We start from the raw sequence: 57,009 nt of genomic DNA, 5'->3' as shown, positions 1-57,009 counted from the left end.
ATGTCGGGCACCTGGGCCGGCCACCAGCACGGGTCGGAGCAGCCATACAGGTCGGCTTCCATCGGCTGGCACAGCGACGACACCCCGCCGAACGCATCGATTTCCCAACCCGGGTCAGTGGTCGAGGCGCAGCCCGCAACAGAGCTCATCGCCACCACTTCTTCGATACGGTTTTCGGCCGCGGCCTCGTCCAGTTTCAGCGCTTTGTTATTGATTGCCTTGAGATGTTTCATATCAGTGAGCCTTGCGCGGAGTGATGTAGCTGCTGATAAACGCAGGGTTATGGGCCATGATCCGGGTGTAGACCTCGATGCCAAAGTCGACCCAGTCACGCATCAGTTCGCAGTAGTGATAGGTCGGGTGGGTCGGGTCGCCGTAACGGGCGTAGCTCTCGTGGTAGCAGCCGCCGGAGCACAGGTTGCGGATCTGGCAGTCCTCGCAACCGGTGTTGGTGCGGTCGAGGCGCTGGGACAGGAAGTCGTTCAACTCCACCTGTTTGACGCCGCTGTGCACGTTGCCGAAGGTCGGCAAACTCGAACCGGTAAAGCGGTGGCACAGGTTCAGCTCGCCCTTGTGATCCACCGCCAGCATCTTCAGGCCCGCGCCGCACGGCAGGGCTTTTTTGTGGCCTTCGTGGATGTCGGTGATCAGCTGGTGCAGGTTGGAGAAACCGATATTGCGGTGTTCCAGCGCTGCTTCCAGGTAACGGCGGCCGAGCTTCTTCATGTTGGCGAAGACTTCGATCAGCTCGTCGCTGGACAGGTTGAAGGTGCTGATATCACCGGAGGTCACCGGGGCAAACCCGACTTCGGCAAAACCCAGTTCATTGAACAGGTGATCCCAGATGGTTTCGACGTCGGTGACGCCAGTGGTCAAGGTCACCCGCGCGCCAACAGGACGGCTGTTGTAGCGCGACAGCAGCATCTCGGCCTTGCGCCTCACCACATCATAAGTGCCCTGCCCGCCTACGGTGATGCGGTTGCGGTCGTGCACGGTTTTCGGCCCGTCGATACTGACCGAGAGCCCAAAACGGTGGGCGTTGAGGTAGTCCACGGTTTCTTCGGTGAGCAGCGTGGCATTGGTGGTCATGACGAACTCGACGAACTTGCCGGCTTCGCGGAAACGCTTTTCGCAATAATCGACCATGTACTCGATCAGCTTGCGGTTGCTCAGCGGCTCGCCACCGAAAAACACCACGGTGAAACGCTCTTCGTCCGGGGATTCGCGCAGCAGCATCTCCACCGACGCAACCGCCGTTTCGACGTCCATTTTCTTGCCCGCCGACGGTTTGTCGAGGTCTTCCTTGTAGCAGTAGGTGCAGCTCAAATTGCAGCCGGTGTTGACGTTGAGCACCATGGTATTGATCGCGGTGCGCTCGACCCGTTTGGTGCCGATGTCCGGGGTCAGTGGCGAGCCGTCGCTGACCAGTTCCAGAGACATCAACTCACGCAAGGTCTCGGTGATTTCCTCGCCGTTGAAGCGTGAGGACAAGCGCTGGATCAGGTCGTCCGACGAACAGCCGGGACCGCGCAGGGTATCGATGATGGTCCCGGTCAGCTCATCGCTGGCGAACAGCGAACTGCTGGGAATGTGAAACAGCATGCGGTCGGCGTCGACATGCACTTCGTGCAGGTTCCGTTCGACCAGATTCAAAATAGCGCCCATTGCAACCTCCTGTGCAAACCCCGTTTGACGGGGCCTGCGGTCATTCCGAAAAAGTGTCTGAAGCCGTAGGGATCAGCGAACTCATGGAATGGGTGGATTGTTCCAGCGTTGCACGGTGACGATCATATGGCCTTCGCCGGTCAGGGATTTCCCTGCATCGTCGACGGCGGCAATCACCTTGAGGTTGCCGGCATTGTTGGTGGACATTTTGCGTTGCGGGTTCGGCCCGGCATCGCCCGGTGTGAACACGCCGCTGTCGGCCTGCATGGTGCCGGCGAACTTGACGTCTTCATCTTCCTTGGCGCGATCATCGAAGGCTTCGACCTTCCACTGCGCCGGGAACACACCGATGCGATACGGCTTGCCGTCAGCGCCCTTGCCCCAGGCTTCGGCGTCGAAACGGCCCTGGACTTTCGGCGTCGAACCACCGCCCTCGCCGATTCGCGCCACCGAGAACTCCGGCACGACTTTGACTTCGGCGATTGAGTTGTAGACCGACAGGGTCGGACCTTTCAGCGAGCCGACAGAGACGTTGCGCAGACCCGGTTGGGCGTTGGCGGCAGCCTTGAGTTTGACCTTGATCCGTTCCGGGCTCTGCTCGACGATTTCGACGACTTCCACGCCTTTGCCGAAGTCCGGTTTGCCGCTGAGGCCGCTGCCGACCAGGGTGAACTCCGTTTCGCTACCGGCCTTCAGATAACCTGGCTGCACCGCCAGCAGACGGTTGGAACCCTGCTTGGCGGCAACGAAGTCCAGCCCGCGTTCATCATGCTCGGCCTCGAACATGCGGCCCTGCATCGCATTGCCTTGAACGGCGAACACCTGGCGCATGGTCACGCCGTCGATGATCACGTTGCCGCGCCATTCGTAGCCGGTGTAGAGAATCGCGCTGCCGTCGCCGTTGAACGGAGCACCGTCGGCGTACTGGCCTTTCACGGCGATCTTGAAAGTGTCGCTACCGTCAGCGCTGACGGTCATCACGCCGGCCAGTTCGCCCTTGCCCGGCAAGTGGCCGCTGAAGCTCCAGTCGCCCACCAGCGCAGCGGATTTGGGTGCTACGCTTTGCCATTTTTTCCAGGCCGGGTTATCCAGCGGATAACGCTTGGCCAGCAGCGGCACCATCTCTTTGCGAGCGATGTCGAACCAGTCGCGGTCCCGGGCCAGGGCCTGGTATTCGAGGGACGGCCATTGGCCGAGGTGGAAGTTCACCAGACGTTCCCATTCCTGGGCCGGACGCCGTTGCAGAGCGACCCGCGCACCGGAGTGGCAGCGGCCACACATCTGGCTGGTCTGGTCGTCGAACTTCTCGACGGTATTGAGCCGGCGTTCCAAAGCATATCGCACGCCATCGGTCTCGCTCGGTGCCAGGCCCTGGGTGTCCGCCAGGTACTTGACCAAGGTCCTACGGTCGTCATCGCTGATTTGCAAACCGTGCATGGTTTGCATCCGGGCGATGCTCATCAGCCAGCCTTCCGGGGTCTTGCGCTGGTGACTGATGCGACTGAGGCCGTTATCGGCTTCGGGAGTATGACAGCCCTGACAGGTTTCCTTGAGGATGGTCTGAGCGTCGCGGGCTGCCAGGCTGTAAGGCGAATGCAGCGCCGCACAGGCGGCCACGGCCAGCAGGCTGGCGCTCAAGCCTGATCGGAGTTTTCTCTTCATCAACGTCGAACCTCGCACGGTGCGTTCTTATTGTTGTGGCTTATCGTTTTTATGGTTTCTGCCGCCGGCGGCGAACCGCTGACGGAGGCAAGAGAAACGTCTGCGATGACCAATACACGGAGCGTGCCAGCTTGCCGATATCCTTATATATCAATCAGTTGCGTGAAAAAATCGGCGCTCGAACCGCTTTCGACGAGATCGCCTGCGTCTAATATCGCGACAGCTGTTGCAGTCTGAGACAAGCATAGATGCTAGTAGAAACAGCTCATCGCCCGACGATTGACGGCATGGGGATGCGAGCGCGAAATGGGTGTTCACTGATTGCCAGCAAGGGGATAAAAATGGCAAGCATCACTGTCTTGGCGGGGGACTTTCTGCAGGGTGATGTGAGTACAGGGACGGCGTTTTTTCCCTCAGGACACCGCTTCACCCGTGACCCGGCCTTAGCCTCCCGCTCTCAGCGTTCAAGCGTGTGGAAATCGCCAACGAGGAGTCGATCAACAACTTCAAGGATGCCATCGGGTTCGGCGTGGCGGGCGCCATGCTGCTGGGCCCCATCGGCGCGATTGCCGGGTTCATGTTGGCCGGCAAAGAGACTGAAGTGACCTTTCTGGCCACGCTCAAGGATGACAGGACGTTACTGGCGGCCCTTGATAGCAGCACGTTCGATGAGATTTCGCGAAAAACCCCCTCATGAACACCTAAACGCGGGCCGCACCACACGCGGTGGTGCGGCTGACGCTGGTTCAACTTAAAAACGTTGGATGGACGCCTTTGTGTGCGTTGATCTCTTGCTGCATCTGCGCCACCAGCGTCGCAATAGCATGCGCCGTATCCAGTCCCCAGACGGGAACGTGGGTCGCCACAAGGTCCACTTTGCCGGTCATGCAGTCGCAAACCCGAATCGTCATTGACTGATCCGGGGCCATGCTGCAGGTGCATATCGAAGGCAGAAAACTCTGCTCAATGATGCTTTGAATCTCCAGGGTTGAAAGGTTCATCACAACCTCCCTTGCGCGAGATGTGTGGCCGGGTAAATGTTCCGTCGTTTCACCCACCGAGCAAAAAAATTCTAGCCCTCAACTCAAGGGGGTTCAATGTCGCAACCGGGTTGCTCGTCGTCTCAGCGGATGTCGCAATTTGCGAAAAAAATCTCCCCGCAGCCCTCCTTCTGCGCCCGGCGATCCCCGACTAACCCAAGGCCCGCCTGACCTTGCCGCGACTTGGCACAGCCATTGCGAAAGCCCTGTTCTCACGAACAATAAGAGGCTTCGCCATGTCGCTCCCTAATTTGCTTCCCGCCACCTCCGCGTTCATCCAGCGTGCTCCGCGCATGCTGATCGGCGGCGACTGGGTCGAGGCCGCCGACGGCCAGACCATGCCCCTGCACAACCCGGCCACCGGCGAAGTATTGTGTGTGGTGCCACGGGCCACGCCCGACGATGTCGATCGCGCCGTGCTGGCCGCGCGTCAAGCCTTCGACGATTCGGCCTGGACCCGCACCCGCCCGCGCGAACGGCAGAATCTGTTGTGGAAACTCGCAGACCTGATGCAGCGCGATGCCGAGCTGCTGGCGCAACTGGAATGCCTGAACAACGGCAAAAGCGCCGCCGTCGCCCAAGTCATGGACGTGCAACTGGCCATCGATTTCCTGCGCTACATGGCCGGTTGGGCGACCAAGATCGAAGGCTCCAGCGTTGAGGTGTCGTTGCCATTGATGCCCAACGATCAATTCCACAGCTTCATTCGGCGTGAAGCGGTGGGCGTGGTCGGCGCCATCGTCGCCTGGAATTTCCCGCTGCTGCTGGCCTGCTGGAAACTCGGCCCGGCCCTCGCCACCGGTTGCACCGTAGTGCTCAAACCGGCGGATGAAACCCCACTGACCGCGCTGAAACTCGCCGAGCTGGTACTGGAAGCCGGCTACCCCGAGGGCGTATTCAACGTGGTCACCGGCACCGGCATCACCGCAGGTTCCGCCCTGACGCACAATCCGCTGGTGGACAAGCTGACCTTCACCGGCTCCACCGCCGTGGGCAAGCAGATCGGCAAGATCGCCATGGACTCCATGACCCGCGTGACCCTGGAGCTGGGCGGCAAATCACCGACCATCGTCATGGCCGATGCCGACCTGCCGAGTGCCGCCGCCGGTGCCGCCAGCGCGATTTTCTTCAATCAGGGTCAGGTGTGCTGCGCTGGTTCGCGGCTGTATGTGCAGCGCAAACATTTCGACAACGTGGTGGCGGACATCAGCGATATCGCCAACGCCATGAAACTCGGCAACGGCCTGGACCCAAGCGTCGAAATGGGGCCATTGATCTCGGCGCGGCAGCAGGAGCGCGTGTTCGGGTACATCGAAAAGGGCCGGGAAAGCGGCGCGACCATCGCCTGCGGTGGCGAGCAATTCGGGCCGGGGTTTTTCGTCAAGCCGACGGTGATCGTCGATGTCGATCAGAAGCATTCGCTGGTGCAGGAAGAGATTTTTGGCCCGGTGCTGGTGGCGATTCCGTTCGATGACGAAGCCGATGCGTTGCGCATGGCCAATGACAGCCCTTATGGGCTCGGGGCGAGCATCTGGTCGAATGATCTGGCGGCGGTGCACCGGATGATTCCGCGGATCAAATCGGGCTCGGTGTGGGTCAACTGCCACAGCGCCCTGGACCCGGCGCTGCCGTTTGGCGGGTACAAGATGTCGGGGGTTGGGCGGGAGATGGGGTATGCGGCGATTGAGCATTACACCGAGTTGAAGTCGGTGTTGATCAAGCTGTGATTATCGGCGCTCTTTAGGCCGTCATCGCGAGCAAGCTCACTCCTACAGGGGGATTTGTGATCGACACAGATCCACTGTGGGAGTGAGCCTGCTCGCGATAGGGCCAGACCGGCCACTACAAATCTCAGGGTTTGAACCCTTGGGCCAACAACCACCCCCGAACCACCCGCCCCTGCTCCACTGTCAACCCGGCCAACACCTGCTCAGCAGGCTCGCTGCGCAACCGCCGCACCAACGGCGCAACCTCAACCCCTTGCACATGCCAGATCCCCAACGGCTGATCCGTCGTGATCACCACTTCGGCTTCATCGACAAAACTCTCATTCAACACTGGCGCCCGCTCAATCCTCAGCGCGGTAAAATCCGCCTCGGCATGGGCTATCCCAGCATCCGGCCACTGTCGCCGAGCCTGCCAGAATGGCTGGTCCAGCCAACGCTGTTCATCGGCATAAAAATCACGACCAATCCGCGCAAAGCGTAAAAACAGCTGTTCCACACGTTGCTGATGAAAGCGCTGTGCCAGGGCTGTTCGCTCAGGCTTTCGCAACAGCGTGTTGATCACTGCAGGCGCCTGTAGCGCCGAAGACAATGATTGAAAAATCCCGTTGCCCGACAGCGGATCCACCGCCATCGCCGCATCCCCGACCCGAATCCAGTTTTGGCCGCACACCTGCGGGCACAGTATCGCGGTGCTGCTGCGGGCATGCAGTTGCAGGTCGGTTTCAGCCGTGTCCCCGAAAAACGCCTGCGCCAGTGCCGAGCCTCGGCGCCGCTGACGACAATAGTCGAGCAACTGCGCCTTGCGCGGCAGTTCCGCGCTGGCCACGTCCACCGTCCACTGCCAATAACACTGGCCGTCAGCCCGCCGCGCCATCCAGGCCCAGCCATCCTCAAGGCTTTCCACTGCGCTGGCGGTGCTGCCCGGCATGGCCTGCCAGCGATTGAGCAGGCTGACCGTCTCCGGACCTCTCAGGCCTTTGCCGAGCGCCGGCGCCTGACGCCCTCGAGCCTCCACCAGAAAGTCCGCAACCAGCGTTTCGCACCCTTCGATCTCGATTCGATGCCCCGTAGCATCGGTCTGAACAGCTAGCACCCGACCTTCGATCACCTCAACACCCGCCAGCCGCAGGTCTTCGCGCAGGCCTCGGTCGAATACTGGACGGTCCAACAAGAATTCAATGTTCTGCGCATGCTGCTGACCGTTCCACGACACCTGCCGCTGCGAAGGCAACGCCGCATCCGCCAGCGCCTGATGCAGGCCCGCGCCGCGCAAGGCCTCCAACACCCGCACCGAAACACCTTCCAGCGCGGCAAATCGGCGCCACTCGCTGACCAGCGTTACGGGATAACCGAGCCGCCGCAAACCCAGGGCCACCGCCGCTCCCGCAGGTCCGGCGCCGAGAATCACCATCATGGCCCCATGCGCCGTTCAGGGCCGCGATAACGCGCGTGCTCGCGCAACCATTCGAGCACCTGCTCGTTGCTCGCCTCAGGGTGTGTAACCAGAAACGCGGCGATGTGCCCACTCAATGCGGCACACCCCAGGCTGGCGCCGGACTGCCCCGGATAAGTCCCGTGCACACACGCGGCGAAATCCGCTTGCGCGCTGTGGAGCCACGACCATTCCTGTTCAGCGCAACGGGCGTCGCCGGTGACGCGCAGCACCTGCGGATAATTCGCCGGGAACACGCCCTGGCCTTGCGCCGGACTGGATGCGCAGAGTAGAACCCCGCGTGCCACCGCCGCTGCGCAGGCTTCGCGCAACAGGCTGCGATCCTGTCGCAAGCCGAGGCTCAGATTGATCAACCGAACGTCCTGTGCCACCAGCCAGTCGATGGCGCTAGCGATCTGCAAGGCGCTGGTGACGCCGCGCTGGTCAAATACCTGCCCCACGCAAAACAGCGCCGAAGGTGCCCGCCGCCCGATGGCTTCAATCACTGCGCTGCCGTGGCCCAGCGGATCGTCGCGCAAGTCGCTTTCGGCGAGTCCATCGTCCAACAACGAGAAGCGCCGGCCGGCGATGACTTGCACCCTTTGCGCCACCGAATGCCCGCTGTCGACTACACCGATTCGCAGTTCAGGCTTCATGCAGCACCGTTTTTGAAGTGAGCACGCCGTCGAGCAATTCAAAACGCAGGTCAGCATCGGCCAGGGTTGAGGGACGGTGGCTGATCAAGATTCGTGTCCGCCCGGCAAACAATCGGTCGATGGCCTCGATCACTTCCCGTTCGGTGGCTTCATCCACCGCCGATGTGGCTTCGTCGAGCACCAGAATCAGCGGGTCTTGCAACAGTGCCCGGGCAATCGCGATGCGTTGTTTCTGCCCGCCGGACAACTGCTGACCACGTTCGCCCAGCGGACTGTCCAGACCTTCGGGCAACGATTCGATCAGGCTGTCGAGTTGCGCCAGCCGCGCGACTTCGGCGATTGCCTCGCGACTGGCGTGCGGCACCGCGTAAGCGAGGTTATCGGCGAGACTGCCGCGAAACAGCACAATGTCCTGACTGACCACGGCGATCCGCCGACGCAGCTGGAACAGGTCCAGTTCCCGAAGGTCGACCTCCCCCAGCAACACCCGGCCGGACTGCGGGTCATGGTGACGTTGCAGCAGGTCGATGAGGGTTGATTTACCTACCCCGGAGCCGCCACTGAGGGCGACTTTCAAGCCGTAGGGAATGCTCGCTTCGATACCGCGCAAGGTCGTCGGGCGACCGGGATGGCTGAAATGCACATCGTCGAATCGCAGGTCACCGCAGGCAGGCATCGGTTGCGGTTGGATCGGCGTCAGAACGGTTGGCTCTTCGCCGCGCAGTTCCATCACGCGTCCGAGGCTGACGGTCATCCGTTGAATGGCGACGTAAAGTCCGAGCAGGCTCTGAACCGGTCCGACGGCCATACCCAGATAGGTAGAAAACGCGATCAACGCGCCCAACTGCCAAGTCCCCTGTACCACCCAGTAACCGCCAATCAAAAACGCACAGGCACGGGACAACGACGTCAATGTGCCCGGTACGGCCTGGGTAAAAAACTCGGTGACTTGCAGGCGCAGCAATTGGCTCATGTACCCTTGGCCCAGCGTTTCCAGCCGTCGCGCTTCCCGCTGTTGCTGGCCGGCGGACTGAATGAACTTCATCACCGGCAGCGTCTCGACCATGAACGAGGACATGTCCGCCGAGCGCTCGCGCAACTGCCGTACATCGCGCTCGACCTTACGTCGCATCCAGCGCAGCCAGAGCACGTCAAGGGGGATCAGCACCAGCGCCAGCAACGAGAGCTTCCACGACAAGGTCAGCAACATCGCCACCGCGCAGACCAGACCGATCACGCTCGACACCGCCGAGAACAGCGAGTCCACGGCAAAACGCTGGATCTCAGCGACGTCACCATCCAGGCGCGACATCAAGTCACCAATCCGCCGTTGCCCGTAAAAACCCGGTGAGAGCGTCTGCAAATGCCGATAGAGGTCATCACGCAGGGCAAACAGAATCCGCCCGGACAACCGCGTGTGCAGGTAGCGATTGACGCCCGACAGTGCCGTGCCCAGCAGGCCGGCAACGATCATCAGCCCGGCAATCAACACCAGCATCGGAAAATTGCGCGCCAGCAGACCATCGTCGATCAAGAGCTTGGTCAGCCACGGTTGCACCAACACCAGCAGCGAGGCGCACACCGACAAACCGAGCAGCCCGGCGATGGCCAAGCGATGTGGCCGCACAAAGCTGTAGAGCCAGCGCAGTGCCGCTTGCAGGGCTTCGGGATTCTGGCTGTCAATCAGCCGAACGATCAGGCGCTGCATCACGAGCGCAACTGTTTGAGCTTGCGATACAGGGTCGCGCGACTGATGCCCAACGCGTCGGCGGCGGCCGAGACGTTGCCCTGATGAGTGTCCAGGGACTGACGAATGAGCTCCAGTTCGTTTTCACGGATGCTGCCGGCCTGGGGCCGTTCGGTCGCGGTCAATTCGTCGAGCATGCTGTCAGGCAAGTGGTCGAGGGTGAGGACAGTTTCCCCCGGTTCGCGCATGGCCAGTGCGGTGCGCAACACCATCTCCAGTTGGCGGATGTTGCCGGGCCAGTGATAGCCGCTGAGCAGGCGGTTCAAATCGTCATGCAGTACGACGGTCGGTGCATCGAGCCTGGCCAGCAAACGCCCGACCAACGCACTGAAATCTTCGCGCTCGCGCAAGGCCGGGAGCATCACGCTGATGCCGTTGACCCGGTAGAACAGGTCTTCGCGGAAGTGCTTTTCTTCCACCAGACGCTTGAGGTCGCGGTGCGTGGCGCAGATCAACGCGACGTCAATGTCCTGCTCTTCACCTGCACCCAGCGGCGCGACTTTGCGGTCTTGCAGCACTCGCAGCAAACGCGCTTGCAACGCCAGCGGCATGTCGCCGATTTCATCGAGAAACAAGGTGCCACCGTGGGCCTGTTGCAGGCGACCAATCATGCCGCCACGGCGGGAGCCGGTGAAGGCGCCTTCACGGTAGCCGAACAGTTCCGACTCGATCAGGCCTTCGGGGATCGCTGCGCAATTGACCGCGACGAAGGGTTTGTCGCAACGGGTTCCAGCCATGTGCAGGGCGCGGGCGATGACTTCTTTACCGGTGCCGGTTTCACCGAGCAGCAACACCGGCAATTCATTGGCCAGGCCTTGCCGGGCCATGCGCAAGGCTCGGGCATAACGCACGTTACTACCGGCCAGTGACTCAAGGTCCGGCTGGGGTTTCGCGGTTTTGGCGGTCGTGCGAGGCGGGGTGCTTACGTTGATTGACCGCTGAGGCGCACGCAAGGTTTTGTAGAAGAACTCGCCTTTGGCGGTTTGCAGGCTGCCGACACCGCCCTGGTGCAGACGAGACAATAATTGCAGGCCGTCGACCCCGAGAAACTCTTCACAACGCCGACCGACCAGCGCCGAACGTTCGGCGTGGAGCAACTGACAGGCCTGGGCGCTGACTGCGAGGATCTGACCGCCAAGGCTCACCGCCAGCAGGCCTTGCCAGGGGGATTCGAGGTATTGGCGACGGCTGTGGAAGGCCAGCACGATTTCGTCGGGATAACTGGCGTTGAAAACGCGGCTTTCTATCTGGCTGACGGCCATCGCCAGCAACGCAGTACTGTCATGAGCGCGACCGAGCGGGCCTTCGCGGGTCAGGTCGAGCACGCCGAGCATGCCGCCCTGCGGACAATGGATCGGCACCGAGGTGCAGGAGAAATCGGTCAGGCGATCGAGGTAATGTTCGCCGCAATCGATCATCGTAGGCCGGGCTTCGACCAGTGCGGTGCCTAGCGCGTTGGTGCCGCGAGCGGCTTCGCTCCAGCAGGCGCCCAAGGTGATGTCTTGCAGGCCGCTGTCCTTGAGGCGGTCGGCGCGTCCTTCGACGGCGAGAATGGTGGCGTCGGAGTTGGCGAGGATAATCAACCCTTCCTTGCCCTGACGTTCGGCCAGGTAATCAATCGCCGGCAATGCCGCGTCGATCAGCAGTCGGTTGCTTGCCAACAGCACGTCGAGGCTGGCGCTCGATTCCAGCGCCAGCTCGTGCTTGCCATTGAAATGCACGCCATGACTGAGGCTGCGCCGCCAGGACGCATCGATTTCCGCGCGCAATACGCCATCGGGGACTTCGCCCTCCAGATGGAGTTTTTCCCGGGCCAGCCGAGCTTCGTGGTGACGTTTCGGTGGTGTTGTTTTTATTGGCGTCATCAAGCGCTCCGAATCGGTCCGCCTTGCGCTGTTTTAAGTTCAGCGCCTTGCCGCAATGTTTACGTTAACGTAAGGGCAATGGCAAGTGCCTTACGGCGCTTGTGTTTCATCAGTTGCACCGCGTTATCGTTTTTCGCGAGCAGGCTCGCGATAGCGACCGACACAATCAGACATGGCAACCCAAGGCTGCGAATTCGCTCCCCCAACACCGCAAGCCCTTTTCGCGTGACCGCCACTTTGCTCTGTGGGTCCAATTCGAAAATATCGAACCCGAGGGACAGCACCAGCACTTGGGCACGGAAATCCTTCACCGCCGTCAACGCGACCTCCAGTTGACCGAGGAAGTCTGCCTCACTCACACCATGGGCCATCGGCAAGTTCAGGTTAAAACCCTCTCCCGCCCCGACACCGCGCTCATCACCAAAGCCTGCAACCCTTGGATAGAAACTCTACTACATGGACTAATCATGCCCTCCCCTTCTAACCACTGTTTGGGCAAAAGAATCTGCCCCTGGAACAGCTTGCCGTAGAGAACTTCGTCAGCATCGCCAGTGACCAACCCGGTGGCAACCTTTCGCCGCTGGCACTGTGTCGCGACCAGCAAGGCTTTACCGGCAAGATCGTCGCAACATCGACCAGCTTCGAAGACATTTATTGCCTGATCTGCGCAGGGTATGGCATTGGCTGTCTGCCGATACACCTGGTGCGCCGGGATGTCGAAAAAGGGTTGCTCTGGCGTTTACCGCCAGAAGAGTGCGTGGTGGATTTCGATATCCAGCTGTTGTGGAATCCCGACCAGAAGATGAGCCAGGTCGAAACCGTGTTCCTCGAAAGCTTCACAGCACATGCTCAGCATTCGTGAGCCTGTGCTGTGAAGCTTGCCCTTTTAGACGTGAGGATCGCCCGGGGCTTTGCTCGGGGCGGCGTATTGCGGTTTCAGGTGACCATCCTGATCCAGTAGCCAGGCGTCCATGATCTGTCGGACCACAGGACCGGCAACGCGACCACCGGCCTCGCCGTTTTCGATCATCACCGAGATGACAATCTTCGGGTGCTCGGCCGGGGCGAAACCGACGAACAAGGCGTTATCGCGGTTACGCTCCAGGGTTTTCGCCCGGTTGTAGCGCTCGCCCTGCTTGATCGCAACGACTTGCGCGGTACCACTCTTGCCGGCAATGCGGTATTGAGCCCCCAGCGCTGCCGCCCGGGCAATCCCGCGAGCATCGTGCATCACCATCTGCATGCCGTGGTTGACCTGTTCCCAATCATGCGGATTCTTTAGCAGGATGTTGGGCATCGGGTGCTCATCCACCGGAGCGACACCGTCCACGGTCTTGGCCAAGTGCGGCCGGTTCCAGACGCCTTTATTGGCGATCAGCGCAGTGGCCTGGGCTAATTGCAACGGTGTGACTTGCATATAGCCCTGACCAATACCGAGGATCACCGTCTCGCCAGGAAACCAGGCCTGACGGCGCGTGGCGCGTTTCCAGGCCTGGGATGGCATCAGACCGGCAGACTCTTCGAACATGTCCAGCGAGACCTTCTCGCCAAGACCGAACATCGCCATGTAGTCGTGCAAGCGATCGATGCCCAGCTTGTGGGCCAGATCGTAGAAGTAGGTGTCGTTGGAGCGCATGATCGCTGCGTCCATGTCCACCCAACCGTCGCCGCTGTGGTTCCAGTTGCGGTATTTGTGATCGTAGTCCGGGAGCTGGTAGTAACCCGGATCGAAGACACGGGTCTGTGGGGTGACGACGCCGGCATCGAGGCCGGCAATGGCCACCTCAGGTTTGATGGTCGAACCCGGTGCGTAGAGGCCTCGCAGCACGCGATTGAACAGCGGACGGTCGATGGAGTCGTGCAGCGCCGCGTATTCCTTGAAGCTGATCCCGGTGACGAACAGGTTCGGATCGAAGCTTGGCTTGCTGACCATTGCCAGCACTTCCCCGGTCGACGGGTCGAGCGCGACCACCGAACCTCGACGATCGCCCAAGGCTTCTTCGGCGGCCTCCTGAAGTTTGACGTCCAGACTCAGGACAATATTTTTACCGGGGACCGGATCAGTGTGTTTAAGCACGCGCAGCACGCGGCCTTGGGCGTTGGTTTCGACTTCTTCATAGCCGACTTGGCCATGCAGCTCGGACTCGTAGAATTTTTCAATACCGGTTTTGCCAATAGATTGGGTGCCACGGTATTCCACCGTGTCCAGGGCTTTGGATTCTTTCTCGTTGATGCGACCGACGTAGCCGATCGAATGCGCGAAGTGCGCGCCCATCGGATAGTGGCGAACGAACTGTGGCTCGACATCGATCCCCGGCAAGCGGAACTCGTTGACCGCCAGTACCGCGATCTGCTCTTCGCTCAGTTCATAGAACAGGGTGACCGGCACGAACGGATGACGGGTCTGCTTCATTGCCTTGTCGAACGATGTTCGATCTTCTGTCGACAGGTGCAGGAGATTGACCACCTCATCCAGCTCTTCTTTGACATCGGAGGCGCGTTCGCGGGTGATCGTCAGATTGAAGCTCGGCCGGTTGTCCGCCAGAACCACGCCATTGCGGTCGTAGATCAGCCCTCGGGTGGGCGTGATCGGCAGGACGTGGACACGGTTGTTTTCGGAGATGGTCGAGTGATAGTCGAATTCGACCACTTGCAGGACATACATACGCACCATCAGCGCGCAGGAAATAGCGACGACGAATAAGCCGCAAGCCATCAGTCGTTTGTTGACCAGGCGCGTCTCTTTTTCGTGGTCCTTGATCGGTATCGGTTCGGGCATTTCCGCAGCAGCTCTTTAACTAAAAAAGGGTGCCGATCCGTAGGCGTGAAATCAGTCCGTTAAAAACGAGCTGCACCATACCAAAAACTGTCCGCTCACTTTAGTTCGATTTCCTCTAACAGCTGTCCTTGAAGATCAAAACGACAGTCACCTGCTCTCTTTCCAGGCGGAATCATGCGCTGTATTTGGGGGATAGCCATGCCCCGAGCCCTTGCATAGAAACCCGACAAGTCAGCTTTCCTGCGGACAAAACAAAACCCCTACCTGCATACGCAGATAGGGGGTTCGGAATTTAATCTTGACGATGACCTACTCTCACATGGGGAAACCCCACACTACCATCGGCGATGCATCGTTTCACTGCTGAGTTCGGGATGGGATCAGGTGGTTCCAATGCTCTATGGTCGTCAAGAAATTCGGTAGCCAGCTCGTGCTCTCTTGCGAGATCACGCTCCAGCGAATGGGTATGCAATAGATTTGTGCGTTGCTTTCGAACTTTCGGTTCTTTCGTCTTCACACACCGCAATCTGGTCTTTCGACGCAAATTGCTTGGGTGTTATATGGTCAAGCCTCACGGGCAATTAGTATTGGTTAGCTCAACGCCTCACAGCGCTTACACACCCAACCTATCAACGTCGTAGTCTTCGACGGCCCTTCAGGGGACTCAAGGTCCCAGTGAGATCTCATCTTGAGGCTAGTTTCCCGCTTAGATGCTTTCAGCGGTTATCTATTCCGAACATAGCTACCCGGCAATGCCACTGGCGTGACAACCGGAACACCAGAGGTTCGTCCACTCCGGTCCTCTCGTACTAGGAGCAGCCCCTCTCAAATCTCAAACGTCCACGGCAGATAGGGACCGAACTGTCTCACGACGTTCTAAACCCAGCTCGCGTACCACTTTAAATGGCGAACAGCCATACCCTTGGGACCGGCTTCAGCCCCAGGATGTGATGAGCCGACATCGAGGTGCCAAACACCGCCGTCGATATGAACTCTTGGGCGGTATCAGCCTGTTATCCCCGGAGTACCTTTTATCCGTTGAGCGATGGCCCTTCCATACAGAACCACCGGATCACTAAGACCTACTTTCGTACCTGCTCGACGTGTCTGTCTCGCAGTCAAGCGCGCTTTTGCCTTTATACTCTACGACCGATTTCCGACCGGTCTGAGCGCACCTTCGTACTCCTCCGTTACTCTTTAGGAGGAGACCGCCCCAGTCAAACTACCCACCATACACTGTCCTCGATCCGGATAACGGACCTGAGTTAGAACCTCAAAGTTGCCAGGGTGGTATTTCAAGGTTGGCTCCACGCGAACTGGCGTCCACGCTTCAAAGCCTCCCACCTATCCTACACAAGCAAATTCAAAGTCCAGTGCAAAGCTATAGTAAAGGTTCACGGGGTCTTTCCGTCTAGCCGCGGATACACTGCATCTTCACAGCGATTTCAATTTCACTGAGTCTCGGGTGGAGACAGCGCCGCCATCGTTACGCCATTCGTGCAGGTCGGAACTTACCCGACAAGGAATTTCGCTACCTTAGGACCGTTATAGTTACGGCCGCCGTTTACCGGGGCTTCGATCAAGAGCTTCGCGTTAGCTAACCCCATCAATTAACCTTCCGGCACCGGGCAGGCGTCACACCCTATACGTCCACTTTCGTGTTTGCAGAGTGCTGTGTTTTTAATAAACAGTCGCAGCGGCCTGGTATCTTCGACCGGCATGGGCTTACGCAGTAAATGCTTCACCCTCACCGGCGCACCTTCTCCCGAAGTTACGGTGCCATTTTGCCTAGTTCCTTCACCCGAGTTCTCTCAAGCGCCTTGGTATTCTCTACCCAACCACCTGTGTCGGTTTGGGGTACGGTTCCTGGTTACCTGAAGCTTAGAAGCTTTTCTTGGAAGCATGGCATCAACCACTTCGTGTGCTAAAAGCACACTCGTCATCAGCTCTCGGCCTTAGAATCCCGGATTTACCTAAGATTCCAGCCTACCACCTTAAACTTGGACAACCAACGCCAAGCTGGCCTAGCCTTCTCCGTCCCTCCATCGCAATAACCAGAAGTACAGGAATATTAACCTGTTTTCCATCGACTACGCTTTTCAGCCTCGCCTTAGGGACCGACTAACCCTGCGTCGATTAACGTTGCGCAGGAAACCTTGGTCTTTCGGCGTGGGTGTTTTTCACACCCATTGTCGTTACTCATGTCAGCATTCGCACTTCTGATACCTCCAGCAAGCTTCTCAACTCACCTTCACAGGCTTACAGAACGCTCCTCTACCGCATCACCTAAGTGATACCCGTAGCTTCGGTGTATGGTTTGAGCCCCGTTACATCTTCCGCGCAGGCCGACTCGACTAGTGAGCTATTACGCTTTCTTTAAAGGGTGGCTGCTTCTAAGCCAACCTCCTAGCTGTCTAAGCCTTCCCACATCGTTTCCCACTTAACCATAACTTTGGGACCTTAGCTGACGGTCTGGGTTGTTTCCCTTTTCACGACGGACGTTAGCACCCGCCGTGTGTCTCCCATGCTCGGCACTTGTAGGTATTCGGAGTTTGCATCGGTTTGGTAAGTCGGGATGACCCCCTAGCCGAAACAGTGCTCTACCCCCTACAGTGATACATGAGGCGCTACCTAAATAGCTTTCGAGGAGAACCAGCTATCTCCGAGCTTGATTAGCCTTTCACTCCGATCCACAGGTCATCCGCTAACTTTTCAACGGTAGTCGGTTCGGTCCTCCAGTTAGTGTTACCCAACCTTCAACCTGCCCATGGATAGATCGCCCGGTTTCGGGTCTATTCCCAGCGACTAGACGCCCTATTAAGACTCGCTTTCGCTACGCCTCCCCTATTCGGTTAAGCTCGCCACTGAAAATAAGTCGCTGACCCATTATACAAAAGGTACGCAGTCACCCAACAAAGTGGGCTCCCACTGCTTGTACGCATACGGTTTCAGGATCTATTTCACTCCCCTCTCCGGGGTTCTTTTCGCCTTTCCCTCACGGTACTAGTTCACTATCGGTCAGTCAGTAGTATTTAGCCTTGGAGGATGGTCCCCCCATATTCAGACAAAGTTTCTCGTGCTCCGTCCTACTCGATTTCATGACCAAGAGATTTTCGCGTACAGGGCTATCACCCACTATGGCCGCACTTTCCAGAGCGTTCCGCTAATCTCAAAGCCACTTAAGGGCTAGTCCCCGTTCGCTCGCCACTACTAAGGGAATCTCGGTTGATTTCTTTTCCTCAGGGTACTTAGATGTTTCAGTTCCCCTGGTTCGCCTCTTAAGCCTATGTATTCAGCTTAAGATAACCATCTTATGATGGCTGGGTTCCCCCATTCAGACATCTCCGGATCAAAGTCTGTTTGCCGACTCCCCGAAGCTTTTCGCAGGCTACCACGTCTTTCATCGCCTCTGACTGCCAAGGCATCCACCGTATGCGCTTCTTCACTTGACCATATAACCCCAAGCAATCTGGTTATACTGTGAAGACGACATTCGCCGAAAATTCGCAATTTAACTCACAAATTTTACCTTAGCCTGATCCCACACCAGTGAAAGTGTGGTCCAGTCTATCTTTCTATCACATACCCAAATTTTTAAAGAACGAACTAGTCAAAGACTAGAAATCAACATTCACCATCATCGCGATGGAATGCTCATTTCTAAGCTTTATACCGACAGAAGCAGTAGTGGTGGAGCCAAACGGGATCGAACCGTTGACCTCCTGCGTGCAAGGCAGGCGCTCTCCCAGCTGAGCTATGGCCCCGTATTTCTACAGGCGTTTCCCACACAAAATTGGTGGGTCTGGGCAGATTCGAACTGCCGACCTCACCCTTATCAGGGGTGCGCTCTAACCAACTGAGCTACAGACCCAATTTCGGGCTGCTTCTTTCGTCTTCTTCAATGAATCAAGCAATTCGTGTGGGAACTTATGGAGCAGCTGATGTCGTCGATTAAGGAGGTGATCCAGCCGCAGGTTCCCCTACGGCTACCTTGTTACGACTTCACCCCAGTCATGAATCACACCGTGGTAACCGTCCTCCCGAAGGTTAGACTAGCTACTTCTGGTGCAACCCACTCCCATGGTGTGACGGGCGGTGTGTACAAGGCCCGGGAACGTATTCACCGCGACATTCTGATTCGCGATTACTAGCGATTCCGACTTCACGCAGTCGAGTTGCAGACTGCGATCCGGACTACGATCGGTTTTCTGGGATTAGCTCCACCTCGCGGCTTGGCAACCCTCTGTACCGACCATTGTAGCACGTGTGTAGCCCAGGCCGTAAGGGCCATGATGACTTGACGTCATCCCCACCTTCCTCCGGTTTGTCACCGGCAGTCTCCTTAGAGTGCCCACCATTACGTGCTGGTAACTAAGGACAAGGGTTGCGCTCGTTACGGGACTTAACCCAACATCTCACGACACGAGCTGACGACAGCCATGCAGCACCTGTCTCAATGTTCCCGAAGGCACCAATCCATCTCTGGAAAGTTCATTGGATGTCAAGGCCTGGTAAGGTTCTTCGCGTTGCTTCGAATTAAACCACATGCTCCACCGCTTGTGCGGGCCCCCGTCAATTCATTTGAGTTTTAACCTTGCGGCCGTACTCCCCAGGCGGTCAACTTAATGCGTTAGCTGCGCCACTAAGAGCTCAAGGCTCCCAACGGCTAGTTGACATCGTTTACGGCGTGGACTACCAGGGTATCTAATCCTGTTTGCTCCCCACGCTTTCGCACCTCAGTGTCAGTATCAGTCCAGGTGGTCGCCTTCGCCACTGGTGTTCCTTCCTATATCTACGCATTTCACCGCTACACAGGAAATTCCACCACCCTCTACCATACTCTAGCTCGTCAGTTTTGAATGCAGTTCCCAGGTTGAGCCCGGGGCTTTCACATCCAACTTAACGAACCACCTACGCGCGCTTTACGCCCAGTAATTCCGATTAACGCTTGCACCCTCTGTATTACCGCGGCTGCTGGCACAGAGTTAGCCGGTGCTTATTCTGTCGGTAACGTCAAGACAGCAACGTATTAGGTTACTGCCCTTCCTCCCAACTTAAAGTGCTTTACAATCCGAAGACCTTCTTCACACACGCGGCATGGCTGGATCAGGCTTTCGCCCATTGTCCAATATTCCCCACTGCTGCCTCCCGTAGGAGTCTGGACCGTGTCTCAGTTCCAGTGTGACTGATCATCCTCTCAGACCAGTTACGGATCGTCGCCTTGGTGAGCCATTACCTCACCAACTAGCTAATCCGACCTAGGCTCATCTGATAGCGCAAGGCCCGAAGGTCCCCTGCTTTCTCCCGTAGGACGTATGCGGTATTAGCGTTCGTTTCCGAACGTTATCCCCCACTACCAGGCAGATTCCTAGGCATTACTCACCCGTCCGCCGCTCTCAAGAGAAGCAAGCTTCTCTCTACCGCTCGACTTGCATGTGTTAGGCCTGCCGCCAGCGTTCAATCTGAGCCATGATCAAACTCTTCAGTTCAAACATCTTTGGGTTTTTAAGAAACCCTAAACTTGGCTCAGCAATCGTTGGTTACATCTTTGATTTCTCGCGGAGTAACTTGTGATGCTGATAATCTTGTTGACTATCAGTCTGACTCCACAAGCACCCACACGAATTGCTTGATTCAGTTGTTAAAGAGCGGTTGGTTAAGATCTTTCGTCTCAACCGAGGCGCGCACTCTACAGCAGCCTCTGTTGCTGTCAAGCGGTTATTTTCAGAAGCTTTCAAAGTTTCCTTTGTAACTTCAACCACTTGCGCTTTCGATCTCTCGTCAGCGGGAGGCGAATTCTACAGCGTTACACGCTGCTGTCAACACCTCTTTTTCAACTCCTTTCGGGCTTCGATAAACTGAAGCCGCTTGCTGCCGAAAACTGCATAACTCTTTGTTTACCAAGGAGTTTTCCGTTTCGACTGCGCCGGAAGTGGGGCGAATTATAGACACCCAGAATCTGCCGTCAAGCATTGATTTAGCTTTTCTATCCGGTTACTCAAAATCACTGCTTATATATAGACGCGCCCGCCTCGAATGCGCACTATATTGCTCAACCGCGATGAAAAGTACTTTCGCTTCCTACTTCGGACGATGCCACGTAATGAATGATCAGCCCCGCAGTCTTGCCTCGACCTTGTTCCCGGTGGGCCTGCTGCTAATAGCTATGGCGTCGATCCAGTCCGGAGCGTCTTTGGCTAAAAGCATGTTTCCTGTTATCGGTGCCCAAGGAACCACCACCTTACGCCTGATTGTCGCCAGTGTGATCATGTTGCTTCTACTCCGCCCATGGCGGGCGAAGCTCACTGCAAAATCCCTACGCACCGTGATCATTTACGGAATGGCATTGGGCGGCATGAACTTCCTCTTCTATATGTCTCTACGCACTGTCCCCCTGGGAATTGCCGTAGCTCTGGAGTTCACCGGGCCGTTGGCGGTGGCAATCTACGCCTCGCGTCGCGCGATCGACTTTTTGTGGATAGCGTTGGCCGCAATAGGATTACTCCTGCTAATCCCGACAGGAGCCACAACTGCCGGGATTGACCTGGCAGGTGCAGGTTATGCTTTGGGCGCGGGTGCTTGCTGGGCTCTATACATTCTTTATGGTCAGAAGGCCGGCGCTGATAACGGCGTGCAAACCGCAGCACTGGGCGTGATGATTGCCGCATTGTTCGTGGCCCCTATCGGCATCGTCCATGCTGGCGCTGCACTGTTGAGTCCGGCGCTGATCCCCGTGGCCATCGGGGTTGCCATACTGTCCACCGCCCTCCCCTACACGCTCGAAATGGTTGCCCTCACCCAAATGCCAGCCCGCACATTTGGCACATTAATGAGCATTGAACCTGCGTTCGGCGCGTTGTCTGGCCTGTTGTTCCTCAATGAATACCTATCACTGTCACAATGGATGGCTATCTTGTGCATCATTCTCGCTTCCGTGGGTGCAACCATGACAATGGGCAGTGCTGCCAAGCCAGCGGTTGCGGCAGATTGAAACAGGGTTTTACACGGGTCTGGTAATTGCCGTTCAATTAGGCCATGTTTAGAGCCGTAACCCAGTGCCAGGCATGGATTTTTCAGGGTAGGGATATCAGAACGCTTTAAGAGCGAGTGCGAATGCAGCGAGACCCGGGCACAAGATCCGGGAACGCTATAAGGACAGCAATGAAACGAATGTTGATAATGATCACCGTACTTGCAATTGCGGGATGTGCGGCGACCTCGAAAACACAAGTCAAACACGGCAAAAAAGGGCTGCATATCAACTGCTCAGGACTCACATCCTCGTGGGAAAAGTGCTACACCAGCGCCGCCAACTCGTGCGCACCCAAGGGGTACAAGGTTCTCGCCAAATCGGGGGACGCGGTGGAAGAACCCGGAGATTATCCGTTCGGGCTCAATCCAGCCGGCTACACCAGTCGCAGCATGATCGTCATTTGCAAATAGATTGATGCCTTCCGGCAATTTGACGACCAATCTCATCGCAACTGGACTTCAATACATTATTCTGGATGCTTGGCGTCGCCAGCATCCGGGCGACAACTAAAGCACCGATACATTGCGACAGGATGGCCCAAGCCAGACTGTCGCTCTCCAGAATACGCGCCCAACTCTCCTGTAGCTGACAAATCCAGCGTTCTGCCTGCTGGCGAACCAGCACATCCGAACGAGCGATCTCTGCGCCTAATGCCGGCAAAGCGCATCCGGATTCTGGATGCTCGACATGCGCCATGCTCAGGTAATGCTTAACGCAACGTTCAAGTTTTTCACACTCCTGGTCGGCGCCTAGTCGCTCCAAGCTTTGACTTAGCTCCCGCTCGACGATTGAAGCGAACAGTTCGTCCTTCGACGAAAAATGACTGTAGAAAGCCCCGCCACTCAAGCCAATCGCCTTCATCAAGCCGTCGACACCGACCGTGGAAAAACCTGACTTCTTGGCAGACACCGCACTGCTTTCCAGCAGTTTCTCTTTTGTTTGCAACTTGTGGCTAGCCGAGTAGCGCATTTCCATTTCCTCAGGATTGATCATCTTGACGCCTGCCGAATCGTAGCATAACGTTCGTTCAGTTAACGATCGTTTAGCAAAGGAAGCCCCCCATGAATAACAAGAAAGTCGTACTGGTTGTCGGCGCAGGTGATGCTACCGGCGGTGCCATTGCCAAACGTTTTGCTCAGGAAGGCTACGTAGCCTGCGTCACCCGACGCAGTGCAGACAAACTGCAGCCGTTGGTTGACGCGATCAAAGCCCATGGCGGTGACGCCCACGGTTTTGCTTGCGATGCGCGCAAGGAAGAAGAGGTGATTGCATTAGTCGAACAGATCGAAAGCGAGATCGGGCCCATTGAAGCGTTTGTCTTCAACATTGGCGCTAATGTGCCCTGCAGCATTCTCGAAGAAACGGCCCGCAAGTATTTCAAGATTTGGGAGATGGCCTGTTTTTCAGGTTTTCTTAATGCTCGTGAAGTCGCCAAGCGCATGGCCAAGCGTCAACGGGGCACTATCCTTTTCACAGGGGCGACGGCTGGCATGCGCGGTGCCGCTGGATTTGCAGCGTTCGCCGGCGCCAAGCACGGCATTCGTGCCTTGGCCCAAAGCATGGCGCGTGAGCTCGGCCCCATGAATATCCATGTTGCTCACGTCGTCGTCGACGGGGCTATCGATACCGATTTCATCCGCGAGAGTTTCCCGGAAAAATACGCGACCAAAGACGAAGACGGCATTCTCAACCCCGAGCACATCGCCGAAAACTACTGGTACCTGCATAGCCAGCCAAGGGACGCCTGGACTTTCGAACTGGATTTACGGCCCTGGAGTGAAAGCTGGTAAGTCCTTCCCTACAACAATAAACAGAGCGTACCGACCATGAGCAAAACCGTGGAATTCTTTTTCGACCTCGGTAGCCCGGCCACGTACCTGGCCTATACCCAGCTACCAAAAATCTGTGAGCAAACCGGCAGTCAACTGATTTACACGCCAATGCTGCTGGGTGGCGTCTTCAAAGCCACCGGCAACGCTTCACCGGCGGTCATCCCGGCCAAGGGCCGCTATATGTTTCAAGACCTCGACCGCTATGCAAAACGCTATGGCGTGCCACTGAAATTCAACCCGCACTTCCCCATCAACACCCTGATGCTCATGCGCGCCGTGACCGGGATTCAGTTACGTCATCCCGAGCGCTTCCTCGCGTTTATCGACTGCCTGTTTACTGCTCTCTGGGTTGAAGGCCGCAGCCTCGATGATCCCGCCACCGTCGCCGCTGTGCTGACACAAAACGGTTTTGACCCCAATGAAGTACTGGCCTTGACTGCCGATGAGGAAGTCAAAGCCGCCCTCAAGGACAATACCGATAAAGCGGTACAGCGCGGTGTATTCGGGGCGCCGAGCATGTTCGTCGGCAACCAGCTGTTCTTTGGCCAGGATCGGTTGGAGTTCGTTGTTGAAGCCCTGAGTTAAATCTCGACCACCAACCGTCCCTGCGCACCTCCCGAAACGAGCAATTCATGAGCGGCCTCGGCAGTTTCCAGCGTGAACTGCCGAGGATCGAGCAGCGGTTTCAACTGACCCGCCTCAATTAACCGCGTCGAGTCCTGAAGAATCTGGCCATGATGCACACACCCCTTGCCGGTCAACAGCGGCAACAGCGTAAACACCCCGGAATAAGTCGCACCACGAAACGATAATGGCGCAAGACTGTGCTGCCCCCAGCCCAGACAGCTCACTACATGCCCGTCATAAACCCGCACAGCCTTGAATGAATCATCCAGCACCCCTCCGCCCACCGTGTCATAGACGACATCGAAGCCCTCCCCAGAAGTGAACTCAGCCACATAATCCTCAACCGAAGACGCGCGATAATCGATAAACGTTGCACCGAAACTTTCAATAATCCCCTTATGACCCGCTGAACCCGTCGCGAACACTTCCGCACCGAAAGCCCGGGCAACTTGCACAGCCACGTGCCCGACACCACCCGCGCCACCGTGAATCAGCACTTTCTGACCAGCCCGAACCCGAGCCCGATCAACCAACCCTTCCCACGCAGTGATCAATACCAATGGCAACCCTGCGGCCTCGCGCATGCTCAGATTCTTCGGCTTGTGCGCCAGAAGCCGCGAATCAACCACCGCGAACTCCGCGAGAGAGCCCTGCGCACCGCCAATTCCGGTCGCCATCGCATAGACCTCATCACCCGGCAGCCACCCGCTGACACCCTCTCCTATTGCCTCAACGATCCCCGCGAGATCCATGCCCAATACAGCCGGCAATGGCTGCCGTGCATGAGTCGCCTGTCCCGAACGAATCTTCGCATCCAGCGGATTCACCCCGCTGGCCTTGATCCTCACCAGCACTTGGCCCGCTCCCGGCACAGGCCGAGGCAGGGAAACCGAGCGTAAAGGCCCATTGGCCGAGTCAACAATCAGAGCGCGCATTTCAAGTGAGTCAGTCATTTCGCCAAATTCCGTCAGAAGTGGGTGTGAGATTAATCTTCATCCAGCTCACTCATGCCGATAAGACGCTATATAGCTATAGTGATCATGCCTATACAGCATCAATGAGAAATCTGGTGGACACACTCAACGCAATGGCCACTTTCGTCCGGGTCGTCGAACGTGGCAGCTTCTCGGCCGTTGCCCGGGAGATACAGACCAGCCAGCCGACTATCAGCAAAATATTAAGGGCGCTGGAAACCAGACTGGGCGCCAAGCTGATTAGCCGCAGCACCCGCCAACTGTCACTGACCGATGAAGGTCAGCGCTACTACAATGAATGCCGGCAAATCCTGGCCGCCGTGGACGCAGCGGAACAGCGTTTTCGATCGGGACGCGAATCCGTCGCCGGCAACCTGAAAATCGGTTCATCCGTGAGTTTCGGGCGCTTGCACATTGCACCCCGACTCCCTGAGTTTCTCAAAGCGCACCCTCAGGTTCAGATTGACTTGCAACTCAGCGATCAAAATCAGGACCCGGTCAGTGAAGGGCTGGACGTGACGTTCAGAATCGGGGAGTTGACCGATAGTGGCCTGCTCGCGCGTCACATCGGTACCACCCACCGGATTACCGTTGCAGCGCCTGACTACCTCAAGCAACACGGCCAGCCGCAAACCCCGGAAGAACTCGGCACGCATAATTGCCTGCAATTCAATTTGCTGAACAGTCAGAACCTATGGAATTACGAAAGAGGCAACCAACGCCACGAAGTACGCATCAAGGGTAATGCGCAAAGCAATAACTCCGAGGCGATTCGCGAGATGGTGCTGGGGGGATTGGGAATTGCGCTGTCGCCAGTTTGGCTATTCAGCGAGGATCTGAAAGCCGGCCGAGTGCAGGCCATTTTGCAAGACTACACGGCCCAGTCGCTGCCGATTCATGCCGTGTCCCCGGCGAATCGTCGCCAATCCGCCAGGGTCAAAGCTTTTGTCGACTACATGAGTCAGGCGCTCAACCAAGCGCCTGAACTCCAACCCGTCAAATAGCCGCAGTACGGGTATTCAACCACTCAAGGGCGGCACCATCGAGCAGAGGGCTCAAGCGCTCTCGCACTTCAGCGTGGTAGGCGTTGAACCACTGTTTCTCCTCCAGCGTCAGCAGCGACGGCTCCAGACAGCGGGTGTCGATCGGGCACAGCGTCAGGGTTTCAAACTTGAGGAACTCACCAAATTCGCTGGTGCCCGCCTCACGGTTCAGCGCCAGGTTCTCGATACGCACCCCCCAACGGCCCGGACGGTAAGTGCCTGGTTCTATGGAGGTGATCATGCCCGGCTGCATCGCGGTCTGCGGAGTAGCAGCGGCCTGATAGGCGATGACCTGCGGGCCTTCGTGAACGTTGAGGAAATAGCCTACGCCATGGCCGGTACCGTGACCGTAGTCGACGCCTTCAGCCCAGATCGGCGCGCGAGCGATGGCATCGAGCAACGGCGACAAAATCCCCCGAGGAAATTGCGCACGGGACAATGCGATCACGCCTTTGAGGACACGTGTGCAGTCACGTTTCTGTTCGTCCGTCGGTGTACCCACCGGTACCATCCGCGTGATGTCGGTGGTGCCACCCAGGTATTGACCGCCGGAATCGATCAGCAACAGACCGTCACCCTCGATCACCGCGTGCTCTTCTTCGGTCGCATGGTAATGCGGCATCGCGCCATTGGCGTTGAACGCGGCAATGGTATTGAAGCTCAGCGACACGTAGCCAGGACGTCGGGTACGCGCGGCGGTCAGGTGTTCGTCAATGGTCAGCTCTGTGATGCGCTCACGACCCAGGGCCGAGTCCAGCCAAGTAAAGAATTCGCACAGCGCGGCGCCGTCCTGCTCCATGGCCTGACGAATGTGCTCGGCGTCGGCCAGGCTTTTCTGCGACTTGGCCAGCGTAGTCGGGTTCAGGCCTTCGACCAGTTTTACACCACTGTCGAGGTTCTCCAGCAAACCGGCGGTGACGCGTGCCGGATCGACCAGCAGACTCGCGCCGCTCGGCACGGCGCGCAAAGCGGCGGCCACTTCACTGTAATCGCGCAGGGTCACGCCGTCTTGTTCAAGCACCGCACGCAGTTCGGCATCGACTTTGCTCAGGGCCACGAACAAGGTGGCCTGCTCCTGGCTGATCAAGGCGAAGGACACGAACACCGGGTTGAACGACACGTCGCCGCCGCGCAGGTTGAACAGCCAGGCGATGTCATCAAGGGTGGCGACAAAATGCCAGTCAGCGCCACGGTCTTTCATCACCTCGCGCAGCTTCGCAAGTTTTTCACCACGGCTGACTGTCGCCTGCGGTGGCAAATGTTGATAGATCGGCTCATTTGGCAGCGTCGGACGGTCACTCCAGACTTCGTTCAACAGGTCGATGTCGGTACGCAGGCGAGCGCCGCGCTCTTCGAGTTTTCCACCCAGCGTACGCGCCGAGGCTACCGCCATCACCGCACCATCCACCGCGACGACGCCCCCTTCAGGGGTTTTTTCGGCCAGCCAGTCCAGCGGGCTGGGTTGACCCGGTTGCAGCTTGACCAGTTCAATGCCGCTGCCCTTGAGTTCCTTGGTCGCTTGCTCCCAATAACGGCTGTCGGCCCAGACGCCGGCAAAATCCGGCGTAACGATCAGTGTGCCGACCGAGCCATGGAAGCCCGACAACCACTGCCGCCCCTGCCAGTAGCCTGGCAAGTATTCCGACAGGTGCGGATCGGCCGACGGCACCAGCAAGGCATGAATGCCTTCGCGGCTCATCAGTTCGCGGGTTTGCGCCAGGCGCTGGGGCACCGATCCATTGATCGAAGGCTGCGTACTCATCGTGTCTCCTGCTAATCACTTCAGCTTTATTGTTGAGTGCCGATCTGAGTCGGCGCTTTAAGGCGCTACTGCCAGAATGCCGGGGCGCTGGCGCAGGCCGCTTTGATCAGGTGCACCGCTTGGTCGATGTCTTGCTCGGTGGTGAACCGGCCGAGACTCAAGCGAATCGTGCGGCTCGCCAAATGGGCATCATGCCCCAAGGCCAGCAGCACATGGGATGGAACGTTGCTGGCGGAGTTACAGGCCGACGTCGCAGAAAAGGCGATCGAATGGCTCAACGCCGCAGAATTAAACTCACCTTCGCTGAAGGTCAGGCTCATGGTATGAGGAATGCGTTGGGTCGGGCTGCCATTGAGGCGAACGCCGGGAAGGCTGAGCAATGGCTCAAGCAAACGTTCGCGCAAGCGCACGATCATGGCTTTCTCTTCATCGAACGAAGCGGCGGCCAATGCGAAGGCAACGCCCATGGCTGCGATCTGATGGGTCGCCAGAGTGCCGGAACGCAATCCGCCCTCGTGACCACCACCGTGAATCTGTGCCTGCAAACGTTGCTGCGCACGCGGGCCGACGTACAGCGCACCGATGCCTTTGGGGCCGTAGATTTTGTGCGCGGAAAACGACATCAGGTCCACCGGCAAGCGGGCCAGATCGATAGCCACTTTGCCCGCACCCTGAGCGGCGTCGACATGGAACAACGCATCGCGAGCGCGCACGACGTCGCCGATGGCGGCGATATCGTTGACCGTGCCCAGTTCGTTGTTGACCAGCATCAGCGATACCAGAAAGGTGTCTTCGCGCATCGCTTCGCTGACCGCTTGCGCGGTGATCAAACCGTCGGCATCAGGCGCCAGATACGTCACCGCAACACTGGTGTCCTGCAATTGTTTCGCCGTGTCGAGAATCGCCTTGTGTTCGATCTGGCTGGTAATGATGTGCCCACCGCTGACACCGCGCGCCTGGGCCACGCCTTTGAGCGCGAGGTTGTTGGATTCAGTGGCGCCGGAGGTCCAGACGATCTGCGCAGCCTGTGCGCCGACCAGTTCGGCGACCTGCTGCCGGGCGTGCTCGACCGACTGTCGGGCTTGCTGGCCAAAGGCATGGGAGCTGGACGCCGGGTTGCCGAAATTGCCGGTAAAGCCCAGACACTCGACCATGACCTTGATGACCCGCTCATCCACCGGCGTGGTGGCGGCGTAATCGAAATACAAAGGACGTTTATTCATAAAAGACTCGCAGAGCGTGTTCCGGGATCAGGAGGCTCGTAACGGAAACGTCAAAGCGCAGCCTTGTGAGCTGCGCGGATATTTCAGTACGTTAGAAATACCTGATCGGAGGCCGTTAAAGAAGAACAACTTCATTTAAAAGTGCGTAGGAACGCTCCTGAAGTCGAGCTTAACAGGCATCGGGCAAGCGGTTGAAGCAATGCATCAGTGAATGCTTTCAAGAAGTAACGGATACATCGAAGCTACCAACAGCGCCGCCATGCCCCAGTTGAAAAGACGCAACCAGCGGCGATCCTTCAACACGTTGCGTAACAACGTGCCGCAGCCGGCCCAGACACTGACGCTAGGCAAGTTGATCAAAGCGAACACCGCCGCAATCACGAGCACATTAGTGAAGTAGCCCTGCATTGGCGTATAGGTGCTGATGGCACCAATGGCCATGATCCACGCCTTGGGATTGACCCATTGGAACGCCGCTGCCCCCAGGTAGCTGATGGGCTTGCTCTCGCCGTTCTCGCTCTCGGAGACAGGACCTGAATGGGCAATTTTCCACGCAAGGTACAGCAAATACGCCGCGCCGACATAGCGCAGCACGGTGTAGAGCATGGGATAGGTTTGAAACACAGCGCCGAGGCCGAACCCGACAGCGACCACCAAGACAAAGAAACCGCAGGTGACACCCAACATGTGCGGGATGGTGCGGTTAAAGCCGAAGTTCACACCCGATGCCAGCAACATGGTGTTGTTGGGGCCGGGAGTAATCGAGGTAACCAGCGCAAACAGGGCGAAGCCCATCAGCAGGTCGAGTGAGAGCGTCATGAGCGGCAGTCCATTAGGGTCAGTCGGTTGTTAAGACCCTATCGCACGCCTTGCGGGAAACCCACGGACAGTTACGTAAAACTTCGAGCGGTACAGTTTTCGATCAGCTTGAACGACCGTGAAGCTGTACAGCACGCTCGGCGTTCATCTCGCCTTGTTTATCGAAACCAAACGATTTTTGCGGTTGCCCAAGCAACGCCGCTTTCTTCGCGTGGTACTCCTCGAATGAGAGGCTACGACGATTCAACTCCTCAAGCGCCAATTCCTTGGATTCTTCGGCGGTGTAGGGCCGTAGTTCAGGTGAAACATGGCTGGCACATCCGGCAAGCACGGAGATCGCGAGCAGCAAGAAAGTGGCAATTAGAGGTTTCATTTTGGCGTCCTGCATCTGGGTACGGGGGCATGAACACAGGCTACTCGTGCCGTTTCACGGGCAAAAATCAACGCTCTCGATAGTGGGTATCGACTTTGGCGAACGCACTGAAGCCGCATCGATACTTATTCCAATAGCGTTCGTCAGGTGCTCGGTGGCCAACACCACGCTGACCTATATTTATTCGGCCGCAGGTCGGCACAGGACACCTTGTCACCCACAACAACAAACAGGGAGATTCATCATGACCGTCAAACCCATTCCAGAGGGTTATCACAGCATCACCCCGTATCTGGGCATTCAAAAAGCTGCCGAAGCGATCGAGTTCTACAAGAAGGCCTTTGGCGCCATCGAAGTCATGCGCCTGGCCATGCCTGATGGCAGCATTGGTCACGCCGAACTGAGGATCGGAGACTGCCCGATCATGCTTGGCACACCGTGCGATCAGGGGCCGTTGAGCAATCCTGAAAAGTCACCTTCAGTGGGTCTGCATCTGTATGTGACGGATGTGGACAAGTCCTATAAACAGGCGATTGATGCGGGCGGCACGGTGGTGTCCGAGGTCAAGGATCAGTTTTACGGCGACCGCTCCGGGACGCTGAAGGATCCGTATGGGCATTTGTGGTTTTTGGCCACGCGCAAGGAAGACCTGACTCAAGCGCAGATCGAGCAGCGGGCGAAGGAGATGTTTCAACAGGGTTGAGAGCTTTATTGCCTGATCGGGCCTCATCGCGAGCAAGCTCGCTTCCACAGGGGATCTATGCCACACCCAAGATCCATTGTGGGAGCGAGCTTGCTCGCGAAGGGGCCATCCCCAACACCGCAATAACCACGCCCTGTAACAACTACCCGCCAATAAGAAACATTTACTTTCATCTCCCTCTTCGGGATTTCCGATTCTCATCCGTCTTATAGAGATGCAGTCGGCGTGCGCTCGCAACGGCCCTCGCCGGCCTTTTCATGGACCTCCACGCTGGGAAGCCCGCAGCAGAGGTTCTCTCATCGATACAAGACCTTTAATCATGTCGAAGAAATCTCGTTCCAAACTCTGGTTTCTGGTCCACAGCTGGCTGGCATTGCCGATCTGGTTTTTCGTGCTGATTGTCTGTGTCACCGGCACATTGGCGGTGATCAGCCAGGAAATCGTCTGGCTGGCCACCCCGCAAATGCGCGCCAGCCAGCCGTCGGACGATGCGCCGCAGCTCAGCTATGACCAGATCATCACGGCAATCAAACAGGCCGAACCCGACACGCTGATCGAGTCCATCAGCCGCCCCGACGAATCCCTCTTTGCCCTCGACGTCAGCGTCAGCTACCCCGACGGCCGCTCGGTGACGGTGTACGTCAATCCATACAGCGGCGTTATTCAGGGCACCGCCCCGGCCTTCGATTTCAAGGCCTTTACCCACGCGCTGCACGGCTGGTGGCTGGTGGCTGGTGCCGTTCACCGACGGTTACAGCTGGGGCTGGTACCTGGTGTCCTTCTTGAGCCTGCCGTTGCTGGCGTCCCTGGTCACCGGGCTGGTGGTGTACAAGCGCTTCTGGAAAGGCTTCTTGCGCCCAACCTTACGCATTCGCCATGGCGCGCGGATTTTCTGGGGCGACTTTCATCGTCTCAGTGGCATCTGGTCGATCTGGTTCATTGCGGTGATTTCCGTCACCAGCACCTGGTTTCTGATTCAAGCTTTCATGTTCGATAACCAGATCACGATTTCCACCGCGCCGGCGGCACAGGTGGTTCCGCGCGAAAGTGTGCCGGTCATCAACGATGGCTCGCCGGCACGGATGATCAGCCTCGAAACCGCGATTGCCCAGGCCAAGGAGCGCATTCCCGGTCTGAAAGACCACTTCGTCAGCCTGCCCGCCAATGCTTACAGCTACTTGTCGGTGGGTGGACGCAGTTGGTATCCACTGATGTACCAGACCGCCGACATCAACCCGTACACCGGCGACGTTGCCACCACGCGCCTGCTGTTGGACCGCACCAAGCTGGAGCTAGTCACCGAGTCCATGCGTCCATTGCACACCGGTGATTTCGGCGGCATCTGGATCAAACTGATCTGGTTCTTCTTCGGCCTGGTCCTGAGCATGATGGTCCTCGGCGGCTTGCTGATCTGGACCAAACGCACCGCCCTCGCCACGGTCAACGCCCTCCAGCGCAGCCACAAACAGCCACGGGTGCAGGCCGCGACGCAGGTCAGCCAATGAACGCGCACGCCAAGCAAACATCGGACTCGACGCTGCACCGCTTCTGGCTCAAATGGCCCTTCCACCTCAATGTACTGCTGTTGTTGGTGCCGCTTGGGTTCATGCCCAAATACTTCGCTGACGCGGCGCTGTTTCGCGGCGATACCGGGGTGGGTGAGCGAGAGATTGGAGAAGTCCAGGTCGGCCCGTGGAGCCTGCGTCTGGCCGAGCTGCACAACGAGGCCCCCACACTCGACGGACCGGCCGGCCACATGAAGAACTTCACCGCCGCGCTGTGCGAGCGCTGCCGCGATCAGGTCAAGGCGACTTACCTGCGCATCGGCAAACCGCGCAGCCTGCGGGCCGCCGGGGTGATTTTCTTCGGCACGCCGCACCGCATGGGCGCCATGGTGCCGATCCCGGAAAAGACCAGGGCTGACGCCGAGCTGTGGATCACCATGGAAGGCTGGGACGGCGCGATGCACCAGGCCGCCCTGCCCCTGAGCCAGGCATCGCCGGCCACCTTCGCGTGGCTGAACCAACAAGGAGGTAAACCTTGATCAGCGTTTTGCGCCCGTTCCAAACCGTGTTGCTGGTGCTCTGCGTCGGTTTCAGCGCCAGCGCGCTGGCGCACAACCCGATGTGCAAGTGCAAAGCCGTCGATGCCGAACAGATCAAATGCACCGGCGGTTTCTCCGACGGCAGTGGCGCGCCGGGCGTGACCCTGGACGTGATCGGATACGACGAAACCATTCTGGTGCCGGGCAAGCTCGGCGCCGATTCCACGTTGACCTTCAAGAAACCCGGCGCGGAATTTTATGTGCTGTTCGACGCCGGTCCCGGCGACGTCGTCGAGATCGACCAAGCGGACATCGAAACCCCATGAGCACGTAGAGACGGCGCCGAATGGAGGTGAGGAGCGGCACGGAGAAGACAGTTACTCTCACAAGGGGATTTGTGTGGATTTCAGGCCGATTGTAGCGGCATGGTCAACTCAACCCGCAGCCCGTCTGGCTGGCTGTCAAAACGCAATGTACAGCCGCAACGCTGGACAATCGCCTGAACAATCGCCAGCCCCAACCCGCAACCGGTGCTCTGGCCATTGCGCCAGAAGCGTTGGGTCAGGTGTTGCAGATCGTCTTCGGCAATCCCCGGGCCATGATCGCGAACCAGAAAACACACACGATTGCCGGTGGTTTCCAGGCTCAACTCTACGACACCATCGCCCGGAGTGTGACGCAAGGCGTTGTCCAGCAGGTTGCGCAACGCGGCAATCGACAACACGGCGGGCATTTGTACCGGTGCATGGGAGAATTGGTTTGGCATTTGCAGCTTGATTCGCTGCCGATCCCCGCTGGCGGCGTCCTGAATGGCCAGTTTCGCCACTTGCTCAGCGCTGCACTGTACGCCGTCATCGAACGACAGGCTGCCCTCGACCCGCGCCAGTAACAGCAGTTGCTCAAGCGTCCGGTGCATACGGTCGGCGCCCTCTTCGGCCCGGGCCAGGGACTGATCCCGCGCCGCGCCGTCGGTCATACGCGCCACTTGCAGGTGGGTCTTGATCGCGGTCAGCGGGCTGCGCAGTTCGTGCGCCGCATCACCGGTCAGACGGCGCTCGCGCTCGATGGTCTTGCCGATGCGCTGGAGCAGTTGGTTCTGGGTATCCAGCAGCGGTTGCAGCTCGCTGGGTAGCGGCTGGATCTGCAACGGCTCGAGAGAATCGGCGCTGCGCCGCATCAGCGCATCGCGCATTCGGTTGAGAGGTGCCAAGCCTTGGCCGATGCCCAGCCACAGCAAGCACAGGCAACCGAGCAACGCCACGCCGACCGGCACCGACGCCGCCAGCAGGATCGACATGTTCAGCGCCTCGCGCTCGATTTGCCGGTCGGCGGTGGTGATGCGCAGATCGCCTCGGGCCAGGGTGAAACTGCGCCACGGCGCGCCGTCGATCATTTGGTCATGAAAGCCCATTTTCTCGGCTTCCAGGGTTTGCTGCGGATCGGTGTGACTGCGAGCGAGGATTTCGCCACGCAATGAACTGACCTGACAGGCCATGCCGCCGGGGATATTCAATTGTTCGGCGCTGAAATGGGTGCCCTCGCCCTTGGTCGGCAGTGCCGGCAACTGCTCCAGCAGCCCGGCGACCATCCGCGCCGAAGCCACCAGCCGCTGGTCGAGGGAAAACATCATTTGATTACGCAGGTCGCTGAGCATCCAGGCTGCCGCCAAGGCCCAGATAAAGGCAAAAGCGGCGCCGAGGGTCAGGCTCAGGCGTAAACGCAGGCTCATCACTTCGAGGGATCTCCGCCATCAGCCGGCCCCAGGCGATAGCCCAGGCCGCGCACGGTTTCGACGATGCCGTTACCGAGTTTGCGCCGCAGGTGATGGATGTGGACGTTGAGGGCGTTGCTTTCCAGTTCGTCGTTGAAACCGTAGACGCTGTCCTTGAGTTGCTCGGTGGAGAGCACGCGCCCGCGGTTATGCAGCAAGGCCTGCAACAACGCCTGCTCGCGGCGCGACAGGTCCACCGGTTGTCCGCCGAGCAGGGTTTCGCGACTGCTGGGGTCGTACGTCAGGGCACCATGTTCGATCAGGTTGACGCTGCGCCCGGCTACCCGGCGCAGCAACGTGTGCAGGCGCGCAGCAAGTTCACGCAAATCGAACGGTTTGAGCAGGTAGTCATCAGCGCCGGCCTGCAGGCCATCGACGCGATCCGTCACTGAATCCCGTGCGGTGAGAATCAACACCGGAATCTCCAGACCGTTGTGCCGCAGTTGCTGTAGCAGTTTCAGACCGTCTTCGTCGGGAAGACCGAGGTCGAGCACCATGACGTCGAATTCAGCGACCTTGAGCATCGCGCGCGCAGACGAAGCGGTGGCGACGTGCTCTACCGTCAGGCCTTGAGCGGAGAGGCCGGCAACAATGCCGCTGGCGATCAGCTCATCGTCTTCACAAACCAGTACGTGCATGGGCGCTCCATGAGCAAAAACGCTATTCAAGCAGTTGAGGATTAAGGCGCAATTATGGCAAGTGCGGTGGCTGAGGAACAGCGCCGCGTTCTGCCACCCTCATTAGTTGAGCCCGCTAGACCAACTTAGTTGCAAAGCGAAACAAACAACCGCAAATAAACATACTAATAAATAATCAAAAAACGATAAGCTCCACCCCACAGCAAACCTTAAACATTCAAAACTTAAAACAATGAAGACTTCCCACTTGAAAAATCAAAAAGTCTTCCAATCACTGAAAGGAATCAGTACATGACTGAATTAAAAAATTTTGCAACTGTTGACTGGCGCTCCGGAAAAGACGGCATTCACTTCTTCTTTAAAGACATCAATAAATACTCCCGGCACAGCATCGATGATGGCAAAGTTGGCGAAGGATACCCAAGCGCTATATCGCAAGGTAACTGGGGCGACTTCCATTCTCATGCAAAAAACTTGCGCTTCGGCTTCACTACCACGGACCTGCCCGGTGAAACTGAAGGCTTTGACTCTGACACCTCATGGTTATTTTTTTACAAGGACAATGCTCCGACCGTCTGTAAATACAATCAAGACAGTGACAAAGTTAGTTATATCAAGCCGGTAAAAGATTCAGTATGGGCTCCTCTACTCCCCTATTTTGACCGTATTATCGCTGGAACGTGGTGGGATCTGGTCGGCAAATCGTTCGTATTTAAATTTATCCTGCGTGACGGCAATCACATCACTTTTGATTTCAAGAAAAAACATCTACACGAGGCAGCCATTTCCCGCACTGCATGGAACGGACTCAACCCCTATCTAGATCGAATTATTACTGGCGCACAAAAAGACCGAACATTTGCAGACAACTACTTCTACATCTTCCTGACCAACAACCAATACCTTATTTATAACTTGCAGCTTAATACCGTGCAATCTGGTCCTCACGCGGTCAATGACACGACGTGGCCGGGCTTGCAGCGCGACTGAAGATTCACGGGCGCGCGGTTAATCATTGGTTAATCGCCGCCTCCCATTGTGCACCTCACCTGCACAGGGATAAGGCTTACCCATGCGTCGTCTGTTTCTATTTTTCGTCCTCTTGATCTCGGGTCTGGCCCAGGCAGGGACCAATCCGTTCGACACAAAACCTGAATTTCTACCGGTAGAAAAGGCGTTCGCCTTCACGTCTGAACGCCTTGAATCGGGTGAAACACAGCTCTATTGGCAGATCACCGATGGTTATTACCTTTATCAGAAACGCCTGAAATTCGATGGGTTGCCTGCTGAACTCCATCCCGTCTTGCCAGAAGGCGAAGCACACAGCGACGAGTTCTTCGGCGAACAACAGGTTTATCGCCAAGGTCTGGAACTGAAAGTCCCGGCCGGCGCGACCGGTCAGATCAAGGTGGGCTTCCAGGGCTGCGCCGATGCCGGTTTGTGTTATCCGCCGCAGACGCAGGTCGTGGATTTGGGCGGTATCGCGCCGATTGCTGCAGACGAAGCACCGGATCAAGCCTTGGCCAGCGACCTGCAACAACGGGCGCTGGGCTGGAGTTTGCTGGTGTTTTTTGGCCTGGGTCTGCTGCTCGCGTTCACGCCTTGTTCGTTGCCAATGCTGCCAATTCTGGCCGGCTTGGTTGTTGGCAGCGGTGCCACGCCTAAACGTGGATTTGCCCTGGCGGGCAGCTACGTGGTGAGCATGGCGCTGGTGTACGCGGCGATGGGCGTTTTGGCCGCGTTGCTCGGTGCGAACTTGCAAGCGCTGCTGCAAAACCCGTGGCTGCTGGGCAGTTTCGCGGCGGTGTTTGTGTTGTTGGCATTGCCGATGTTCGGTTTCTTCGAGCTGCAATTACCGGTAGCCGTACGCGACCGTCTGGAAAACGTGTCGCGCAATCAGCGTGGTGGCAGTCTGGTCGGCGCTGGTGCCCTGGGCGCCTTGTCCGGTTTGCTGGTGGGTCCGTGCATGACCGCGCCGTTGGCCGGAGCCCTGCTCTACATCGCGCAAAGTGGTAATGCGCTGCATGGCGGGCTGATTCTGTTCGCCATGGGCATTGGCATTGGTGTGCCGCTGCTGTTACTGGTGACGATCGGCAACCGCTTCCTGCCCAAACCCGGCGCCTGGATGAACCTGCTCAAAGGCATCTTCGGTTTCCTGTTCCTCGCCACCGCGTTACTGATGTTGCGTACGGTGCTGAATGAGTCGCTATGGATCGGTTTATGTGGCGCGTTGCTGTTGATTGCTGCTTACAGTGCCTGGCGCCAGTCCAGCGGTTTTGGTCGAACAGCACACGTGTTCGGTGCCAGTTCATGGCTGCTGGGTTTGTGGGGCAGCCTGCTGGTGATCGGCGCCGCAGGTGGCAGCGACGACTTGTTTCAGCCACTGCAGGTCTATCGCGGTTCAAATATAGCCAGTGCCGCCGCTCCGGTCGGCCACGACGCCTTCATCACGATCAAAGACCCGCTAGCGCTGCAACGGGAACTGGACGCGGCCAAGGCTCAGGGCCAGTGGGTGCTGCTGGATTACTACGCCGACTGGTGCGTCTCATGCAAAGTCATGGAAAAACAGGTCTTCGGCAAAGCCAAGGTAATGCAAGCGTTGAGCGATGTGCGCTTGCTCCGGCTGGATGTCACCGCCGACAATGCCGCCAGCCGCGAACTGCTCGGCCGTTATAAAGTGCCGGGACCACCGAGTTTTCTGTGGATCGGCGCCGACGGCGAAGAGCGTCGCAGCCAGCGCATCACCGGCGAGGTCGATGCCGACACCTTCCTGCAACGCTGGACCACAACCCGAGACGCCCGTTAATGCTGACTTTCACCCTCGGCACCTTTGCCATTGCGCTTAATCATCTGCTGCTGATCAGCGCCCTGGCGCTGGCGACGTTTATCGGCTGGCGGGTGGCCAAGCGGGGTGGCGAGAACCCCGAGTCGGTGCTGTTCAGCCTGTTCCTGATGGGCATGCTGGCAGCCCGGGTCAGCTTCGCGGCTGTTTACTGGGCGCACTATCGCAACGATCCGTGGCAAATCATCGACCTGCGCGACGGTGGCTTTCTTGCCTGGCCTGGGGTGATCGTGTTGCTGCTCGCGGCGCTATATCGCGGCTGGCGTCGTCCGGGTTTACGTCGGCCTCTGGGGTTCGGCGTGGGTAGCGGTCTGGCGTTCTGGCTACTGGCGACCATCTCCTTGAGCATTTACGAACAAGGCACGCGCCTGCCGGAAATCACCTTGCGCAATGCCGCCGGTGAAACCGTGCAATTGGCCGATTATCAGGGTGGCCCGCTGGTGATCAATCTCTGGGCCACCTGGTGCCCGCCGTGCCGGCGGGAAATGCCGGTACTGGAAAATGCCCAGCAACACCGGCCAGACCTGACTTTCCTGTTCGTCAATCAGGCCGAAAGCATGCAAAGCGTCGCCACCTTCCTCGAAACCCAGGGCCTGAGCCTGACCAACGTACTGTTCGATGGCGGCGGTCGATTGGGTCAAGCCGTGGGTTCGATGGCGTTGCCGACTACGCTGTTCTATAGCAATGACGGTCGTCTGCTGGGCAGCCACTTGGGCGAACTCTCGGAAGCCAGCCTGGCCCGCGCCCTGGAAAACTTCGCCGCCCCTCCTTCTGCCGCACCGTCCACCTCTTCAAGGAAACTGCCATGCCCCGCCTCCGCCACCTGCTGACGCTAACCCTGGGCGCCGCCCTGCTGCACCTGCCGTCGGTACAGGCCGCTGAAGAACTACCTGACGCGATCAAGAAGATCGAAGCCAAGGGCGCGAAAATCGTCGGCCAGTTCGATGCACCCGACGGCTTGCGCGGTTATGCAGCGCAATACCAGAATCGTGGCATGGCGCTGTACCTGACCCCGGATGGCAAACATGTATTGCTCGGCAACCTCTACGATGCCGACGGCAAAGACCTGACCACCGCACCGTTGCAGAAGCTGGTTTATGCGCCAATGGCCAAGGAAGTCTGGGGCAAGATGGAAGCCAGCAATTGGATCGCGGATGGCAAAAAAGATGCCCCGCGTGTGGTGTATCTGTTCAGCGATCCGAACTGCCCTTACTGCAACGTGTTCTGGGAACAGGCACGGCCATGGGTGAAGGCCGGCAAGGTGCAATTGCGGCACATCATGGTCGGGATCATTCGTGAAGACAGTCCGGGCAAATCGGCTGCATTGCTGGTGGCCAAAGACCCGAGTAAAGCGCTGGAAGAACACGAAAAGGCTGGTAAGGAGAGTTCGCTCAAAGCCCTCAAGGACGTGCCGCCGGCGATTCAGCTGAAACTGGCGGCGAACATGCAGTTGATGCAAGACCTGGAGTTGCAGGCAACCCCGGCAATTTTCTACATGGATGACAAGGGCGAACTGCAACAGCAGCAAGGCGCGCCTTCGCCGGACAAATTAGCGAAGATTCTGGGGCCGAAGTAGGCCTTGCCGGCGCTTTCAGCTATCGGGCACCGGCACCACGGCAATTTTGTACGGATCAAAAATCTGCAGCATCTGCCCGTTATCGCGCAATCCTTGCAGCAACTTGCCGAACGCCTCACCACTGATGGGCGCGGCGGGACGCAAGATGGCGTAGTGGTGATAGACCTGATCGATGCGCTGGGACACCAGCAGTTGGTCGCCGACTTTCTCATTGCGCAGCAGGTAATCGCTCAGGTAGGAGCGCGTCACCAGGGCAATGTCCGCTCGACCGCGCAGCACCATCAACAAGTTGCTGTCGTGGGAATAGGTCAGCGCAGCGTTGTAGTTTTGCGCGAGGAATTTCGAGTCGGCATTGAAGTTGGCGAATTCGTAGTGATAACCGCTGAACAGGGCCAGTCGCTTGCCGGCAAGGTCGGCAAAGTAGTTTTGCTGGCGGTCCGGCAGGCGTTGCGCGACAAAGATCTCGGCGTCTTCCAGGCCCATGTCGACGCTGGAATGCGGGATGTCTTGCCAGCCCCAGTTCGGGTTTTCAAAAATCGCCATGTCGACCCGGCCCTGCTTAAAATCACCAAAGCGCCGGGGAATGGAGGTGGGCACCAGGACAAACCGATAGTCGCTTTGCAGGCGATTTAACGCCTCGACCAATTGTGGCAGCAGACCCGTGTCGACACCGGATTCCGGGCGGATGGTATAGGGCGGAAAATGGGCGGCACCTACCCGGACCGTTTGCGTAGCGTGGGACGGCAATCCCCATAGCGTCGTAAGCGATGCCAGCAATAGCCGCGAAGCCGTCCTGATTGGCGAAGACATCAAAACAACCCACTCCTTGAAAAAATACGCATCAATGCATTCAAGCCAGGTGGTTTAGGCCACTTAGCCAGTTCCCTTGGACCGGCACAACCTTACTGCCTTTCTTCCAGTACGAGAATCAAGGCTTCATCGGCCAATTGATCGAGGCTCATGCTGCCGCCTGCGCGAAACCAGGTGGTGGTCCAGGACAACGCGCCCGTCAGGAAGCGGCGTGTGATGAATACATCGCCGCGAATAAAACCCGCCTCTTTGGCCTCACCCAACACCTGCAGCCAGATGTCTTCATAAATATCACGCAGTGCCAGCACCTGCACCTGCCCGTCTTCGGACAACGAGCGCCATTCATACACCAGCACCGCCATGGCTTCGCCGCGCCCCCCCATGATCGACTGCAATTCGCAGCGAATCAGCGCCAGCACACGTTCGCGCACATTGTTGGCCTCGGCGAGGGCTGCCCGCATCAATGCCATGTTGTAGCGGATGGTCTCTTCCATCACCGCGCGCAGGATTTCGTCCTTGCTTTTGAAGTGATGAAAAATACTGCCTGACTGGATGCCCACGGCGCCCGCCAGATCGCGTACGGTGGTGCGCTCAAAACCTTTATTGCGGAACAGGTGAGCCGCCACTTGCAGCAATTTGCCGCGGGCGCTGTCCGGGTCGGTCAATTGGCCGTTGTCGACCAATTCGCGCATGACCCTCAGGGCTTTTTGCTCGTCCACCCGTTCTCTCCTACAGTCGATCAATCAAAGACGCCGCTCGCCGCTAAAACAGCGGGGGTGCGCGGGCAATTTAAGCTGGCGACGACCACCTAGCAAGCGCTCGGGCAGAAGATATTTCAGGCATTTACAAACCAAGCGCTTGCTTGGTAGTCTCGATTCACTTCAGTGGGAGGTGGCTATGGAGTTGACTGTGCCTAAAACGATTCGCATCGGCTGCGCCAGCGCCTTCTGGGGCGACACCTCGACCGCCGCTGCACAACTGGTGGAAGGCGGGCGTCTGGATTATCTGGTCTTCGACTATCTGGCCGAGATCACCCTGTCGATCATGGCCGGCGCGAGGATGAAAGACCCACAGGCCGGCTATGCGGGCGACTTCATCGAAGTCCTCAGCCCTTTGTTGGGGCAACTCGCGGAACAGAAGATCCGCGTCATCAGCAACGCCGGAGGCGTCAACCCATTGGCCTGCGCCGCCGCCCTGCAATCGGCCTGCGACAAGGCCGGGGTGGCGCTGAAAATCGCGGTATTGCTGGGTGATGATCTGCAACCGCAGTTCAAACAGCTGAGCAGCCTTGGCCTCCATGAAATGTTCAGCGGTGCACCCTTGCCGCCTATATGCGTCTCGACCAACGCCTACCTCGGCGCGCCAGGTATCGTCGAAGCCCTGCGCTTGGGCGCGGACATCGTCATCACCGGGCGCGTGGTCGACAGCGCCGTGGTCAGCGCTGCGCTGGTGCATGAATTCGGCTGGTCCTGGCACGACTACGACAATCTGGCACAGGCCGCGCTCGCTGGACACATCATCGAATGCGGCGCCCAATGTACCGGTGGCAATTTTACCGACTGGCGCCAGATCCCCGATTACGAACACATCGGCTTCCCTATTGTCGAGGTCAGCGCCGACAGCCAGTTCATCGTCAGCAAACCTGAAGGCTCCGGCGGCCTGGTCACGCCACTGACTGTCGGCGAGCAGATGCTGTATGAAATTGGCGACCCGCGGGCTTACCTGCTGCCCGATGTGGTCTGCGATTTCACTCAAGTCAAACTTCAGCAACAAGGTAAAAACGCGGTTCAGGTGCACGGCGCCAAAGGCCTGCCGCCGACCGATCAATACAAAGTCAGCGCGACGTATCTGGACGGTTTTCGCTGCACCGCCAGCTGCCTGATCGCGGGAATCGATGCGGTCGACAAGGCGCGGCGGGTCAGCGAAGCGATTATCAACAAGACCTCGGAGATCTTCAGCCAGCGCGGCTGGGCGCCGTACAGCGAAGTGAACATTGAACTGCTGGGCAGCGAGGCCACGTACGGCCCCCATGGCCAGCGTCAGGACAGCCGCGAAGTGGTGATCAAACTTGCCGTGCGCCACCCGAGCAAACAAGCCTTGATCGTGTTCTCCCGGGAAATTGCCCAAGCCGCAACGGGCATGGCGCCGGGGCTGACCGGGATCGTCGGCGGACGGCCGACGGTGTATCCGCTGATCCGGCTGTTTTCCTTCCTTATCGACAAAACCGCCTGCACGCTGGACATTAATTTCAACGGCCAGCGTCACGCTTGCGCCCTGCCCGCCGTCGATGTGCTCGACCCGGATGACTTGCCTGTCCCGTTCGACCCATCGCAGCCCACAGACCGCGCCGACGCCAGCGTGGCCCTGATTAAACTCGCGGTCGCCCGCTCTGGCGACAAGGGCAATCACAGCAACATCGGCGTCATCGCCCGCGAGCCCGAGTATCTGCCATGGATCGCCGAAGCGCTGACGCCGGAGGTCATGGTCGACTGGATGAGCCACGTCCTCGACCCCATCCACGGGCGCGTCGAACGCTGGTATTTGCCCGGCACCCAGAGCCTTAATTTTCTACTGGAAAACGCCCTCGGCGGCGGTGGCGTGGCCAGCCTGCGGATCGACCCGCAAGGCAAAGCCTTCGCCCAGCAGCTGCTGGAAATCCAGATTCCGGTGCCTCAGCGCATCGCCGACCAAGTCAACTAGAGGACTGTCGCCATGGCTTACGATTCGATTTTCAAAGCCGATTTGTTTGCAGGCCAAACCATCATTATCACCGGTGGCGGCAGCGGAATCGGCCGGTGTACCGCACATGAATTGGCGGCGCTCGGCGCGCATGTGCTGCTGGTAGGACGCAAGGCGGACAAGTTGAAAGGCGTCGCCATAGAGATTGCCGAAGATGGAGGCAAAGCTAATTGGGCCGTCTGCGATATTCGCGAGGAAGAAGCGGTCAAGCACCTGATCAGCGAGCTGATTCGCAAACACGGGCCGATACACGGGCTGGTCAACAATGCCGGCGGACAATTCCCTTCGCCACTGGCTTCGATCAATCAGAAGGGTTTCGAAACCGTGGTGCGCACCAATCTGGTGGGTGGTTTCCTGATGGCACGGGAAGTGTTCAATCAATCCATGAGCAAGCACGGCGGCGCCATCGTCAACATGCTCGCCGACATGTGGGGCGGCATGCCCGGCATGGGGCATTCGGGCGCGGCGCGTTCGGGAATGGATAACCTGACCAAGACCGCCGCCTTCGAATGGGGTTACGCCGGAGTGCGGGTCAATGCGGTAGCGCCAGGCTGGGTTGCATCCAGCGGCATGGACACTTACGAAGGCGCCTTCAAAGCGGTGATTCCAACCTTGCGCGAACACGTGCCGCTCAAACGCATCGGCACCGAATCGGAAGTCAGCGCCGCGATTGTGTTCCTGCTCAGCCCGGCAGCGGCGTTTGTCAGCGGCAGTACCTTGCGTATCGACGGCGCCGCCAGCCTTGGAGGACGCGCCTGGCCGATCCACAAGGCTACGAACAGTGAGTCGTATAACGGTTTTCACCGCGCGTACTTACCAGAAGTGCTCCAGGACAAGGAATAAGCCATGCCGGTGATTCAGTCGCAAGTGGACCCGTTCAGCGCGCAGTTCTCCCAGAACCGCGCAGCGATGCTGGCCGTGATCGAACACGTCCGCCAGCTCGAACAAAACCTGTTGAACAAGGCGGCCGAAGCCAAGCCAAAATTCGACAAGCGCGGGCAACTGCTGCCGCGCGAGCGCCTCAACCTGCTGCTTGACCCCGGCGCGCCGTTCCTCGAACTGGCGAGCCTGGCCGGCTACAAGCTGCACGACGATAAGGACGGCAGCGCGGCCGGTGGCGGTTTGATCGCCGGGATCGGTTACGTGTCCGGCGTGCGGGTGCTGGTGGTGGCGAACAACAGCGCGATCAAGGGCGGCACCATTTCCCCCAGTGGATTGAAAAAATCCCTGCGCCTGCAACAGATCGCCATGGAGAACAAACTGCCGGTGATCACCCTCGCCGAAAGCGGCGGCGCCAACCTGAATTACGCCGCAGACATTTTCGTCGAAGGCGCGCGCAGCTTTGCCAATCAGGCGCGGATGTCGGCCATGGGTCTGCCGCAGATTACCGTGGTGCATGGTTCAGCCACTGCGGGTGGCGCTTATCAGCCGGGACTGTCGGATTACGTGGTGGTCGTGCGCGGCAAGGCCAAGCTGTTTCTCGCCGGCCCGCCACTGCTCAAGGCGGCGACCGGTGAAGTCGCCACCGACGAAGAATTGGGCGGCGCCGAGATGCATGCGCAAACCGCTGGCACCGCCGAGTACCTGGCCGAGAACGATGCCGACGGTGTGCGCCAGGTGCGCGAGATTGTCAGCCTGTTGCCCTGGAACGATCAGTTGCCCTGGCGCCCCGAACGGCGCTGGGAAGAACCGCTCTACCCCATCGACGAACTGCTGGGCTTGATCCCGGATGACCCGAAAAAACCCTATGACGTGCGCGACATCATTGCCCGTATCGCCGACGGTTCGAACTTCCTCGAATTCAAAGGCGAGTTCGATCAGCAGACCGTTTGCGGCCAACTGAAAATTCAGGGGCGTGCCTGCGGCTTCATCGGCAACAACGGCCCGATCACGCCCAAGGGCGCCAGCAAGGCCGCGCAGTTCATCCAGCTCTGTGACCAGAGTCAAACGCCATTGCTGTTTTTCCACAACACCACCGGGTTCATGGTCGGCACCGAGTCGGAACAACAAGGCGTGATCAAACACGGCGCGAAGATGATTCAAGCGGTGGCGAATGCTCGGGTGCCGAAACTGACGATTGTCGTCGGCGGCTCCTATGGCGCTGGCAACTACGCCATGTGCGGCCGCGGCCTTGATCCACGCTTCATCTTCGCCTGGCCCAACAGTCGAACGGCTGTGATGGGCGGTGCCCAGGCCGGCAAGGTGCTGCGGATCGTCACCGAAGCCAAACAGCTCAAGGACGGTCTGGTGCCGGACCCCAAAATGCTCGACATGCTCGAACAGGTCACCGCGCAAAAACTCGACAGTCAGTCCACAGCTCTTTATGGCAGTGCCAATCTGTGGGACGACGGGCTGATCGATCCGCGGGACACTCGGACGTTGCTCGGCTACTTGCTGGATATCTGTCACGAGGCCGAGGTGCGGCCACTGCAAACCAACAGCTTTGGCGTCGCCAGGTTCTGATCGCGGATTACAGGAGAACAATAACAAATGATCTTTACTCAGGAACACGAAGCACTACGCCGCACCATCCGCCAATTCGTCGATCACGAGATCAACCCTCACGTGGAAGAGTGGGAAAAGGCCGGTCGTTTTCCGATCCACGAGATCTTCCGCAAGGCCGGCGACCTCGGGCTGCTCGGGATTTCCAAACCGGAAAAATTCGGCGGAATGGGGCTCGACTACAGCTACTCCATTGTCGCGGCCGAAGAGTTCGGCACCATCCATTGCGGCGGGATTCCGATGTCTATCGGCGTGCAGACTGACATGTGCACCCCGGCGCTGGCGCGGTTCGGCTCCGATGAGTTGCGCGACGAGTTTCTGCGCCCGGCCATCACCGGTGAACAAGTCGGCTGCATCGGCGTCTCCGAAGTCGGTGCCGGCTCCGACGTCGCCGGGCTGAAAACCACCGCCCGCAAGGACGGCGACGACTACGTGATCAACGGCAGCAAGATGTGGATCACCAACTCGCCCAGCGCCGATTTCATCTGCCTGCTGGCCAACACCTCGGACGACAAACCGCACATCAACAAGTCGCTGATCATGGTGCCGATGAACACGCCAGGTATCAGCCTCAGTTCGCACCTGGACAAGCTCGGCATGCGCAGCTCGGAAACTGCCCAAGTGTTTTTCGACAACGTGCGCGTGCCGCAGCGCAACCGCATCGGCCATGAAGGCGCCGGGTTCATGATGCAAATGCTGCAATTCCAGGAGGAACGCCTGTTCGGTGCGGCGAACATGATCAAGGGCCTTGAGTACTGCGTCGACAGCACCATCGAGTACTGCAAAGAGCGTAAAACGTTCGGCAATGCGCTGATCGACAACCAGGTGATCCACTTCCGTCTGGCGGAGCTGCAAACCGAAATCGAATGCCTGCGGGCGCTGGTCTATCAGGCCACCGAGCAATACATCAAAGGCCAGGACGTCACCCGCCTGGCCTCCATGGCCAAACTCAAGGCCGGACGCCTGGGCCGTGAAGTCAGCGACAGCTGCCTGCAATATTGGGGCGGCATGGGTTTCATGTGGGACAACCCGGTCGCCCGCGCTTACCGCGATGTGCGGCTGGTGTCGATTGGCGGCGGTGCCGACGAAATCATGCTGGGGATCATCTGCAAACTCATGGGCATCCTGCCGGGGAAAAAGAAATGAGCACTCTGCCCGATTGCCAGACGCTGCTGTTGGAGGCGCATAACGGCGTGTTGCACATCACCCTCAATCGCCCGGAAAGCCGCAATGCCATGAGCCTGCACATGGTCGCCGAACTGCGCAGGGTATTCGCGGCGGTGCGCGATGATCGAGCGGTTCGGGCATTGGTGATCGGCGGTGCCGGTGGGCATTTCTGTGCCGGTGGCGACATCAAGGACATGGCCAACGCACGCGCTCAAGGCCCCAGCGCCTATCGCGAGTTGAACCGGGCGTTCGGTGCGTTGTTGCAAGAGGTGCAACACGCGCCACAAGTGGTGATCACGGTGCTGCAAGGTGCGGTGTTGGGCGGTGGCCTGGGGCTGGCTTGTGTCAGCGATGTCGCCCTGGCCGATCACCTGGCGCAGTTCGGCTTGCCGGAAACCAGCCTCGGATTGCTGCCCGCGCAAATAGCGCCGTTTGTGGTGCAGCGCATTGGTCTGACCCAAGCCCGGCGCCTGGCGCTGACCGCCGCACGTTTCGACGGTACACAGGCGCGGCGGATGGGCCTGGTGCATTTTGTCGAGCATGACGCACAGGCGCTGGCCGAGCGCCTTGATGAAATCCTCGCCCATGTGCTGTGCTGCGCGCCGGGTGCCAATGCGACGACCAAAAAACTGCTGCTGGCGAGTGCCGGACAACCGTCGGATGCGTTGCTGGATGACGCGGCGCAGTGGTTCAGCGAAGCGGTGACCGGGGCTGAAGGTGTCGAAGGGACCATGGCTTTTGTGCAAAAAAGAAAACCGGGGTGGGCGCCTTAAAAGCATCGCGAGCAGGCTCGCTCCCACAGGGGATCTTCAGCGTACACAGATCCAATGTAGGAGCGAGCCTGCTCGCGAAGAGGCCATCACATTCACCGCAAAACTCAAGGGAACAGCCCATGCCCGGACTCAGAAAAATCCTGATCGCCAACCGTGGTGAAATCGCCTGCCGTATCCAGCGCACGGCTCAAGCGCTGGGTTATCGCACGGTTGCCGTGTTCAGCGATGCCGACGCCGATGCCCTGCATGTGCGAATGGCCGACGAAGCCGTCAACATCGGCCCGGCCCCGGTGCAGCAGTCTTATCTGAATATCCCGGCCATCATCGACGCCGCCCGGTGCACCGGTGCTGATGCAATCCACCCCGGCTACGGCTTCCTCTCGGAAAACGCCAGCTTCGCCCTTGCCTGCCGTGACGCTGGTATTACCTTCATTGGGCCCAGCCCCGAAGCCATCGAGTTGATGGGCAGCAAGCGTCTGTCGAAAATTGCCATGATCGAGGCTGGCGTGCCGTGTGTCAGAGGCTATCAAGGTGCCGAACAGGACGACACAACCCTGAGCCGCGAAGCCGAACGCATTGGTTATCCGTTAATGATCAAGGCCAGCGCTGGTGGCGGCGGACGCGGCATGCGCCTGGTGCATGACGCCACTCAATTGCTAGAACAACTGCGCACCGCACGCTCCGAAGCGCAGCATGGTTTTGGCAGCAGCGAACTGATCCTTGAACAAGCCTTGATCGACCCGCGCCATGTCGAAATTCAGCTGTTTGGCGATCAGCACGGCAACCTGATCTACCTTGGCGAACGCGACTGTTCGATCCAGCGACGCCATCAAAAAGTCATCGAAGAAGCCCCCTGCCCGGTGATGAGTCGTGAGTTGCGTCAGGCCATGGGCGAGGCCGCGCTCAAGGCGGGTCGGGCAGTGAATTACGTCGGCGCAGGCACAGTGGAGTTTCTGCTGGACGCGCGCGGACAGTTCTACTTTCTGGAGATGAACACCCGGCTGCAAGTGGAACACCCGGTGACAGAACTAATCACTGGGCTGGACCTGGTGGCCTGGCAATTACTCGTCGCCGAAGGGCAACCGCTACCGCTACGACAAGACCAAGTGCAACTCAACGGGCATGCCATGGAAGTGCGCCTGTACGCCGAAGACCCGACCCACGATTTTCTACCGCAAACCGGTCAGGTCACCGCTTGGGAACCCGCGTTGACGGGCGGCGTACGGATCGATCACGGCCTGATTGAAGGCCAGGACATCAGCCCGTTCTATGACCCGATGCTGGGCAAGATCATCGCCCACGGTGCAACCCGCGAAGAAGCTCGGCGCAAGTTGCTGCGGGCGGTGCAGGACAGCGTGCTGCTGGGCGTGCAAAGCAATCAGCGCTTGCTTGCCAGTCTGCTGCAACACCCGCAGTTCATCAGTGGCGAGTTCAGCACCGGGTTCATCCCGACCTGCTTCGCTGACGATCCGTGTTTACAGGCCCACGTCCCGAGTACCGCCGAACTGGCCATCGCTGCGGCGCTGCTCTATCAAGCGTCGGCACAGATTCACCCGGGACCACTGGCCGGATGGCGCAACAATGCCAGCGTGCCCTTGCACTATCGCATCGGCCTGAATGATCAGGACTGGCCGGTGGAACTGAACGCCTCGCCTGACGGGGCGTTGCGAATTCGAGTGGCCGAGCAATATCTCCAATTGAAGATCATCCGCTGCGACGGGCGCTGGGCAACGCTGGACATCGATGGCATCCACCAGCGTCATGCCTATCACATCGAGGCCGGGCACCTCTGGTTGTTCGCCGGCCCCGGCAGTTTGAAGCTGGTGGACCGGACCCGGGCGCTGGTCTGCAGTCAAGCCTGCGTCAGTACCGGCACACTCAAGGCGCCCATGGACGGCGCCATCGTCGACGTGCTGGTCACCGAGGGCAGCCCGGTCAGCAAAGGCCAACTGTTGGTGGTGCTCGAAGCCATGAAAATGGAGCACCCGCTCAAATCCGGCATCGACGGGGTACTCAAGCGTTTGCAGGTGCGGGTCGGCGATCAGGTAAAAAATCGCCAGATTTTGTTGGAGGTCGAATAAGCCGCTAGGCGGATCCCTCGGGTTTGGCTACGCTCATGTCCTATCAGGACGCGGATACCAGGAACCATGCAATGCCTCACTGGCTGGTGATAGATCTGGAAGCCACCACCGATGAGGGTGGCTGGCCAGTAACGGAAATGGAAATCATCGAAATCGGTGCCACCCTGGTGGACCGCAAAGGTCGCGAACTGGACCACTTCCAGCGTTTCGTACGACCGTTGCGTCGGCCGTTGCTGACACCGTTTTGCCGGGAGCTGACTCACATCACCCAAGGCAATATCGATACCGCGCAATCTTTGACCGAGGTTTGGCCGTCATTCGAGCGTTGGCTGGGCCACCATCATTCACGACTGGAAGGTTGGGCGAGCTGGGGCGACTACGACCGCAAACAGTTGGTTCAGGAATGGGAGCGCCTACAACTCGACAGCGCCCTGAGCCGGGTGCCACACATGAACCTCAAGCAGCGCTTTGCCAAGGCCAGACGGCTGGAACGTCCGCTGGGGCTCAATGGCGCCTTGCAACTGGCAGGCATGCAGTTCGCCGGCCAGCAACACCGGGCGCTGGAAGATGCGCGCAATACCGCACGCTTGTTGCCACTGATTCTTCCCACCTAGAGAGGTGACGGCGTTCGAGGCCTTGTGCATACTGGCCGGCCCTTTTCAGCCCTTTTCGAGGAATCGCCCATGTTTAAAGTCAACGAGTACTTCGACGGCACCGTCAAGTCGATAGCCTTTGGCACCGCTGAAGGTCCTGCGACCATTGGCGTCATGGCTCCGGGTGAATACGAGTTCGGCACCAGCCAACGTGAAATCATGCACGTGGTCAGCGGCGCCCTGACCGTCAAGCTGCCTGACAGCAGCGACTGGGAAACCTTCGCTGCCGGTAGCCAGTTCAACGTGCCTGCCAACAGCAAGTTTCAGCTGAAAGTGGCCGTCGAAACCGCTTACCTGTGTGAATACCGCGGCTAAACCCGAGGGTTCACAGCGAAAAAAAAATGCCCGTGTCTTTGGACACGGGCATTTTTCATTCAGGGGCTTTTAATCGAGAATCGTCACTGGCATCCCGACTTCGAGACGACCGTTGCTGTCGTTGACCAGGTTCTGGCCGAACATCGCGCCGTCGGCCTGTGAACGGTATTTCTGCAACGTGGCCAGCGGTTCGCGATCAACGCTGCGTAAACCGGTTTGCGGGTCGATGGTGGTCAGAATGCAGCGTGAACAGGACTTGACCACCCGGAACTCGACATCGCCGATGCGGATACGCTTCCAGCCATCTTCGGCGTAGGCTTCGCTGCCTTCAATCACCAGGTTCGGTCGAAAGCGCAGCATTTCCAGGGGCCTCCCGACCTTTTGCGACAAGTCCTCCAGGGACGCCTGCCCGATCAGCAATAACGGATAGCCATCGGCAAATGCCACCTGATCGTCGTCCTTGCCGTAACCCGCCTCCGTCATGCGCGCACGATCAAGCGGAACTTGGACCAGGCGAGTCGGTTTGCCAATGAAAGCGCTGACCCAGGCCCCTGCCTCGTCACCGGCATCCGGTACCCGCAAGGTGTCGCGCCAGATGGTCACGCCACGTAGTTCAGCGCTGCTTGAGGGCAAAGTGATATCGATCGGCGAACGGCCTGGGGCACTGAGGGTCAAGCCGCCACTGGCATTCCACAACGCCGACAGTTGGCTCATTGACGCCACCGCGCGCTGGGTCAGAAAGCGCCCGCTGGCCTCGTCCACCAGCATCCAGCGTCGATCACCGTCCAGCCCCAGCTTGTCGAGCCCGACTTGCTGCAAGATTTCACCCTTGCCGGATTTCAACGGATAACGGTAAAGCGCGCTCAGACGCAACATGGCCAGATCCCTGGTAGGCAAAAAGGCCACCCTATACGAGCTTGCTCACCGAATCAAAGGCTGACATGCCTGCCAGCCTGCCGCCCCGTGATCAGGCTGGCACTTCGTCGAGCATCAGGCGCTGGCGCACCACGTCGACGAGTTTGTCCGGCTGGAATTTTGAGAGGAAGTTGTCACAGCCGACTTTCTTCACCATCGAATCGTTGAAGCTGCCCGACAGCGACGTGTGCAGAACCACGTAAAGGCCACGCAGACGCGGGTCATTACGAATTTCGGTGGTCAGTCGATAACCGTCCATTTCCGGCATTTCTGCATCGGTGAACACCATCAGCAGTTTGTCGGTCATGGACACACCCGTATCCGCCCAAGCCTTGAGCATGTTCAGCGCCTTCAGGCCGTCGCTGGCAATGTGCATTTTCACGCCCAGTTGACCCAAGGTGTCACGCAATTGCGACAAGGCTACGTTGGAGTCGTCGACCAGCAGCACCTCCCGGCCACGGGCGCGTTCCAGTATGGGATCGTCGAGTTTTTCGCGGGAGACCTTGGCGCTGTAGGGCACGATTTCGGCCAGGACTTTCTCGACGTCGATGATTTCCACCAACTGGTCATCGACCTTGCTGATCGCCGTGAGGTAATGCTGGCGACCGGCGCTGGTCGGCGGCGGCAGAATGGCTTCCCAGTTCATATTGACGATGCGGTCCACACCCCCGACCAGAAACGCCTGCACCGAACGGTTGTACTCCGTGACGATGATCGTGCTGGTCGGACTCGGCACCAGCGGGCGCATGCCGATGGCCTGGGACAGGTCAATCACAGGCAACGTCTGGCCACGCAGGTTGACCACACCGCAGACGAACGGATGGCGCTGCGGCATCAGTGTCAGCTTGGGCAGTTGCAGCACTTCCTGCACTTTAAACACGTTGATCGCGAACAATTGCCGACCGGCCAGACGAAACATGAGAATTTCCAGGCGATTCTCACCCACAAGTTGCGTACGTTGGTCTACCGTATCGAGAATGCCGGCCATTAATGACTCCTGGGCTTGTTCTGATGAATTCACTAAAGGGAGTTATCGGCTGTTATTGCCAGATCTTGACCCTGAGACAAAATGCCACGACCGAGCATTGATGCCATATTAACATCATGCTTTACTGCATCCGTGATTCATCTACTCAACTCCCAGCGGCCCGACCACAGCTCGCACGTTAAGTTCCCTTGCCTAAGGGATTCCCCTAGTAACAATCAGGCCCAACCTGATATTCGCAATATCCAATAGCCATTAATGTGACGCCATTCTCATTGCGTGACGGAGTCAGGCTTTTGTGTGCGATCGCAGGAAAGTGGCCATCCACCCTCTTAAGTTCCCCAGCCTGCTGGAGCGCGATCTCATGCAGGCATGGCAGCGTCGAGACGTTGGACGTCCTCATCGACATACGCGACATTCCCTCATTTGACATGACGTTGTGGAGGTAAGCATGCCGAACAAACCCAAGCAGTGGGCTCAGCGTCTACCGGAGTTTCTTGTCGAGGCAGAAACCCTTCTGGCCAAATCGGAGGAGTGCCTGAGCCACCTGCAATTGATCAGCAATGACAAGGACGCAATCGATTGCATGCTCAGCAGTCTGCTCAAATTGGCGAGCCGGGCCGATGCCTTGGCACTGGAAGCCGTGTCCGTGTTTTCTCTGCATATTCATGGTTTGCTGAACCACACACACCACCGGATTGACCTGCACGATCAAGCACTGGGGGCACTGAAGGAATGCTTCACGTTGATGGCCTGGCAGCTCGAACTCATCGATCAAACCACCGGTCAACTCAGCCTGGACGACACTGAGCAAACTTCTTTGATCGAAGCCTTTGCGTTCCAGGTCGGACTCAGTCCATTTCAATTACCCGCGAATTCCAAACCGTTTACGCTCGTTTCCTATTCGGAACGGCAAGCTTGAAATAGTCAGACAATCTTGTCTTGTTGGCCGAGTGACGCTCTATAACCGAATGTGCTCATGTCGCAATTGAATATTTCATACCCGCCAGCGACAGTTCGCGATTAATCGCCCCCTTCCGTTAAACATTTTCCATTGTGGAACTTGCGTTTGACCGGCCTATTCCTGATGGTATGGGCAAATATACCGAGCGCGACCAACGGTATCTTAAGTGGTATTATGCCGACCATTCGTTGACGCCAATTAATGGCCAGGTGACATCAACTGAGAGCAGCCCGATAAAACTGCACTCTGCTCAAGACGAGCCACTATAGATTTTCAGACAGAGACCCGTCAGCCCTATGGCCGGTCTGCCCGCAGCGAACATTCATTGGCTCCATCCGCTATGTACGCCAGCCTCAAGCCAGTCATCCTCTGGTCACCTTCCCAGAAAAACGCGCGACGTTTCACGTTGTTGCTGTGCACCTGTTCGGCCCTTGGCAGCCTATTGGTCTTCTCTCTGTCCGCCCCCCTTCCGCTGAGCGTGCTAGTGCTCAATATCGCAGCGTTGGCCTGCGTCTGGGTGCAACATCGCCTCTCGAGCACGTCGATAAAATTTGAGCCGCAGGAGCTGGCGGACCGACTGTTGGAAGTTCAGGAAAATGAACGTCATCGTCTAAGCAGAGAATTGCACGACGATATTGGCCAGTTGCTGACAGCCGCAAAACTTCAAAGTGCATGGCTCAAACGTCGGATGCCTGAAGAAATGCAAGGCCAGTGCTCAGTGCTCTGCGACACACTGGAAGAAACCCTGACCAAAGTACGTGACGTCTCGGCCATCCTTAATCCCAGGCAATTGGCGAGCCTCGGACTGGAAGCCAGTCTGCGTGCGCATCTGCTCAAAACCCTGGCCAATACATCAATGCACTGGAGCCTGGAATGCCATCAACGCTTGACCGGTATACCGGAGGAAATGGCGGTGGCAGCGTTTCGAATTACCCAGGAAGCAGTGACCAATATTCTGCGTCACGCTGAAGCGAAAAATCTGCTGGTCCGCCTGCAACGTACGCCCCAAGGTCTGGCACTGTCGATCAGCGACGACGGGCTGGGTTTCGCACCTGCGGTCGACCCCAGTCGAGAAGGACAGCGGGGGATGGCCGGGATGCAGGAACGGATTGATCAGTTGGGCGGGACCTTGGCCGTGACCAGCGAGCCGGGCAAAGGCACTCAAATCGAAGCACTCTTCCCCTGGGCGCCCCGTGCGCTCGAACGGGCCAGTACGAATAAGGTTTTACATTGACTTGTAACTTGCTTCTGGTAGATGACCACTCGCTTATCAGGGCAGGCGTGCGCGCCCTGGTGCTGGATATTCCCGGCTACGCAGTCGTTGGCGAGGCCGATGATGGCTCGCAGTTACTCGAGATGGTCGAGAAGCTTTCACCTGACATTATTTTGCTGGATATCTCCATGAAGGTGACCGGCGGCCTTGAAGCCATGCAGCGACTCAAGCGGGTGCGCCCGCAAAGCAAGGTGCTGATCCTGTCGATGCACACCGATCCAGCACTCATCATGCAAGCGCTTGAGTCCGGCGCTCATGGTTATTTACTCAAAGACACCACGGCCACCGAGCTGGAACATGCCCTGAATGCCTTGCGCAATAACGAACGCTACTTGAGCCCTGCCATCGCCCACACAGTCATCAATCAAGCGTTGATCCGCAACCAGAAACAGCAGCCGCAATTGCCCGACACACATAACCTGACGGCACGCCAACTGGAAATCCTGCGACTGATTGTTCGCGGAAAATCCACCCGGGAAATCGCCAATGGCCTGGACCTCAGCATCAAGACTGTTGAAACCCACCGCTCGCAGATCATGAAACGCCTGCAGATCTACGACGTGGCTGGTCTGGTCCTGTTTGCCGTACGCGAACAGATCATCAGTCTGGATGATTAACCGATAGCGATGCACTCAACAGCGGTGAGTTCTCCGGCAAATGCACAAGCAATGCCGCGGCACGCGCAGAAAAACGCAGGCTATCGCCCTCCAGAGGTTCGCCATCAAGGTTAATGTGCAGACCTTCCGAGACCTTGATCTCGACCCAGGGTAAACGGGCGCGCACAAACATGTTGTCGATGCCAAAACCATCGGCAAGCAGGTTTTTCAAGGTTCCGACCACTTCCTGAGGGGCCGGTAAAATGCTGATGTCCAGCAGACCATCGTCAACCAGCGCCTGCGGACATAGCACATGCCCACCTCCCGCCTGCCGACCGTTGCCGATACCGAGGGCCAGTAGCTCGCCGCGCCAATAAAAGTCCGGCCCCTGCAATTCGCCAAAAGCCGCGTGCAACTCGCTGAAGCGTGAAAGACCGGTAAACAGATAGGCGGCACCGCCCAGGACTTTCTTCAGGTCTTCTGACGTATTGGCCGTGACTTGACTGCCGAAACCGCCTGTGGCCATGTTAAGAAAAACTTGCCCGCCCACTTCTCCCAGATCGACAGGATGCGGGGCAACATCCAGAAGCTCCAGTGCCAGAGCCGGCGCCAGAGGCACGCCAGCAGCGCGAGCAAAATCGTTGGCGGTGCCCAATGGCATCAAGACCAGGCTGGCCCGATTCGGGTACGCCGCCAAGGCCTCGGCAATATCGCGCAACGTGCCATCGCCGCCACCGGCAATCAGATGCGTATAACCTGCCCTCAGCGCTTCCTCCACCCACCGCTGCGCGTCCCCCGCCTCCCAGGTCAGTCGGACGGCCAGTTCCCAGCCCTGCTTGCGCTTACCCTCAACGGCTGAGCGGACCTCCTCATTGAGTGCCTGCTTGCCATGCAGAATCAACAGCGCCTTGCGCTCACTCATTGTTGTAGCTCCTGATTGGAATTCATTCAGGAGATGTTGACCTCACTGCCCCCTATAAAGGTCGCAAGGCGTTGAGGTTTTTCGAGGCGTGCAGGTTTACGGTCCTACAGGGCGGGAAGTTTTCTTACGATATGTGAGGAATCGGCTCAATTGACCGACCGGGGCGATTGGTACACCTTGATGTCAGCGGTTATCTGTCATCAACAGCAAAGACACAGGGATGTGCAAGCAATGAGCAAACCCCGTTCAAGGGCTACAAAAAACGCACGCATTACGAATTTCGGCCACCCAAGCGGCATTGATGCAAGGAGCGGTTTTCTCCATGCAAACTCATGACATCAAGTTGTCGCTCAACCCGGTAACGCCGTTCGCAGAAAGTCGCGCCAATCATCAGGCTGAATTCAACAACAACGCAAAACCCGCTACAGGAGTTGATATGGAACCTCGCGTCATTGAACTGGAGACCCATCTGAAATACATC

The 57,009-nt window shown here is 58.3% G+C and carries 48 protein-coding genes, 2 tRNA genes, 3 rRNA genes and 4 pseudogenes (2 of these 57 cut by a window edge); 29 read left to right on the top strand and 28 right to left on the bottom strand.

The window, feature by feature from the left end; translation table 11 throughout:
• The 3 genes from qhpC to peaA all read right to left on the bottom strand — a co-directional run.
• Nucleotides 1-233: the 5' portion of a quinohemoprotein amine dehydrogenase subunit gamma gene (qhpC, locus tag AC3ISI_RS08525; RefSeq protein ID WP_008145336.1), read on the bottom strand. 91 nt of this gene lie to the left of the window's left edge; 233 of the gene's 324 nt are visible here — the first part of the coding sequence; its start codon is at nt 231-233; the stop codon falls past the left edge of the window.
• Between the two features lies 1 nt (nt 234).
• The gene (peaB, locus tag AC3ISI_RS08520) at nt 235-1,665 is read right to left on the bottom strand and encodes a quinohemoprotein amine dehydrogenase maturation protein (protein ID WP_489336390.1); all 1,431 of its coding nucleotides are present in this window, start codon (nt 1,663-1,665) and stop codon (nt 235-237) included.
• Nucleotides 1,666-1,746: 81 nt separating this feature from the next.
• Nucleotides 1,747-3,327, bottom strand: a complete 1,581-nt coding sequence (gene peaA, locus AC3ISI_RS08515) for a quinohemoprotein amine dehydrogenase subunit alpha (protein WP_489336389.1) — start codon at nt 3,325-3,327, stop codon at nt 1,747-1,749.
• Between the two features lie 341 nt (nt 3,328-3,668).
• On the opposite strand from peaA, the pseudogene AC3ISI_RS08510 reads away from it, so the two are divergent.
• Nucleotides 3,669-4,024: pseudogene (locus AC3ISI_RS08510) on the top strand (hypothetical protein).
• Nucleotides 4,025-4,073: 49 nt separating this feature from the next.
• Here the strand turns inward: AC3ISI_RS08510 and AC3ISI_RS08505 are convergent.
• Entirely contained in the window at nt 4,074-4,328 is a 255-nt protein-coding gene (locus AC3ISI_RS08505; RefSeq protein WP_489336387.1) for a DUF1652 domain-containing protein, read from the bottom strand.
• Between the two features lie 275 nt (nt 4,329-4,603).
• Here AC3ISI_RS08505 and AC3ISI_RS08500 point away from each other — a divergent pair, with 275 nt between their 5' ends.
• Nucleotides 4,604-6,094, top strand: a complete 1,491-nt coding sequence (locus AC3ISI_RS08500) for an aldehyde dehydrogenase family protein (protein WP_489336386.1) — start codon at nt 4,604-4,606, stop codon at nt 6,092-6,094.
• 124 nt (nt 6,095-6,218) lie between these two features.
• Here AC3ISI_RS08500 and qhpG read toward each other — a convergent pair whose 3' ends face one another.
• From qhpG to AC3ISI_RS08475, 5 genes and pseudogenes are all read right to left on the bottom strand, one after another.
• The gene (qhpG, locus tag AC3ISI_RS08495; protein ID WP_489336385.1) at nt 6,219-7,508 is read right to left on the bottom strand and encodes a flavin-dependent monooxygenase QhpG; all 1,290 of its coding nucleotides are present in this window, start codon (nt 7,506-7,508) and stop codon (nt 6,219-6,221) included.
• The gene (qhpE, locus tag AC3ISI_RS08490; protein WP_489336383.1) at nt 7,505-8,182 is read right to left on the bottom strand and encodes a subtilisin-like serine protease QhpE; all 678 of its coding nucleotides are present in this window, start codon (nt 8,180-8,182) and stop codon (nt 7,505-7,507) included. The genes qhpG and qhpE overlap by 4 nt, the downstream gene beginning before the upstream one ends.
• Nucleotides 8,172-9,890 carry an ABC transporter ATP-binding protein gene (locus AC3ISI_RS08485; RefSeq protein ID WP_489336381.1) on the bottom strand — a complete coding sequence of 573 codons (1,719 nt, stop codon included), beginning with the start codon at nt 9,888-9,890 and terminating at the stop codon, nt 8,172-8,174. The genes qhpE and AC3ISI_RS08485 overlap by 11 nt, the downstream gene beginning before the upstream one ends.
• Nucleotides 9,890-11,794 carry a sigma-54-dependent Fis family transcriptional regulator gene (locus AC3ISI_RS08480; RefSeq protein ID WP_489336380.1) on the bottom strand — a complete coding sequence of 635 codons (1,905 nt, stop codon included), beginning with the start codon at nt 11,792-11,794 and terminating at the stop codon, nt 9,890-9,892. Before AC3ISI_RS08480 ends, AC3ISI_RS08485 begins: the two co-directional genes overlap by 1 nt.
• Before the next feature lie 59 nt (nt 11,795-11,853).
• A pseudogene (locus AC3ISI_RS08475) lies at nt 11,854-12,243 on the bottom strand (hypothetical protein); the annotation flags it as partial.
• Between the two features lie 38 nt (nt 12,244-12,281).
• On the opposite strand from AC3ISI_RS08475, the pseudogene AC3ISI_RS08470 reads away from it, so the two are divergent.
• A pseudogene (locus AC3ISI_RS08470) lies at nt 12,282-12,669 on the top strand (LysR substrate-binding domain-containing protein); the annotation flags it as partial.
• 11 nt (nt 12,670-12,680) lie between these two features.
• Here AC3ISI_RS08470 and mrdA read toward each other — a convergent pair.
• The 6 genes from mrdA to AC3ISI_RS08440 all read right to left on the bottom strand — a co-directional run bounded on the left by mrdA (nt 12,681) and on the right by AC3ISI_RS08440 (nt 20,062).
• The gene (gene mrdA / locus AC3ISI_RS08465; RefSeq protein ID WP_489336379.1) at nt 12,681-14,573 is read right to left on the bottom strand and encodes a penicillin-binding protein 2; all 1,893 of its coding nucleotides are present in this window, start codon (nt 14,571-14,573) and stop codon (nt 12,681-12,683) included.
• Between the two features lie 296 nt (nt 14,574-14,869).
• Nucleotides 14,870-14,985, bottom strand: a 5S ribosomal RNA gene (gene rrf / locus AC3ISI_RS08460).
• A gap of 148 nt (nt 14,986-15,133) precedes the next feature.
• A 23S ribosomal RNA gene (locus tag AC3ISI_RS08455) occupies nt 15,134-18,025 on the bottom strand.
• Nucleotides 18,026-18,261: 236 nt separating this feature from the next.
• Nucleotides 18,262-18,337 (bottom strand) — tRNA-Ala (locus AC3ISI_RS08450).
• Nucleotides 18,338-18,367: 30 nt separating this feature from the next.
• Nucleotides 18,368-18,444, bottom strand: a tRNA-Ile gene (locus AC3ISI_RS08445).
• 81 nt (nt 18,445-18,525) lie between these two features.
• Nucleotides 18,526-20,062: ribosomal RNA gene (locus AC3ISI_RS08440) — 16S ribosomal RNA — on the bottom strand.
• The 16S, 23S and 5S rRNA genes sit together here with 2 tRNA genes alongside, the layout of an rRNA operon.
• Before the next feature lie 614 nt (nt 20,063-20,676).
• Between AC3ISI_RS08440 and rhtA the strand changes: the two genes are divergently transcribed.
• Together rhtA and AC3ISI_RS08430 are read left to right on the top strand one after the other, a co-directional pair.
• Nucleotides 20,677-21,564: a threonine/homoserine exporter RhtA gene (gene rhtA / locus AC3ISI_RS08435; protein ID WP_489336377.1), complete on the top strand. Its 888-nt coding sequence runs from the start codon at nt 20,677-20,679 to the stop codon at nt 21,562-21,564.
• Nucleotides 21,565-21,734: 170 nt separating this feature from the next.
• Nucleotides 21,735-22,016 carry a hypothetical protein gene (locus AC3ISI_RS08430; RefSeq protein ID WP_489336375.1) on the top strand — a complete coding sequence of 94 codons (282 nt, stop codon included), beginning with the start codon at nt 21,735-21,737 and terminating at the stop codon, nt 22,014-22,016.
• Here AC3ISI_RS08430 and AC3ISI_RS08425 read toward each other — a convergent pair.
• A complete protein-coding gene (locus AC3ISI_RS08425; RefSeq protein ID WP_489337670.1) occupies nt 22,003-22,575 on the bottom strand; it encodes a TetR/AcrR family transcriptional regulator in 573 nt (190 codons plus the stop codon). The two genes, AC3ISI_RS08430 and AC3ISI_RS08425, sit on opposite strands and share 14 nt — an antisense overlap.
• Nucleotides 22,576-22,667: 92 nt before the next feature.
• On the opposite strand from AC3ISI_RS08425, the gene AC3ISI_RS08420 reads away from it, so the two are divergent.
• Both AC3ISI_RS08420 and AC3ISI_RS08415 read left to right on the top strand, forming a co-directional pair.
• Nucleotides 22,668-23,396, top strand: coding sequence for an SDR family oxidoreductase (locus AC3ISI_RS08420; RefSeq protein WP_489336374.1), 729 nt, complete (start codon nt 22,668-22,670; stop codon nt 23,394-23,396).
• Nucleotides 23,397-23,432: 36 nt separating this feature from the next.
• Complete coding sequence (locus AC3ISI_RS08415) at nt 23,433-24,023, top strand: 2-hydroxychromene-2-carboxylate isomerase (protein ID WP_489336372.1); 591 nt, start codon at nt 23,433-23,435, stop codon at nt 24,021-24,023.
• Here the strand turns inward: AC3ISI_RS08415 and AC3ISI_RS08410 are convergent.
• Entirely contained in the window at nt 24,020-25,018 is a 999-nt protein-coding gene (locus tag AC3ISI_RS08410; protein WP_489336371.1) for a zinc-dependent alcohol dehydrogenase family protein, read from the bottom strand. The two genes, AC3ISI_RS08415 and AC3ISI_RS08410, sit on opposite strands and share 4 nt — an antisense overlap.
• Nucleotides 25,019-25,122: 104 nt before the next feature.
• On the opposite strand from AC3ISI_RS08410, the gene AC3ISI_RS08405 reads away from it, so the two are divergent.
• Nucleotides 25,123-26,043 (top strand): LysR family transcriptional regulator, encoded by a 921-nt coding sequence (locus tag AC3ISI_RS08405; protein WP_489337668.1) that lies wholly within the window; start codon nt 25,123-25,125, stop codon nt 26,041-26,043.
• On the opposite strand, the gene AC3ISI_RS08400 is transcribed toward AC3ISI_RS08405, so the two are convergent.
• The 4 genes from AC3ISI_RS08400 to AC3ISI_RS08385 form a co-directional block, all read right to left on the bottom strand.
• Entirely contained in the window at nt 26,036-27,844 is a 1,809-nt protein-coding gene (locus tag AC3ISI_RS08400; protein ID WP_489336370.1) for an aminopeptidase P family protein, read from the bottom strand. The two genes, AC3ISI_RS08405 and AC3ISI_RS08400, sit on opposite strands and share 8 nt — an antisense overlap.
• Nucleotides 27,845-27,909: 65 nt before the next feature.
• Nucleotides 27,910-29,067 carry an aminotransferase class V-fold PLP-dependent enzyme gene (locus AC3ISI_RS08395; protein ID WP_489336369.1) on the bottom strand — a complete coding sequence of 386 codons (1,158 nt, stop codon included), beginning with the start codon at nt 29,065-29,067 and terminating at the stop codon, nt 27,910-27,912.
• A 204-nt stretch (nt 29,068-29,271) separates the two neighbouring features.
• Nucleotides 29,272-29,886, bottom strand: coding sequence for a LysE family translocator (locus AC3ISI_RS08390; RefSeq protein ID WP_489336368.1), 615 nt, complete (start codon nt 29,884-29,886; stop codon nt 29,272-29,274).
• Nucleotides 29,887-29,989: 103 nt separating this feature from the next.
• Nucleotides 29,990-30,259 (bottom strand): hypothetical protein, encoded by a 270-nt coding sequence (locus AC3ISI_RS08385; protein WP_489336366.1) that lies wholly within the window; start codon nt 30,257-30,259, stop codon nt 29,990-29,992.
• A 244-nt stretch (nt 30,260-30,503) separates the two neighbouring features.
• Between AC3ISI_RS08385 and AC3ISI_RS08380 the strand changes: the two genes are divergently transcribed.
• The 5 genes and pseudogenes from AC3ISI_RS08380 (at nt 30,504) to AC3ISI_RS08360 (ending at nt 33,332) form a co-directional block, all read left to right on the top strand.
• The gene (locus tag AC3ISI_RS08380; protein WP_489336364.1) at nt 30,504-30,962 is read left to right on the top strand and encodes a VOC family protein; all 459 of its coding nucleotides are present in this window, start codon (nt 30,504-30,506) and stop codon (nt 30,960-30,962) included.
• A gap of 214 nt (nt 30,963-31,176) precedes the next feature.
• Nucleotides 31,177-31,686: pseudogene (locus tag AC3ISI_RS08375) on the top strand (PepSY-associated TM helix domain-containing protein); the annotation flags it as partial.
• Nucleotides 31,687-31,696: 10 nt separating this feature from the next.
• Nucleotides 31,697-32,467, top strand: a complete 771-nt coding sequence (locus AC3ISI_RS08370) for a PepSY-associated TM helix domain-containing protein (protein ID WP_489336363.1) — start codon at nt 31,697-31,699, stop codon at nt 32,465-32,467.
• Entirely contained in the window at nt 32,464-33,006 is a 543-nt protein-coding gene (locus tag AC3ISI_RS08365; RefSeq protein WP_489336362.1) for a thiamine pyrophosphate-binding protein, read from the top strand. The genes AC3ISI_RS08370 and AC3ISI_RS08365 overlap by 4 nt, the downstream gene beginning before the upstream one ends.
• Nucleotides 33,003-33,332 (top strand): hypothetical protein, encoded by a 330-nt coding sequence (locus AC3ISI_RS08360; protein WP_489336361.1) that lies wholly within the window; start codon nt 33,003-33,005, stop codon nt 33,330-33,332. The genes AC3ISI_RS08365 and AC3ISI_RS08360 overlap by 4 nt, the downstream gene beginning before the upstream one ends.
• An 80-nt stretch (nt 33,333-33,412) precedes the next feature.
• On the opposite strand, the gene AC3ISI_RS08355 is transcribed toward AC3ISI_RS08360, so the two are convergent.
• Together AC3ISI_RS08355 and AC3ISI_RS08350 are read right to left on the bottom strand one after the other, a co-directional pair.
• A complete protein-coding gene (locus AC3ISI_RS08355) occupies nt 33,413-34,738 on the bottom strand; it encodes an ATP-binding protein (protein WP_489336360.1) in 1,326 nt (441 codons plus the stop codon).
• On the bottom strand, nt 34,735-35,415 hold the full coding sequence (locus AC3ISI_RS08350; protein WP_489336359.1) for a response regulator: 681 nt from the start codon (nt 35,413-35,415) through the stop codon (nt 34,735-34,737). The genes AC3ISI_RS08355 and AC3ISI_RS08350 overlap by 4 nt, the downstream gene beginning before the upstream one ends.
• Before the next feature lie 291 nt (nt 35,416-35,706).
• On the opposite strand from AC3ISI_RS08350, the gene AC3ISI_RS08345 reads away from it, so the two are divergent.
• The 4 genes from AC3ISI_RS08345 (at nt 35,707) to dsbG (ending at nt 39,833) form a co-directional block, all read left to right on the top strand.
• Complete coding sequence (locus AC3ISI_RS08345) at nt 35,707-36,405, top strand: hypothetical protein (protein ID WP_489336357.1); 699 nt, start codon at nt 35,707-35,709, stop codon at nt 36,403-36,405.
• 82 nt (nt 36,406-36,487) lie between these two features.
• Entirely contained in the window at nt 36,488-38,221 is a 1,734-nt protein-coding gene (gene dsbD / locus AC3ISI_RS08340; protein ID WP_489336355.1) for a protein-disulfide reductase DsbD, read from the top strand.
• On the top strand, nt 38,221-39,087 hold the full coding sequence (locus AC3ISI_RS08335) for a TlpA family protein disulfide reductase (protein ID WP_489336354.1): 867 nt from the start codon (nt 38,221-38,223) through the stop codon (nt 39,085-39,087). The genes dsbD and AC3ISI_RS08335 overlap by 1 nt, the downstream gene beginning before the upstream one ends.
• Entirely contained in the window at nt 39,063-39,833 is a 771-nt protein-coding gene (gene dsbG / locus AC3ISI_RS08330; protein ID WP_489336352.1) for a thiol:disulfide interchange protein DsbG, read from the top strand. The genes AC3ISI_RS08335 and dsbG overlap by 25 nt, the downstream gene beginning before the upstream one ends.
• A gap of 15 nt (nt 39,834-39,848) precedes the next feature.
• Here the strand turns inward: dsbG and AC3ISI_RS08325 are convergent, their stop codons facing one another.
• Nucleotides 39,849-40,643: a substrate-binding periplasmic protein gene (locus AC3ISI_RS08325; RefSeq protein ID WP_489336351.1), complete on the bottom strand. Its 795-nt coding sequence runs from the start codon at nt 40,641-40,643 to the stop codon at nt 39,849-39,851.
• 92 nt (nt 40,644-40,735) lie between these two features.
• Nucleotides 40,736-41,362, bottom strand: coding sequence for a TetR/AcrR family transcriptional regulator (locus AC3ISI_RS08320; RefSeq protein WP_489336350.1), 627 nt, complete (start codon nt 41,360-41,362; stop codon nt 40,736-40,738).
• A 190-nt stretch (nt 41,363-41,552) separates the two neighbouring features.
• Between AC3ISI_RS08320 and AC3ISI_RS08315 the strand changes: the two genes are divergently transcribed.
• The 8 genes from AC3ISI_RS08315 to ppnP all read left to right on the top strand — a co-directional run bounded on the left by AC3ISI_RS08315 (nt 41,553) and on the right by ppnP (nt 50,873).
• Nucleotides 41,553-43,343: an acyclic terpene utilization AtuA family protein gene (locus AC3ISI_RS08315; protein WP_489336349.1), complete on the top strand. Its 1,791-nt coding sequence runs from the start codon at nt 41,553-41,555 to the stop codon at nt 43,341-43,343.
• A 12-nt stretch (nt 43,344-43,355) separates the two neighbouring features.
• Nucleotides 43,356-44,225, top strand: coding sequence for an SDR family oxidoreductase (locus tag AC3ISI_RS08310; RefSeq protein WP_489336348.1), 870 nt, complete (start codon nt 43,356-43,358; stop codon nt 44,223-44,225).
• Between the two features lie 3 nt (nt 44,226-44,228).
• A complete protein-coding gene (gene atuC, locus AC3ISI_RS08305; protein ID WP_489336347.1) occupies nt 44,229-45,845 on the top strand; it encodes a geranyl-CoA carboxylase subunit beta in 1,617 nt (538 codons plus the stop codon).
• A gap of 27 nt (nt 45,846-45,872) precedes the next feature.
• Nucleotides 45,873-47,030 (top strand): citronellyl-CoA dehydrogenase, encoded by a 1,158-nt coding sequence (gene atuD / locus AC3ISI_RS08300; protein WP_489336346.1) that lies wholly within the window; start codon nt 45,873-45,875, stop codon nt 47,028-47,030.
• On the top strand, nt 47,027-47,824 hold the full coding sequence (locus AC3ISI_RS08295) for an enoyl-CoA hydratase/isomerase family protein (RefSeq protein ID WP_489336345.1): 798 nt from the start codon (nt 47,027-47,029) through the stop codon (nt 47,822-47,824). Before atuD ends, AC3ISI_RS08295 begins: the two co-directional genes overlap by 4 nt.
• A gap of 119 nt (nt 47,825-47,943) precedes the next feature.
• Nucleotides 47,944-49,905 carry an acetyl/propionyl/methylcrotonyl-CoA carboxylase subunit alpha gene (locus tag AC3ISI_RS08290; protein WP_489336343.1) on the top strand — a complete coding sequence of 654 codons (1,962 nt, stop codon included), beginning with the start codon at nt 47,944-47,946 and terminating at the stop codon, nt 49,903-49,905.
• Nucleotides 49,906-49,976: 71 nt separating this feature from the next.
• The gene (locus tag AC3ISI_RS08285; RefSeq protein ID WP_489336342.1) at nt 49,977-50,519 is read left to right on the top strand and encodes a 3'-5' exonuclease; all 543 of its coding nucleotides are present in this window, start codon (nt 49,977-49,979) and stop codon (nt 50,517-50,519) included.
• Between the two features lie 69 nt (nt 50,520-50,588).
• On the top strand, nt 50,589-50,873 hold the full coding sequence (gene ppnP / locus AC3ISI_RS08280; protein ID WP_129394873.1) for a pyrimidine/purine nucleoside phosphorylase: 285 nt from the start codon (nt 50,589-50,591) through the stop codon (nt 50,871-50,873).
• Nucleotides 50,874-50,942: 69 nt separating this feature from the next.
• Here the strand turns inward: ppnP and AC3ISI_RS08275 are convergent, their stop codons facing one another.
• Both AC3ISI_RS08275 and AC3ISI_RS08270 read right to left on the bottom strand, forming a co-directional pair.
• A complete protein-coding gene (locus AC3ISI_RS08275; RefSeq protein WP_489336339.1) occupies nt 50,943-51,749 on the bottom strand; it encodes an MOSC domain-containing protein in 807 nt (268 codons plus the stop codon).
• A gap of 91 nt (nt 51,750-51,840) precedes the next feature.
• Nucleotides 51,841-52,776 (bottom strand): chemotaxis protein CheV, encoded by a 936-nt coding sequence (locus AC3ISI_RS08270; protein ID WP_223519261.1) that lies wholly within the window; start codon nt 52,774-52,776, stop codon nt 51,841-51,843.
• 448 nt (nt 52,777-53,224) lie between these two features.
• On the opposite strand from AC3ISI_RS08270, the gene AC3ISI_RS08265 reads away from it, so the two are divergent.
• The 3 genes from AC3ISI_RS08265 (at nt 53,225) to AC3ISI_RS08255 (ending at nt 55,627) form a co-directional block, all read left to right on the top strand.
• Nucleotides 53,225-53,695 (top strand): hypothetical protein, encoded by a 471-nt coding sequence (locus AC3ISI_RS08265; protein WP_489336338.1) that lies wholly within the window; start codon nt 53,225-53,227, stop codon nt 53,693-53,695.
• 382 nt (nt 53,696-54,077) lie between these two features.
• Nucleotides 54,078-54,971, top strand: a complete 894-nt coding sequence (locus tag AC3ISI_RS08260) for a sensor histidine kinase (protein WP_489337666.1) — start codon at nt 54,078-54,080, stop codon at nt 54,969-54,971.
• Nucleotides 54,968-55,627 carry a response regulator gene (locus AC3ISI_RS08255; protein ID WP_489336336.1) on the top strand — a complete coding sequence of 220 codons (660 nt, stop codon included), beginning with the start codon at nt 54,968-54,970 and terminating at the stop codon, nt 55,625-55,627. The genes AC3ISI_RS08260 and AC3ISI_RS08255 overlap by 4 nt, the downstream gene beginning before the upstream one ends.
• Here AC3ISI_RS08255 and yegS read toward each other — a convergent pair.
• Entirely contained in the window at nt 55,611-56,528 is a 918-nt protein-coding gene (gene yegS / locus AC3ISI_RS08250) for a lipid kinase YegS (protein ID WP_489336335.1), read from the bottom strand. The two genes, AC3ISI_RS08255 and yegS, sit on opposite strands and share 17 nt — an antisense overlap.
• Nucleotides 56,529-56,850: 322 nt before the next feature.
• Here yegS and AC3ISI_RS08245 point away from each other — a divergent pair, with 322 nt between their 5' ends.
• Nucleotides 56,851-57,009, top strand: partial view of a hypothetical protein gene (locus AC3ISI_RS08245; RefSeq protein WP_489336334.1) — the 5' portion only. The gene runs 150 nt beyond the window's last position; 159 of the gene's 309 nt are visible here — the first part of the coding sequence; it begins with the start codon at nt 56,851-56,853; the stop codon falls past the right edge of the window.

The organism is Pseudomonas sp. GL_139_B (genome assembly GCF_057834475.1).
This window is presented reverse-complemented; position numbering and strand designations above follow the sequence as displayed.

Bases quoted from the DNA above. Each gene is read 5' to 3' on its own strand.
- peaB (WP_489336390.1), bottom strand. From the start codon at position 1,665: ATGGGCGCTATTTTGAATCTGGTCGAACGGAACCTGCACGAAGTGCAT.
- peaA (WP_489336389.1), bottom strand. From the start codon at position 3,327: ATGAAGAGAAAACTCCGATCAGGCTTGAGCGCCAGCCTGCTGGCCGTG.
- AC3ISI_RS08505 (WP_489336387.1), bottom strand. From the start codon at position 4,328: ATGAACCTTTCAACCCTGGAGATTCAAAGCATCATTGAGCAGAGTTTT.
- AC3ISI_RS08500 (WP_489336386.1), top strand. From the start codon at position 4,604: ATGTCGCTCCCTAATTTGCTTCCCGCCACCTCCGCGTTCATCCAGCGT.
- qhpG (WP_489336385.1), bottom strand. From the start codon at position 7,508: ATGATGGTGATTCTCGGCGCCGGACCTGCGGGAGCGGCGGTGGCCCTG.
- qhpE (WP_489336383.1), bottom strand. From the start codon at position 8,182: ATGAAGCCTGAACTGCGAATCGGTGTAGTCGACAGCGGGCATTCGGTG.
- AC3ISI_RS08485 (WP_489336381.1), bottom strand. From the start codon at position 9,890: ATGCAGCGCCTGATCGTTCGGCTGATTGACAGCCAGAATCCCGAAGCC.
- AC3ISI_RS08480 (WP_489336380.1), bottom strand. From the start codon at position 11,794: ATGACGCCAATAAAAACAACACCACCGAAACGTCACCACGAAGCTCGG.
- mrdA (WP_489336379.1), bottom strand. From the start codon at position 14,573: ATGCCCGAACCGATACCGATCAAGGACCACGAAAAAGAGACGCGCCTG.
- rhtA (WP_489336377.1), top strand. From the start codon at position 20,677: ATGAATGATCAGCCCCGCAGTCTTGCCTCGACCTTGTTCCCGGTGGGC.
- AC3ISI_RS08430 (WP_489336375.1), top strand. From the start codon at position 21,735: ATGAAACGAATGTTGATAATGATCACCGTACTTGCAATTGCGGGATGT.
- AC3ISI_RS08425 (WP_489337670.1), bottom strand. From the start codon at position 22,575: ATGCGCTACTCGGCTAGCCACAAGTTGCAAACAAAAGAGAAACTGCTG.
- AC3ISI_RS08420 (WP_489336374.1), top strand. From the start codon at position 22,668: ATGAATAACAAGAAAGTCGTACTGGTTGTCGGCGCAGGTGATGCTACC.
- AC3ISI_RS08415 (WP_489336372.1), top strand. From the start codon at position 23,433: ATGAGCAAAACCGTGGAATTCTTTTTCGACCTCGGTAGCCCGGCCACG.
- AC3ISI_RS08410 (WP_489336371.1), bottom strand. From the start codon at position 25,018: ATGACTGACTCACTTGAAATGCGCGCTCTGATTGTTGACTCGGCCAAT.
- AC3ISI_RS08405 (WP_489337668.1), top strand. From the start codon at position 25,123: ATGAGAAATCTGGTGGACACACTCAACGCAATGGCCACTTTCGTCCGG.
- AC3ISI_RS08400 (WP_489336370.1), bottom strand. From the start codon at position 27,844: ATGAGTACGCAGCCTTCGATCAATGGATCGGTGCCCCAGCGCCTGGCG.
- AC3ISI_RS08395 (WP_489336369.1), bottom strand. From the start codon at position 29,067: ATGAATAAACGTCCTTTGTATTTCGATTACGCCGCCACCACGCCGGTG.
- AC3ISI_RS08390 (WP_489336368.1), bottom strand. From the start codon at position 29,886: ATGACGCTCTCACTCGACCTGCTGATGGGCTTCGCCCTGTTTGCGCTG.
- AC3ISI_RS08385 (WP_489336366.1), bottom strand. From the start codon at position 30,259: ATGAAACCTCTAATTGCCACTTTCTTGCTGCTCGCGATCTCCGTGCTT.
- AC3ISI_RS08380 (WP_489336364.1), top strand. From the start codon at position 30,504: ATGACCGTCAAACCCATTCCAGAGGGTTATCACAGCATCACCCCGTAT.
- AC3ISI_RS08365 (WP_489336362.1), top strand. From the start codon at position 32,464: ATGAACGCGCACGCCAAGCAAACATCGGACTCGACGCTGCACCGCTTC.
- AC3ISI_RS08350 (WP_489336359.1), bottom strand. From the start codon at position 35,415: ATGCACGTACTGGTTTGTGAAGACGATGAGCTGATCGCCAGCGGCATT.
- AC3ISI_RS08345 (WP_489336357.1), top strand. From the start codon at position 35,707: ATGACTGAATTAAAAAATTTTGCAACTGTTGACTGGCGCTCCGGAAAA.
- dsbD (WP_489336355.1), top strand. From the start codon at position 36,488: ATGCGTCGTCTGTTTCTATTTTTCGTCCTCTTGATCTCGGGTCTGGCC.
- AC3ISI_RS08335 (WP_489336354.1), top strand. From the start codon at position 38,221: ATGCTGACTTTCACCCTCGGCACCTTTGCCATTGCGCTTAATCATCTG.
- dsbG (WP_489336352.1), top strand. From the start codon at position 39,063: ATGCCCCGCCTCCGCCACCTGCTGACGCTAACCCTGGGCGCCGCCCTG.
- AC3ISI_RS08325 (WP_489336351.1), bottom strand. From the start codon at position 40,643: ATGTCTTCGCCAATCAGGACGGCTTCGCGGCTATTGCTGGCATCGCTT.
- AC3ISI_RS08310 (WP_489336348.1), top strand. From the start codon at position 43,356: ATGGCTTACGATTCGATTTTCAAAGCCGATTTGTTTGCAGGCCAAACC.
- atuC (WP_489336347.1), top strand. From the start codon at position 44,229: ATGCCGGTGATTCAGTCGCAAGTGGACCCGTTCAGCGCGCAGTTCTCC.
- atuD (WP_489336346.1), top strand. From the start codon at position 45,873: ATGATCTTTACTCAGGAACACGAAGCACTACGCCGCACCATCCGCCAA.
- AC3ISI_RS08295 (WP_489336345.1), top strand. From the start codon at position 47,027: ATGAGCACTCTGCCCGATTGCCAGACGCTGCTGTTGGAGGCGCATAAC.
- AC3ISI_RS08290 (WP_489336343.1), top strand. From the start codon at position 47,944: ATGCCCGGACTCAGAAAAATCCTGATCGCCAACCGTGGTGAAATCGCC.
- AC3ISI_RS08285 (WP_489336342.1), top strand. From the start codon at position 49,977: ATGCCTCACTGGCTGGTGATAGATCTGGAAGCCACCACCGATGAGGGT.
- ppnP (WP_129394873.1), top strand. From the start codon at position 50,589: ATGTTTAAAGTCAACGAGTACTTCGACGGCACCGTCAAGTCGATAGCC.
- AC3ISI_RS08275 (WP_489336339.1), bottom strand. From the start codon at position 51,749: ATGTTGCGTCTGAGCGCGCTTTACCGTTATCCGTTGAAATCCGGCAAG.
- AC3ISI_RS08270 (WP_223519261.1), bottom strand. From the start codon at position 52,776: ATGGCCGGCATTCTCGATACGGTAGACCAACGTACGCAACTTGTGGGT.
- AC3ISI_RS08265 (WP_489336338.1), top strand. From the start codon at position 53,225: ATGCCGAACAAACCCAAGCAGTGGGCTCAGCGTCTACCGGAGTTTCTT.
- AC3ISI_RS08260 (WP_489337666.1), top strand. From the start codon at position 54,078: ATGTACGCCAGCCTCAAGCCAGTCATCCTCTGGTCACCTTCCCAGAAA.
- yegS (WP_489336335.1), bottom strand. From the start codon at position 56,528: ATGAGTGAGCGCAAGGCGCTGTTGATTCTGCATGGCAAGCAGGCACTC.